A 57552-nucleotide genomic window follows, 5' to 3' on the forward strand; every position below is an offset into this window, starting at 1 on the left:
CCAGGCCGTGCACCTGGATCGCCGGGGTCTGCTGTGTCGTCATCTCAGACTCTCCTGTCTTCTTCGCCCGCGGCGCGCTCGATGGCGCTGGTGAACCGCTCGCGCTCCCGGCTGATGTAGCGCCCTACGGAGTAGTTCTGCACGAACGCCTCGACGAACTCCACGGGGTCCTCGCCGAAGATCTCGCGGATCGGGGTTCCGTCCGCCGCGCTCTGCTCGAACAGGTCGGCGAGGTCCTCGAACATCGACGCCGCGTCGGCGCCGTCCCCCGGCCCGAAGTGCATCAGGTAACGCTCCAGCGCTTCGACCGCCGTTCGATAGTTCTCGGGAAGCGCTCTGATGCGCGCCTTGTACCGCCGCCAGCGCTTCTTGTCCTCCAGCGGCCCGGTGACCACCTCCAGGTACTGCCGGTAGCGGCTCTTGGGCTCGTTCGGCTCTGTGGCCATGTCTAGTTGCCTCCTTCGCGGAGCTGCTGGAGCCGTTCGGTGAGGAAGCTCCAGGTCCTCCAGAACTCGTCGAGATCCGCCCGTCCGCGTGCGTTCAGGGAGTACACCTTGCGCGGCGGCCCCTTCTCCGACGGGACCTTCTCCACGTCGACCAGGCCGCGCCGCTCGATCCTGACCAGCAGCGCGTAGATGGTGCCCTCGGCGATGTCGGCGAAGCCCTGATCCCGCAGCCACGCCGTGATCTCGTAGCCGTACGCGGGCCGGCCGGACAGGAACGCCAGGACGATGCCCTCCAGCGTCCCTTTGAGCATCTCGGTCAGCTGCTTGCCCACGGAACACCTCCTCAGCTACTTAATGCTGCTGACTACTGGTACAAAGTAACACCGACTACCGGTACATAGCAACATTGAATAGCTGAGGTACGACCCGGGACCGCACATGCTGACCACCCATGGCATCCACCATCGCCGACCACCCTGATACCGGGCCGTCGCCGTGCTGACACGGCCGCTGACACGAACTCGACCGGCAGCACGAAATCGAGGCGCGGCATCTGCCGCGCCTCGATCTGTGCTGCCCTGGCCGGATCCTGCTACTGAGCGGTCGCCCTCGCGGCCTGCTCGATCACGTTTGTGACGGTCCTGGGATCCGTCATCAGGCCGACATGCCCGGCGTCGTACTCGGTGATGGTGGAGCCGGCCCGCTTGGCCATGGCCCGCTGGGCGCTGCGCGGGATGATCAGGTCCTTGGTGCCGATGACGCTCCAGGACGGGATCGTCCGCCAGGCGGGGGTGCCGGACGGCTCGTTGAGTGCCCCGACCGTGGCCGGCCGCTGGGTGGCCGCCACGAGTGCCTTGTCATCGGGGCTCAGCCCGCTCGCGAACGACGTCAGGACGGTCGACTTCTTGAGGTACAGGTCGGTGTCCGCGGTGGGCGGAAGGGCGGGGGGAACGAGGTCGAACACGGTCGTCGGGTCCGGGACCGACAGGGCGGAGTCCGGCCCCGCGAGTGCTGTCGCGGACTCGCCGGCGTCGGGCGCGAAGGCGTTGACGTAGACGAGTGCCTTGATGTCGGGGTTCCCGGTGGCCGCGTTGGTGATCACGGCCCCGCCGTAGGAGTGGCCGACGAGGACGATCGGTCCCGTCAGCGTTTCCAGGAAGGCCTTCACGGACGCGGCGTCACCCGACAACGATCGCAGCGGATTGGCGAGCGCCCGGACCATGTATCCGTCGTCCTGGAGCCTGGCGACGACTCGGCTCCAGCTCGAGGCGTCCGCCCAGGCACCGTGCACGAGCACGATGGTGGGCTTCGCCGTCCGCGACCGGCTGTCCTGGGCGGCGGCGCTCTGCGCCGGGTTGAGGCTCGCCAGGATGAGGGCGACCGCGGTGAGGAGGGGCACCGCGGTGAGGGGCCATCTCATGGTGTGGCGGGCCGCCTGAGCAAGGGTCATGGTTCTGTCCTGTTCTACGCGGGATGGGCGGCCCCGGCGTACGGGAGAGCGGAGACGGTGCGCGCCGGAGCCGCAGCCGAGCGCGTGATGCTCGACCCGTGTGCTAAGACCGGACACCGGTCCGCCGTGTGACGCCCGGACCCTGACCGCCCAGGAAGCCGCGCGGGGTGTCACATGCCCGGTGGCTGCCCTGTCTTAGGTGAGGCACCTATCCGATTCAGCGCGCTGGTGAGAAGGGCGGGTCATGTGGGTGGTACATCGCCGGAGATCGGCCTCCTCGGCTTTCCACGGTTCTTGGCCGGGTGGCCGCGGTTACGGGAGGCTCAGGCCATGACACGCGATGAGGGGATGCACGCGCCCTCGTCGGACCGACCGGAACCGGCGGGCCTGGGCGCCCTGCCCCGCCCCGTGGCGGCGGTGATCGGCGGCGGGGGTGTGCTCGGGGCCGCTCAGGTCGGCATCGGGTACGCGTTGGAGCAGCGCGGGTTCGTCCCGGACATGATCATCGGGACCTCGGTCGGCGCCCTCAATGGCGCGATCGTAGCCGCCCACCCCGGCACGGCCGCGTCGCGGCTGGACCACGTGTGGACCCGGGTCCGCCGCCGCGAGGTGTATCCGCTCGGTTTCCTGTCGTCGCGGGTCAGCATCGTCGCCGATCGCGGCCTGCGCAGGCTGATCGCCCGGGCCGAGCTGCCGCGGCGCATCGAGCAGCTGGAGATTCCCTTCACCGCGGTGGCGACGGATCTGGCCACCGGCACCGAGGCGTTGCTCAGCGAGGGAGACCTCGAGTCCGCGCTGCTGGCCAGCGCGGCCATTCCGGGGGTCCTGCCCCCCGTGGATCGGGACGGCCGGACGCTGATCGACGGCGGGGTGATCGCCTATGTCCCCGTACGGGCGGCGCAGGAGGCGGGGGCGGCCAGCGTGGTGGTGTTGTCGGCGGGGCCCGAATGGCCGCTGAGCCCGGCCCTGCCGCCCCGGCGGGCCGACGCGGTCGCCGCCAGGGCGGCGCTGCTGCTGGGGCACCGTCAGATCGAGCGCGATCTGCGCGAGGTGTCCACCCGGATCCCGACCGTCGTGCTGCCGACCGGCATCAAGACCTGGCCCGCCCCGTGGGACTTCCGGCAGTCCCAGCGGCTGATCATCACCGCCGCCCACGCGGCGGGCCGCTTTCTCGACGGGCTGCGCGTCAGCGGGCCCGGTCTCTACGGGGTGAACGGTGCTTCGGCCGGCCTGCCCGCCCCGGCAGCGGGGGCCGGCCGATGAGCACCATCGCGTTCCTCAACATCCCGATGCACGGGCACATCAACCCGACGCTGCCGGTCGTGGCCGAGCTCGTCCGGCGCGGTCACTCCGTCACCTACCACATCTCCTCCGAGTTCTCGGCGGAGATCGCGGCCACCGGCGCGACCGTGTGCCTCTACCCCGAGGCCGACCGGCCGCTCGCCGATCCGCCGATGCCGGTCACGATGCTGGAGGGGATCGCGCGCACCACCGTCGGCCTGCTGCCTCAGGTGCTCGCCGAGCTGCGCGACATCCGGCCCGACCTGATCGTGCACGACTCGGCCTGCCTCTGGGCCGCGGTCGCCGCACGCGAGCTCGGCGTGCCCGCGGTATCGCTGTTCACCACGTTCGCGTACAACCGGCATGCGCCCAGCCCCACCCGCGTCTCGTGGAAGCTGCTGGCCCAGGCGGCGGCCCATCCCCGTAACACCCGCGACTACCTACGGTCGCGGCGCAGCCTGCGGCGCCGCTACAACACCCGCGGATTGCCGCGGTTCGATTTCCCGAACGTACGCCAGCCGCTCAACCTGGTCTTCACCTCACGTGACTTCCAGCCCGGCGCCGGCACCCTCGACGAGTCGTTCCGGTTCGTCGGCCCCAGCCTGGGCTCCCGCCCGCCCGACCCGTCGTTCCCGCTCGACCGCCTGCGAACCCCCGTGCTGTATGCCTCGCTGGGCACGGTGTTCAACGCGGGCCCGCAGCTGCTGCGCAACTTCGTCACCGGTCTCGCCCCGCTGGGCGGCACCGTGATCGTCTCCACCGGGGAGACCGATCCGGCCGCGCTGGATCCGCTGCCGGACAACGTGATCGCGCGCCGCTTCGTCCCGCAGAACGAGGTGCTGGCCCGGGCCGCGCTGTTCGTCACGCACGGCGGCATGAACAGCGTCAACGAGGCCATGTACGCCGGGGTCCCGATGCTGGTGATCCCCCAGGGCGCGGATCAGCCGCTCGTGGCCCGCCGGATCGTCCAGCTCGGCGCGGGCCTGTCGATCAGCGCCCGGGACGCCGGCCCGGGGCTCGTGCGAGCCCTGGCCCGGCGCCTGCTCGACGAGCCGCGCTTCATGGCCGCGGCGGACCGCCTGCAGGTCGCCCAGCGCGACGCCGGCGGCTACCCGCGCGCCGCCGACGAGCTCGAGCGCTACCTGCACCGCAGCGGCCGGGCCGACCGGCCGGCCCCGGCGGATTCGCCGCAGGAGCGGTGAGCGATGTCACCCCTCGTGATCATCCTGCTGCTGCTGGCCGGGCTGTCCGAGGCCATCGGACGGCTCCTGCCCCTGATCGCCCGCCGGCCCCGCACGTCGCGGCCCCAGCTGATCCCGCTCCTGCTGATCGGCGCCGTCGTCGAGGGCGCGGTGTTCGCGCTGTGGCCGCTGACCGCGTGGACGCTCGCCGAGCTCACGCTGTCCGCGCCCCTGTCCGGCGGCGCCGCGTTCACCTGGACACCCGACCTGGTCGTTCCGCTGCTGCTCGCCGCCGTCCTCGCGTTCCCGCTGCTCGGACCGCTGCTGCACCTGCTGCTGCTCGTGGCGGTCGGTGCCGGCCTGGTGGTTCCGCTGGCCGCGGCGACGGGGCTGGGGTGGTGGGCCGCCGCGGGCTGCGTGGCCGTCGCCGGGCTCGGGCTCGGCATCGCCGTCGAGGTGGTCCGTCGCCTGGTGGTGAGGATCAGCGCCGTCACCGGGGTGCGGGAGCCGGTCACATGATGGAGTTCCCGCTCCTGGTGCTGGTGCTCGGTCCGGTCCTGCTCGCCGAGGCACTGCTCGCCCGGTACGAGGTGCTGGCGTACGCCGCCGGCTGGCGGGCTCCCACGACCGAGCTCCCGCAGGGCATGCCCTACGCCCGGGGTGCGGACCCGGACCGCCCGCCGGCGGCGTACCTGGTCTATCTGGACGGCATCGGCAAACGACGCTTCCGCGACACCCGCGACGGGGGCAAGCTGGTCGAGGCCCTGATCGCCGGGGCGCCGGAGCTGCGGGTGCTGGGGCAGGTGCAGCCCTACTCCCCGCTGGCCGCCCCGCTGGTCAACCGGCCCGTGTGGGAGTGGCTCCGCCACCACATCGAGCTGCTGCTGTTCCTGCACAACGTCGTGCAGATCTTCGTCGCCGCCGACCACCGGTACCGTCCGCTGTACAACCGCGCCGTGGGCGTCCAGATCGCCGACCAGCTGCGCCGGGCCGGCTACCGGCCCGGCAGCGGCATACCCGTGGTGCTGCTCAGCTACAGCGGCGGCGCCCAGGTCGCCATCGGCGCGGTCGCCGAGCTGCACGCCCGGTTACGTGCCCCGCTGCTGCTGATCACTCTCGGTGGGTTCCACAACGGCGCCAACGATCTCACCCATGCCGACCACCTGTACCAGCTCACCAGTGACCACGACTGGATCGAGCGGGTCTGCACCTGGCTTTTCCCTCAGCGCTGGCAGCTGTTCCGCCGCAGCGCGTGGAACAGGGCCCGCCGCGACGGAAGGATCACCACACGGTCGCTCGACCCGGCCACCCACGTCGGCCGGCACAGCTACATCAGCCCGGAGGCGCGGCTGCCCGACGGCCGCAGCCACCTGGACCGCACCACCGACACCGTGATCGCCCTCATCCGGGCCCACTGCGGAGCCCGGAACGTGGCCCGGTCAAGGGCTGGTCAGAGCGGTTCGCGCGGCGGCGGGGGGCCGATCGTGCCCGGCGCGGCGGGCGAGCGCGAGCACGCAGCCGAGCGTGAGGACGAGCAGGGCGATGTAGTACCCCACGACCGGCCAGTGGCTGCCGCCCCCGCTGATCAGCAGCCACTGGGCGACCAGCGGGGTGGAACCCCCGATGATCGTGCTGCAGAGCTGGTAGGCGACGGAGATGCCGGTGTAGCGCACGCGTACGGGGAACGCCTGGGCCAGGAAGCCGGCGAGCAACGCGTAGTACGAGGCCCCGGTGACCACGCTGAGCGCGAGGGCGACCCCGATCAGGAACCCGTCCCGGGTCGTGATGAGCAGGAACATCGGGACGGCGACCAGGATGTTCGCGGTCAGGGCGCCCGCCATGACGCGTACGGCGCCGATCCTGCGGGCGATGAGGGCGGCGACAGGCTGCCAGAGGAACTGCAGGACGAAGGTGACCAGCAGGATGTCCAGCATCATCTGGCGGGGAATGCCGAGGTCGGTGGTGGCCCATGACACGAGGAACGTGTTCGTGAAGTAGGCCGCGGAGATCCCCAGCGCGCTCGCCCCGATGCCGAGGGCGACCAGCGGCCATGCCGTGCGGAACAACGTCACGAGAGGCAGCCTGACGGCCGGCTCGGTCTCGCGCGCCGCGCGGAACTCGGCGGACTCGTGCACCGCGATCCGGATCACCAGCCCGATCACCACGAGGAGCGCTGACAGCAGGAACGGCACGCGCCAGCCCCACTGCAGGAAGGCGTCGTCGGGCATCCGTCCCACCACGAGGAAGGCCAGGGTGGCCAGGATGGCGCCGGCGGGCGAGCCCTGCTGCACCCACGCGCCGGCCATGCCGCGGCGTCCCTGGGCGGCGTTCTCGGTGGCCATCAGGACGGCCCCGCCCCATTCGCCGCCCACCGCGATGCCCTGCAGCGCGCGAAGCAGAACGAGCAGCAGCGGCGCCGCGTACCCGATGGACGCGTACGTGGGCAGGACGCCGATCAGCGTGGTGGCCGATCCCATCAGGATCAGCGTGACGACCAGGACGTTCTTGCGCCCTATGCGATCACCGAGGTGCCCGAACACGATGCCGCCGAGCGGACGGGTCAGGAAGCCGACCCAGAACGTGGCGAATGCCGCCAGCGTCCCGGTTCCGCTGTCGGCCTCGGGGAAGAACAGGGTGCCGAAAACCAGGGCCGAAGCGGTGCCGTAGATGAAGAAGTCGTACCACTCGACCGCCGTGCCGATGAACGAGGCGATCGTGGCGCGTCGGCTTTGACGCGAAGCGAGCGTGCCGTCGGGCATGGAAAGGATCCTTCTGAGGAGGGCAGGGGGGAACACCGGGCGCGGCAGGTGCGAGCACGTCCGTGGTGTCGACGCGCTCCCCCGGAACACGGCAGCCTGACCGGTCTGTGCGGTCTGCATAGTCTGCGCGACCTCAAGCGACACAGTCCAGTACCGTTTGCCCCCGGGGATCCCGGACTCAGGACGTGGCCACGGCGTCCTCCAGCAACGACGGGCGGATCTGCTTGCGGGACACGATGCCGAGCTTCACGAACACCTTGCGCAGGTGCCATTCGACGGTGTGCGGGCTGATGAACAGCTGGGAGCCGATCTCGAGGTTCGTCAGTCCGTCACCGGCCAGGCGCGCTATCTGCGCCTCCTGAGCGGTCAACGTGGTGCCTATCCTGGCGGAGCGCCTGCCTGCCTTCTCGCCGGTCCCCTGCAGCTCACGGCAGGCACGTTTCGTGAACCCCTCGGCGCCCATCTGGCAGAACATCTCATGAGCGATGCCCAGCTGCTCGCGCGCGTCGGCCCGGCGGTTCTCCCGGCGCAGCCACTCGCCGTAGAGCAGCCGGGCGCGGGCGTAGGCGATCCGGACCTCGGTGCGGCCGAGCCGCTCGATCGCCTCCTGGTACAGCGCCTCGGCGGCCGATCCCTCGCTCACCTGGGCACGCACGCTCGCGGACGTGCCCAGGGCCCAGTCGGTGCCGCTGGATCGGGCCAGCTCGTCGAGCCGCGCGGCGGCCTGGGCCGCGCGGGCCGGTCTTCCGCTCCGGGTCGCGGCCTCGACGAGCTCGACCAAGGACCTGATGAACGCTCCTCCGAGCTCCTGCGGGTGCTCGCAGCCTCGCTCGGCCGCGGCGTACGCCTCCTCGTAGCGGCCCAGGCCGTTGCTGAGCACCGCGGTCGCCCACTGGGTGGCGGTCGCCACCTTGCCCTCCCCTCGCAGGGCGGTCTCTCGCGTGACCGCCTCGATCGCCTGACGCGTCGCGGTCTCCCGGCCCCGCCACGGCTCGAACACCAGGGCCGCGTACTGGGCCAGGAAGCGGCTGCCCGTCACCTCACCGATCGCCTGTGCCTCGGCGACCAGCGCATCGGCGTCGGCGAACTCGCCGGCGAGGGCCCGGTTCGACACGCGCAGCAGGAGAGCCGACGGCAGCACCGACAGCGTTCCCGTCTCACGCGCCAGGTCGACCAGCCGGGCCGAGAGCACCGACCAGCTGTCGAAGTCCCAGACGTTGTGGGCCAGGCGGCAGGCGAACGGGAGCCAGCCCAGCCCCTCTTCCCGGGAGACCTCGTCGGTACGGAAGGCCTCCAGGGCCCGCAGCGCCACCGGCACGCCCGCCGCGTAGCCGTCCGTGGCGACCAGGGCCAGACCGTTCAGGAGCAGGTCGGCACGCTCCGGCGCGGGTCCGGGAGGCGCGGCCAGGGTCGCCCTGGCGACGTCCGCCAGGCGCGGGCCGTCCGGCAGGCGGCCGGCCGTGATGACCGCGAGCAGCGCGTCGCGGTAGGACTCGCGGGCCAGTCCCGGGTCCAGCGGCTCGAGCCGCCCGGCCGCTTCGAGCAGCAGCGGCAGGGCGGTACCGGCGCTGGTGGCGGCGAACATGATCTGACCGCGCAGGAGGTGGGCGCTGGCACGTTCGCGTTCGTCCAGGGGGCTGAGCGTCGCCGCGTCGAGCAGTCCGAGCGCGGCGTCGTACCCGCCGGCCCGGAATTTGGCCCGGGCCGCCGCCAGCGTCCTGCCACCGCGGCGGGCGGGATCGGGGGTGAGCTGGGCCGCCCGTTCCAGGAACGTCGCCGCCGCCGCGACCCCGCTGCGGGCCTGCGCGCGCTCGGCCGAGCGGGCCAGCTCGGCGGCCACCGTCTCGTCGGGACCGGCTGTGGCGTTGGCCAGGTGCCACGCCCGGCGTTCGGGGTCGGTTCGCTGATCGGTCGCGTCCGCCAGCGCCTGGTGCACGCGCTGACGGTCTTCCGGGGTCGCCGCCCGGTAGGCGGCCGAACGCACCAGCGGATGGAGGAAGCGCACCCGGGTCCCGATCGTGATCAGCCCCGCCGACTCTGCCGGCGCGGCGGCGCTCTCCTCGATGCCCAGTGTCTCGACGGCCCTGGCCAGCAGGGTCACGTCACCCACGGGCTCGGCCGCCGCGACCAGCAGCAACTGCCGTGTCTGGGCCGGCAACGACTCGACGCGGCGCAGGAAGCTCAGCTCGGTCCGGCCGGCCGATGGTGCGTCGGGCCGGCCGTACCCGGCGGCCAGCTCCGCCGGAGCCAAGCCACGGGGCAACTCCAGCAGAGCCAGCGGGTTGCCCTGCGACTCGGCGACGATCCGGTCCCTGACCCGCCCGTCCAGCCGCCCGGGAGTCACGGAGTCGAGCAGGGCGCGGGCGTCGCCGTCGCTCAGCCGCCCCACCTCAAGCTGCGGCAGCCCCGCCAGCACCTGCCGCAGGCCGGGCTCGCGCACCGCGATCACCAGCCCGATCCGCTCGGCGAGCAGGCGACGCGCGACGAACGCCAGGGCCTGCGCCGAGACCGGATCCAGCCGCTGGGCGTCATCGATCAGGCAGACCAGCGGCTCCTTCTCGGCCACGTCGGCGAGCAGGCTGAGCACCGCCAGCCCGACCAGGAAACGGTCCGGCGGCGTGCCCGCGCTCAGCCCGAACGCCGTCTCCAGCGCGTCGCGCCGCGGCTTCGGCAGGCGATGGAGTCGGTCGAGGAACGGGGCACAGAGCTGGTGCAACCCGCTGAAGGCCAGCTCCATCTCCGACTCCACGCCCGCCGCCAGGGCGACCCGGCAGCCGGCCGCGCTGCCCCGCGTGTACTCCAGCAGCGCCGTCTTCCCGATGCCGGCCTCGCCCCGCAATACCAGGACCGCACTTGAGCTGCGCCCGGCCTGCACCGTGGCCACGAGCTGATCCAGCGTCTCGCACTCGAACTTCCGGCCATACAGCCGCACCTGGGTTCACCCCTCCCTCGGCCTGCCGTCGGACGCCCACCGCCGACACCACGTACTGTGGCCGGGCAGATGCCGCGCTCGCCTCGGGGTGACCCTGGTCCGATCCCTAGTGGGCACTGGGGCACCCCCAGGGATACCGGCCGGCGCGCTGAAACTCGTGTCCCCCAACCGGATCGTCCGCACCGCATCCACTTGATGCATAATTGCGACAGCCCAAAATGACCGGGTCTGGCCCACTTGACCTGCGCGGTGGTGGTGAATGTCGAGCAGCGCTCCTCGACACGAGCTGCGTGGCAGGCATGACGAGTGCGAGGCGCTCGACCAGTTGCTCGCGGGCGCCAGGGCGGGTGAGAGCCAGGTCATGGTGCTGCGCGGCGAGGCGGGGGTCGGCAAGTCCGCGCTGGTGGACTACCTGGTGGCGAACGCGACGGAGTGCCAGACCCTGCGGGCCGCCGGCGTCGAGTCGGAGATGGAGCTGGCGTTCGCGGGGCTGCACCAGCTGTGCCTCCCGCTGATGGGGCAGATCGACCGCCTCCCCGGCCCGCAGCGTGATGCCCTGGCCGTCGCGTTCGGCCTCAGCGCGGGCAGCGTGCCGGACCGTTTCCTGGTCGGGCTGGCGGTGCTCAGCCTGCTGGCCGAGGCGGCGGAGGAGCAGCCGCTCGTCTGCGTGGTGGACGACGCGCAGTGGCTCGATCAGGTCTCCGCGCAGACGCTGGCCTTCGTCGCGCGCCGGCTGCTTGCCGAGCGGGTGGCGTTGGTGTTCGCGGTGCGGGTGCCGACGCCCGGTCCGGGCGATGACCGGTTTCGGGGGCTGCGGGAGCTGGTGATCCACGGGCTGCGCGACGACGACGCGCGGGCGCTGCTGGACGCGGTGGTCCCCGGGCGGCTGGACGTGCGGGTCAGGGACCGGATCGTCGCCGAGACGCGCGGCAACCCGCTGGCTCTGCTGGAGTTGCCGCGCGGCTTGACGGTGGCCGAGCTGGCCGGTGGGTTCGGATGGCCGGACGCGCGGCCGCTGGCGAGTCAGATCGAGCAGAGTTTCGTGCGGCGTATCGGGGCGCTCCCGGGTGCGGCGCAACGGCTGCTGCTGGTGGCGGCCGCCGAGCCGGTGGGGGACGTCCTGCTGCTGCGGCGGGTGGCCGAGCGGCTCGGCATCGGGGCGGGCGCCGCGGCGGCGGCCGAGGCGGCGGGGCTGATCGAGTTCGGCACGCTGGCGCGGTTTCGTCATCCGCTGGTGCGCTCGGCGGCTTACCGGGCGGCGGATCTCGGAGAACGTCAGGACGTGCATCGTGCGCTGGCCGAGGCGACCGATCCCGAGTCCGATCCGGATCGCCGGGCCTGGCATCGCGCTCACGCGGCGGTCGAACCCGACGAGGCCGTGGCCGGTGAGCTGGAGCGCTCGGCCGACCGGGCCCAGGCGCGCGGCGGTGTCGCGGCGGCGGCCGCGTTCCTGAAGCGGGCGACCGAGCTGACGCCCGATCCGGCCAGGCGCGGCGCGAGGGCGGTGGCCGCGGCGCAGGCCACCTTCGAGGCCGGGGCCCCGGACGCGGCGCTCGGCCTCCTCGGCGCCGCGGAGCTGTGCCCGCTGGACGAGCTCCAGCACGGGCGGCTGGCCCGCCTCCGCGCCCAGATCGTCTTCGCGCGCAGGCGCGGCGGCGAGGCGGTGCCGTTGCTGCTCGACGCGGCCGACCGGCTGGAGCGAGTGGACGGCGGACAGGCGCGCGAGGCGTACCTCGAAGCCATCGGATCAGCGGTCTTCGCCGGCCGGCTGGGCGAACACGGTGCACTTCGGAAGGTGGCCGAGGCCGCCCGCGCCGCACCGCCGGGACCGCGACCACCACGGCCGGCCGACGCACTTCTCGATGGCCTGGCGACACGCTTCGCCGAGGGCTACGTCGAAGGCGCGCCGCTGTTGAAGCGCGCGCTGCGGGCGTTCCGGAAGGAGGCCGGACGCAACGGGGACGACGTCATGCGCTGGCTCTGGCTGACCTGGCTGGTCGCCGGTGACATGTGGGACGACGAGATGTGGCACGAACTGACCACACACGCGGTTCGGACGGCTCGCGAGACCGGCGCGCTCAACTTCCTCCCCCTGTCCCTCACCTACCGCGCGGCCGTGCACGTGCACGCCGGGGAGTTCGACGCGGCCGCGACGCTGGTCGAGGAGTCCACCGCGATCTTGAAGGTGACCGGCAACGCGTACCTCGGTTACGCCTCGATGCTGCTCCTCATCATGCGTGGCGAGGATGCCCAGGCGCCGACGGTGCTCGACGCCCGTGCCGAGTGGGCGTCGAGCACCTGGGGTGAGGGGCGGTCGATCGGCGGGCGGCACTACATGAACGCGGTGCTGTACAACAGTTTCGGTCAGTACGAGGCCGCCCTGGCCAGTGCGGAAGGGGCGTGCGAGCACGAGGATCTGGGGGTCTACGGTTTCTCCCTCGTCGAGCTCGTCGAGGCGGCCGCCCGCTCCGACGCCCCGGAATCGGCCGCGACCGCCCTGCGGCAGATCGAGGAACGAGCCACCGCCAGCGGCACGAACTGGGCCCTCGGCCTGTTGGCCCGCTCGAGGGCGCTGCTGTCCGGCGGCCAGGCCGCCGAGCCGCTGTACCGCGAGGCCATCGAGCACCTCCAGCGCAGCCGGAGCACCGTTGACCTCGCGCGGACCCACCTGGTGTACGGCGAGTGGCTGCGCCGCGAGAACCGGCGCGTCGACGCGCGCGAGCACTTGCGCATCGCCCATGAGATGCTGCAGCGGTTCGGCGCCAAGGCCTTCGCCGAGCGCGCCGGTCGCGAGCTCCTGGCCACCGGCGAGACCGTCCGCAAGCGCACCGCCGACTCACCGGACCGGCTCACCGCTCAGGAGGGCCAGATCGCCCGCCTGGCCCGGGCGGGCCTGTCGAACTCCGAGATCGCCGCCCAGTTGTTCCTCAGCCCGCGCACCGTCGAGTACCACCTGGGCAAGGTGTTCACCAAGCTCGCCATCACCTCCCGTCACCAGCTCCCGCAGGCCCTGCCCGATCAGGACCAGAACCGTCCGTGAGCCCGGGGAGCACGTCATCCGGCTTCCAGGGGGTTCCCGGCGGGTGCCGGCGCCGGGGCCGGGACGGCGCCACCGCCGCCCCGGCCCGTCGCTAGGCGTCAGAACGTGCCGGTCGTGGTGCCGGCGCTGCCGCTCGCCGGGGTGGTGAGCACGGTGTTGCCGCCCGGCTGCCACTGGTCGGCGGTGTCGGGGAAGTTCGCCTCCTGTCGCTTGACGCACTTCCACCCGATCGTGGTGTTGGGCGGGAGCTTGCCGATCGTGCCCGTCCAGGTCGGGTAGGCAGTCGGCGACAGCTTGACGGCGCCGGCCACCGACCACGCTCCGAGCTGCGGCGCGCTGCCGACCGCGTAGACCGACTGGCCGGGCGTGGTGGTGCCGTTGTGGCAGGTGAACGTGGCCGACACCGGCGCCTGGCCGAGGGTGAACGCGAACGTCTTGGCCGTCGTGACGGCCGTGCCCGCAGACTTGGCGACGACGAGGTTGCCGCCCGCGTTGTACCAGCCGCTCGCGGCCGCGTCGAAGGCGGCCTTGGTGGCGTGCTGGGTCAGCGGGCTGCCGTTCAGCGTGACGGCCGAGGCCTGGGTGTCGGTGACTAGCTCGACGACGTTCTGCCTGCTGCCCGGGGCGCCGGTGTAGGCGCCGCTGGAGGCGGCCACCGTGACGGTCGCCGTGCTGCCGGTGAGCTGCTGGCTGATCTGCGTCGTCCGGACGGCGCCGGACCGGTACCCCGTCGAGGCCCCGTCGTCCTCGTAGAGCGTGAAGCTCGTGGCCGCGGCGTCGGGGTGGACGCGGGCGATCAGCTCGTTCCTGGTGGTGGCGTCGGTTCGCATGCCCACGACGTTCATGGTCTTGTCGTCCACGTGCATCTTGGGCAGGATCGCGCCCGCCCGGGCGAAGGCCGGCAGCCGGAAGACGCCGTTCACCCACAGCGGCCGGTCGGTGAACCACTGGCCGGTGCTGGTCAGCTTCTCGCCCGTGGCGTAGTCGTACCAGGTGCCGGCGGGGAGGTAGACGTCCCGCGCGCGCTCGCCCGCACCCGCCACCACCCCGACCAGCAGGTCGCGGCCGATGAGCTTCTCGTGGCCGGCCTCGCGCAGGTTCGGGTCGTTCTGGTAGTAGTACGCCGGCGGCGGCACGACGGGCTCGCCGAACCGGTGGGCCCGGTGGGCCAGCGAGTAGTAGTAGGGCGCCAGCTCGTAACGTTGCCGGAGGTTGGCGAGGTTGCTGGCGGTATGCCCGATCTTGTCGGGTGAGGTCTGCGCGCAGTTGCACAGGTTCTCGGTGTGCGGGCGCACCGGCACCTCGAACCACGCGCCGTTGGCGAACCACTGCGTGTAGAGCTCGTTCAGGTCGGAGTCGAGCATCTCCCTGCGGAAGCCGCCGATGTCGGAGCCGTAGTAGTCGATGCCCGACATCGACATGTGGAGCTGCGCGTTCTGCTGCTGGGCGAGCGCGGTCAGCTTGGAGCCGATGTCGGCCGACCACATGGCCACGCCGTGCCGCTGCATGCCCGCCGCACCGGAGCGGGCCAGCATGAACGGGCGCTTGGTGCCGGAGCCGTAGCCGCGGGCGATGCTCTCGGCCCACTTGAGGTTGTAGACGTTGTGGTAGTCGGCGTGGGCGTGCTTGCCGGGCAGCACGCCGGAGGTCCAGTCGCCGGCGTCGTACATCTCCGGCTCGCCGAGGTCGAGCCAGTGGCCCTGCACACCGGCGTCCACCAGCGGCCGGCGCTTGACGGCGTGCCAGTGGTCGCCCGCGGCGTCCTGGGTCCAGTCGATCATGCCGCCCCGGCCCCACCAGTCGTTGGTGGTCAGGTACACGGGCGCGCAGGCCGCGCACCCCGCCCGGACGAGATACCCGCGGGAGGCCAGGTCGGCGTGCTCGGGCAGGTTCCTGCCGACGTAGGACTCCTCGATCGTCATCAGGCCGACGCCCTTGTTCGCCTGGAGGTCGGCGATGGTGGCCGACGGGTTGGGGAAGGCGGCGGTGTCCCAGGTGAGGGAGCCCATCCTGGTGTTGTCGGAGCCGGCCGTCACCCCGCCGAACCACGGCAGGTCGAGGACGAAGCCGTCCACCGGGAACTTCGCCGCGCGCAGCCCGGAGAGCCGGTTGTCGATCTCGGCCCAGTTGTCGTAGCCGAACTCCGACACCCACAGGCCGAACGCCTTCTTCGGCGGCACCGGCGGCCGGCCCGTCAGCTCCATGTAGTCCTTGCGCAGGTCGGGCAGGTCCGGCCCGGTCATGGTGTACCACCTGAGCTGGTCGCCCCAGGTGTCGACCGTCCAAGGGTCGCCGGTCAGGTTCCACTCCTGCTTGTAGACCTGGTCGAGCAGCAGGCCGTAGTTGAGGTTCGCGCCTCCGACCGCGAAGAGGACGGGGATCTGGGCGTTGCCCACCGGGCCGTTGTCGCCGTCGTACACCATGGCGTTGCCGTACGGGCCGCCCGGGGTTCGGCTGCGGCCCACCCAGTCGCCGTCGGCGCTACCGCCCGTGAAGAACTGCTCCCCCAGCCCGTACGCGTGCTGGATCGAGCTCTTGCTGATCGACAGGCCCTTCCACGCCTGGGCCAGGTTGCGCGGGCACGCCTCGTACAGCAGCCGGGCCGGGTCGGACACCTTCACGCACAGCGTGCCGGCCGTCACCTCGACCTTCATGGCCGCCGTGGTGAGGGTGTCGCCCGACTGGTTGAAGCTGGAAGGCCCGGTGTAGTCGGTCTTGGCCACCTGCGGCGTGGTGAAGAGGGGCGAGCCGGTGCCCGGGGAGGTGCCGCCGGCCAGCTCGAAGTGCACCAGGTCGTCGTCCAGGAACTCGACGATCAGGTAGGTGGAGCCGCTGGTGAACTGCACCCGCTGGACCGCTGCCACGGCGGGCGGCGCGACCAGCAGGGGCAGGAACAGGGCGGTCAGGAGGACGATCGCACGTGTTGTCATGGCCGGGCCACCACCAGGTTGTCGAGGTTGATGCCGCCGGTGTTCGAGGCGTCGTACGCGATCTTGACGGTGTGGGCGCCCGCGGTGAGCGTGGTGGTCAGCGCGGCCGTGCCCCAGGTGTCCCAGTTGGCGAGGGCGGGCAGCGAGAGCGTGCCCGCGGCGACGCCGTCCACGTAGACCGTCCGGGTGGCGGCCACCGTGGTGGAGTAGCGGAACTTGAGCTGATGGCTGCCCGCCGCGTCCGCCTTGACGTGGAACGTCACCGCGTCCCCGGAGGTGGCGAACCCATCGGTGAAGCCGGTGCCGGTGTAGCCGGCGTGGTCGGTGTTGGTGGAGGTGCCGGTGCCGGTGGCGAACTCGGACTCGTAGGCCGCCTTGTCCACGCCGTTGAGCGTGACGGTGCGGCCGGCCGCGGCGCTCGCCAGCTTGACGTGGGTGAGCTGCTGCACCGGGTCCCACCACCAGCCCTCAGACGCGGCCTTGAGGTCGGCGAGGCTCGCCCGGGCGGTCGCGCCGGTCACCGACGCCGGCTTCGTGCTCGCGACCTGCAGCGTGCTGGTCGTGGTGAGCGCGGGCACGGTGACGGCCACGGTGTGAGCGGCCCAGTTCTCGGCCGAGGCGATCGTGCGGGTGGCGTTCGCGGAGTCCTCGAAGTAGGCGTACGACGTCGAGCCCGAGGGATAGATGCGGAAGGTCAGGTTCGGGTACGTGTCCACGCTGTTGCCGATCTCGCCGCCGAGCTGGTAGTCGGCGTTGAGGTTGAGCGGCACGATCGCCCCCGGCCTGGCGTAGACCGGGATGGTGTCGAGGGCGGCGTTGTAGGTCTTGGTGCCGGGCCCGGTGAAGCGGCCCCCGTTCCACAGGTCGTACCACTCGCCCGCGGGCAGGTAGACGTTCTTGGCGGTGGCGCCCTGCGTGGTGATCGGCGCCACGAGGAGCTGCGACCCGAACAGGTACTGCTGGTCGTGCCCCGCCGCCGCCGCGTCGCCGGGGAAGGCGAAGCTCATGGCCCGCATCATCGGCACGCCCGTCGTGGAGCCGGCCCTGGCCTCGGTGTAGAGGTACGGGATCAGGTTCATTCGCACGTTGGCGAACTTGCGGAAGGTGGGCACCACGCTCGTGTTCCCGGTGCGGGCCTGTACGTTCCACGGCGTGCGGGCCTCGGAGACGCCGGGGTTGGCCTTCTCCGAGTGGTACTGCATGATCGGCGAGAACGTGGCCTGCGCCGTCGAGCGCAGGTAGAGCTCGGCGCCGGGGAAGTCGCCGGTGAAGCCCGCCAGGTCCCACGCCGTGTAGGGCACGCCCGACTGCCCCGCGCTGAGCTGGGCCCGCACCGCCTCCTGGAAGGCGGAGAAGCTGGAGTTCTGGTCACCCGCCCAGAAGATCGACGTGGTCTGGGCGCCGGTCGTGCCCGCCCGGCTGAAGATCGTGCCGCCGGGCTTCTTGCCCTTGACGTAGGTGTTGTAGGCGCCGGTATAGCTGTTGGGGTAGGCGTTGTGCATCTCGTCGCCCTTGCGGCCGTCGGCGAACTGCACGCCCCTGCCGAAGACGGCCTCGCTGCCGTCGGTCTTGAAGCCGTCCACGCCGACCTCGTCGATGAGGTAGTCGCGCTTGCTCATCCACCAGTTCGTCGCGGCCGCGCTGGTGAAGTCGGGGATCATGCTGTCGCCGAACCACTGGCCGGTCGGGATGCGGTAGGGGCCGTTGGTCGCGTTCCTGGCGACGTATCCCTGCGCCTGCGCGTACGCCTTGTCGTTGAGGTGCTGCTGCGGCGCGGTCGGCGGGTTGGTGTCGAAGTTCTCCTTGAGCACCGGGATCTGCCAGAGGATCATCCTGATCCCCTTGCTGTGGGCATTGGCGACCATGGCCTTCGGGTCCTGCCACGCGCTGCCGGCCGGGAACGTCAGGTCCCCGTACGCCGGCTTGCCGCTGCCGGGCTTGGCCGTGTACGTGGCGCCGTGCCAGAGGTAGAACGTGGCCTCGTCGCTCCACTGCTCCAGCACCATCGCGGTGTGCGGGATCTTGTACGTCTCCACGTTCGCCAGCTCGGCGTTCACCTCGGCCTGGGTGTTCCACTCGTTGGCCGACATCCACACCCCGAACGCCCACTTCGGCGGGAGCTGGGGCCGCCCGGTGACCGCCGTGTAGTCGTCCACGATCTCGGCCGGGGTGCCGGCGAAGAAGTGGTAGTCGAGCGTCGAGTTCAGCCCGCCGCCGGTGTCCACGGTGAAGCCGGCCAGGTCGTTCAGGTGCGTGCCGAGGTTGAAGCTCGCGTAGCGGGTGCCGGTGACGTGCACGCCGTACCCGGCCGAGTTCAGGAAGAACGGCACGCTCAGGTACGTGCGCCGGGTGGCGCCCTGGTCCCGGTACTGGTTGTAGACGTAGTTGTGCACGTCGGTGCCGCGCTGGTCGAGCCGGTCGTAGCGCTCGCCGAAGCCTTCGAAGCGCTCGCCGGGCGGCGACAGGAAGTGGTCCTCGATCTTCGTGATCGTGGTGGCCCCGTCGCTGGCCCAGCCGATGTTGCGGAACGTGGCGGGGTCGTACTGGCGGGTGATCAGGGTCGTGCCGTCGCCCTTGTAGACCGACAGCCGGTACGGCGACTTCTGGATCTTCAGGACGAGCGAGCTGGTGGAGATCGTCAAGGTGCTCGCGGAGTTCGTCACTGTGTAGCCGGAGACGCCGGAGATGTTGAGACCTGAACCGCTGGGGGCGATCTGCGTGCGGAACCGGTCGAGCGCGGGGAGGGCGAAGCGGATCTTCGGCGTGAAGCTCCCCGCGCTGTCACCGGTCGTGACGTCCACCGACGTGCCGTTGTTCACGAACCCGGTCACGTTCGTCACCGTGCTCCACGAGGTGACCGTGAACGCGAACGGGCCGACGCTCTTCTGGCCGCCCCCGTTCACGTCGGCGTTGACCGTGTAGGAGATCTTGTCGCCCCGGGCGAACGTGCCGAGGTTGATCCTCCAGTAGCTGTTGTTGCCACTGTTGTGGTCCCACGCGGCGCCCACCGGGGTCTGGCCGACCCCGTTCCTGGTCCAGGTGACCCAGACGGTCTGGCCGGGCTCGATCGGCCAGGTCGTCGCGTTGATCTGGACCGGCTCACCGGCCATCGGGTCGCGCGGGACCCGTTCGGTGGGCTCGCTGGAGTAGAGGTCGTCGATTCCGGTCGGGTTGTGGTGGATGCCGTCCAGGGCGTAGGCGGGGACGGACACCAGGGAGGTGAGCAGGACGAGCGCCGTGACGGTGGCGACCGACCGTAACCAACTCATCGGGGTGTGCTCCTCTCAAGCAGCGACCACTCAGTCGGTGAACACGGGGGACAGACGGGTCCAGTGCTCGGCCGCGCACAACACGGGCGGGCGGTCGAGGGGTGCGGGCAGGCTCACCGTCCGCCCACCGGCCAGCTCGCGCCCGGTCCAGACGTCGACCCAGCCGCCCTCTTTCTCGGGGAGGTAGACGGACGTCCCGGTGATACCGGGCTCGGTCACGGGAGCGACCAGCAGCGCGTCGCCGAGCTGGTACTGCAGCGGGTGCCGCCACACCTCCGGGTCGTCCGGATGGTCGAAGAACAGGCCGCGCATCAGCGGCGCCCCGCCGGCCGTCGCCGCCCGCGCCTGCTCGGCCAGATACGGCACCAGCCGCTCCCGCAGCTCGGCCAGCCGCCGGAACACCGGGATCACCCGCTCGTCCCCGGTCTGGGCGGCCACGTTCCAGGGCGTGCGATCCCTGATGGGCGTGCGGTGGTGGTTGAACTCGGAGTGGTACTGCATGATCGGCATGAACGCCGAGGCCCCCGCCGCCCGCAGGTAGAGCTCGGCGTCCGGCACGGACCCCGAGAAGCCGGCCAGATCCCATCCCCAATAGACGATCCCGCAGGCCGAAGCCGTGATCCCGGCCCGGATCGAGGAGCGGAACGCCTCCCAGGTCGAGTCCTCGTCCCCCGCCCAGAAGGCGCCGTGCGGCTGCGAGCCCGCGAACCCCGCCCGGCTGAACGTCACCGGCGCCTTGCCGCACGCGCGCAGCAGGTCGCCGAACGCTCGGGCGTAGTGCACGGGGAACAGCCCGTTGCCCGCCGCGCCGTCGCGCCCGTCGGCGTAGCGCAGGTCGTGGCCCCAGGCGTGCTCGCCGCCGTCGGTCTTGAACCCGTCCACGCCGACCTCCTCGACCAGGTAGCGCCGCTTGGCCGTCCACCAGTCGCGGACCTCCGGGGAGGACAGGTCGGGCATGAGCGCCAGCGGGAACCACCAGCCGCGGTTGCGGTAGGGGCGGCCGTCGGCCTCGCGCACGCCGTACCCGCGTTCGACAAGCTGCCGGGCGTCCACGGCGGCCTGGTGGCGCGGGTGGGGGCGCATCTTCTGCAGCGGGATCTGCCAGAGCAGCACCTTGACGTCCCTGCGGTGCAGCTCGTCCACCATGCCCTTGGGATCCGGCCACGGCCCGTCGGCGGGGAAGGTGTAGTCGGCCAGCCGGTGGGGCTCCTCCGACGGCTCGTACTCGGCCCCGCGGAACGCCGTGAACGTCGTCTCGTCGCTCCACGCCTCGATGACCAGCGCGCCCACCGGGATGCCGTGCTCGCGGTGCCGGTCCATCTCGGCCAGCACGCGTTCCTGGGTGTTCCACTCGTTGCCGCTGGCCCACAGCCGGAACACCCACGACGGCAGCTCGGCCGGGCGCCCCACGTCGTCGAGGAAGGCGCCCAGCACGTCCGCCGGGCGCTCGCCGTCGTAGAAGCGCACGCCCAGCTCGCCGTCCGGGCCGGTCTCGGCCTCGACCACGATCCGGCCGGGCCGCGACGCGCCGACGTCGTACCAGGTGCGCCGCGAGGTCCGGACGTGCCAGCCCCAGCTCGCCGGGCCGCCCACCACCATGGCGTACGGCATCGGCAGGTACGTGCGCCCGTGCCGGCCCTGCGCCTTGTACTGCTCGAAGACCACCGCGTCGAGGGCGCGGCCCCGCTGGTCCACGGCGTCGAACCGCTCGCCGAAGCCCACCACGTGCTCCTGCGGCCCCAGAGCCAGCTCGAAGCGCACCCGCAGCGGGCCGTCACCGTCGGCGAGCCAGCGCACGCTCCCCGGCACGACCCGGTCGGCACCCGTGACCTCCAGCTTGCCGCCCGCGCCGGACCAGCTCGCCGCCGTCACCTCGAACCACCGGGTGGCACGGGTCGCGCCGTCGGCCGTCGTCGCCCGGAAACGGTAGGTGTAGCGGCTGCCGGCCCGCAGGGACGGGGTGAGCACACTCCAGGAACCGGCGGCGGCACGGGCGGCGCGTGCCTGGGCGGCGGCCAGGTGCCCGCCGTCCGCCGCCCCGGCAGCGTCGGTTCCTTCTGGGCCGGTCCCTTCTGGGCCGGTCCCTTCTGGGCCGGTCCCGTCCGGGCCGGTCCCGTCCGGGCCGGTCCCGTCCGGGCCGGTCCCCTCCGCCGTGCCGGCCGGCGACGAGTCGTCCGGCCGGGCCAGGGACAGCTCGGCGGGCGCGGCCCCGTCCACGGACCAGTCGCACACGACGGAGACCACCCGCGCCGACGCGCGCACGCGCAGCTCCACGCTCTCGCCGTCCAGCGGCCTGGCCGGGACGCGCTGGTCCTCCGTCTCCGCGTAGGGGTGCCCCGAGCCATGGGGACGGTGCCGGATCACGCCGTCACCCCCAGCTCGTCGGCGAGGATCAGGTACATGCCGTGCGACCACAGCAGCGGCGTGGCCACCGGGCCCCACCGGTCCAGCCACTCCTGCCGCCGGTCGGGTGCCAGCAGCAGGTCGGACACCTGCTCGGGCAGGTCGCCGTCGGATGTCGCCTGCGCCGCCATCCACTCCAGGTAGCGCACGGCCTCCTCCCGCCGCCCGGCGCGGGCGTGGTTCCAGCCGAGGAACCCGGCCAGCAGCAGCCACCGCCCGCCGCCGTAGAAGGTGTCGGCGAGATAGCGGTACACGCCGCCGTCGCGGGCGAGCTGCCGCTCGACCTCGGCGACCGTGGCCTCGCCGACCGGATGCCCGGCCGGGTACAGCCCGAACGGCTCGACGCAGGCCAGCAGGCTGCCGTCCACCGCGTCGCTGCCGAGCCACTTGCGCAGGTGCCCCTCCCCGCCGGCCCCTTCCCCGCCGGCTCCCTCCGCGCTGACGCCCTCCCGCGCCACGAGCCCGGCGACGCCCTCGGCGGCCTCGACCGCCGCCGCCGACTCCGCCGCGCTCAGCACGCCGAGCGCGACGGCGGCCCGCAGGCCCGCGTGGATCGAGCCGAGCGTCGCCACGTGGCGGTGCTCGACGTGCTCCTCCCACCAGTCGTAGCAGGGCACGTGCCAGAACGCGGTCAGGTAGCGGGCCGCCGTCCTGACGCCCTTCTCGACGCCGGGCACCGCCCTGCCGTGCCGGACGACGTGCTCGCGCAGCGCCCAGAGCCACGTGCCGTACCCGTCGAGCTGGAAGTCCCACCAATCGTCGTCGCCGTCCACGCCGTCCAGCGTGAACCGGGTCGGCAACATCTCGGCCGCCGTGACCGCCTCGCCGCGCCCCGCGCGGGACACCAGCACGTCCACCTGGCCCGCGCGGTCACCGACCACCCGGGCGCACCAGGCGTGGAAGGCGTCCGCGCCGGCCACGTCGCCGTGCCTGCTCACCCCCTCGGCGATGAACGCGCCGTCGCGCAGCCAGGAGTAGCCGCGGTAGGCGGAGAAGGTGGGCGAGGCCGGGTAGGCCCCTGACGGCGCCTGCAAACTCTTGATCACGTCGAGGCTGTGCGCGACGAGGGACAACGAATCTCTCCTGAGTGCGTAGAAAAGAGGGAACGGCTAGCCGAGCAGCGCGTCGACTTCGGTGGCGGCCGCCTTGAGCGCGTCCGCCACGCTCTTGCGCCCGGCCGCGGCCTCGCCGATCTCCTTGGTCACCGCGTCCTGCATCTCCTGCTGGCGCTTGATCACCGGAGGCAGCGCGATGGACTTGAGCGAGTCGAAGACCGCCTGCCGGTTGGCCGGCTTCGGATCCTTGAGGTAGCCGGACAACACCTGCTGGTCGGAGATCGGCGGCAGCTCCCACGACGACTGGATGCGGGTGGTGGCCGCGGTGCCGGACGCGGACAGGAACCGGGCCCAGGCCCAGGCCTCCTTGCCGTGCTTGGTGGTCGAGGAGGCCGCCACCGCGTTGTGGAAGACCGCGCTGGCCTTGGCCGAGTCACCCGGCTCCACGACGACGTCCCACTCGAAGGGCACGTCCTTCAGGCCGGCGAACTGCCAGATGCCGTTGTGCCACATGGCGAGCTTGCCGGACTTGAAGAGGTTGGTGTCGTAGTCCGCCGTGCCGCCGATCTCGGCCTCGGTCGGCATCGTCTTGCCCACCTTGGACACCAGCCAATTGGCGGCCTTGACGCCCTGCGGGCTGTTGAAGGCCGACTTCTTGCCGTCGGCCGACAGGAACTCGCCGCCCGCCTGCTTGAGCGTCTTGTAGAACTCGAAGAACTGCACCGGCTGGAAGTCGCCGTACACGCCCTTCTTCTTGTCGGTCAGCTTCTCGGCGGCCGCCTGCTCGTCCTCCCACGTCCAGTCCGCCGTCGGGACGGGCACGCCGGCCTTGTCGAACAGGTCCTTGTTGTAGAAGAGCACGACCGTGGAGAACGAGGCGGGCAGCGCGTACTGCTTGCCGTCCCGCTTGAAGGCGTTGAGCGACTCCTGCGCGTACACCGAGGTGTCGACGTCGCCCGCCACCGTGCCGAGGTCGAGCAGGGAGCCGGCGCTGGCGTAGGTGACGAAGTTCTCGTAGTTGAGCTCGAACGTGTCCGGCGCGGTGCCGCCGGCGATGCTGGTCTGCAGCTTGGTGAAGTACTGGTCGAAGGGTGCGGTCTCGACGACCACGTCCACGTTCGGGTTCTCCTTCTCGAAGGCCTTCTCGATCGTGTCGAGGTCCTTCACGTGGTCGGGCGCGGCGGAGAAGGTGAAGTACCGCAACGTCACCTTGCCGCTGGCCTCCGCGGTGGTGCCCCTGGTGGCCGAGCCCTGCGAGCAGGCGGTGGCGAGCAACGCGGCCGCCGCCACGGCGCCGGCGATCTTGATGTGTCGTGACATGGGGGGATTCCTTTACTTGAGCCCGCTCTGCGCGACGCTGGCGATGACGTGCTTCTGCGCGAAGACGTACAGGATGAGGATCGGGACGACGCTGACGACCGAGCCCGCCATCACCACGTCCCACTGCGTGGTGAACTGGCCGTGCAGGGTCGCCAGGCCCAGCGGCAGGGTCATGAACTCCGGCGACTTGATGATGATCAGCGGCCAGAGATAGCTGTTCCAGCTCGCCATGAAGCCGAAGATGGCGAACGTGGCCAGGGCCGGGCGGATCAGCGGCAGCACCACGTACAGGAAGATGCGGAAGTGCCCGGCACCGTCGAGCACGGCTGCCTCGTCGAACTCGCGGGGCACCTGGTTGATGGCCTGCCGCAGCAGGAACACGCCGAACGCCGAGGCGATCGTCGGCGCGAGCAGCGCGAAGTACGTGTCGACCAGGTTGAACGTGCGCATCTCGATGAACAGCGGCACGACCAGCACCGGCAGCGGCATCATCAGCGTCGCGAGGTAGACCGCGAACAACGCGCCCCGCCCGGGGAAGGGCAGCCTGGCGAACGCGTAGGCCGCCATCGCGCTGGTGACGAGCTGCAACGTGGTGGAGGCGGCGCCGATCCAGGCGCTGTTGAGCACGATCCGCCAGAACGGCAGCGTCTCCAGCAGCCGCCCGTACGCGTCGAGGCTCGCGCCCTCGGGAGTGAAGTCGGGCGGTACGGACAACACGGCGTCGCTCGGCGTGATCGAGGTGATCACCGCCCAGGCGAACGGGAACAACATGACCACCGCGCCGATGCCCACCAGCAGGGCACGCAGGACCTTACCCATAGGTCACCCACCGCTTCTGGCCCCGGATCTGCACGATCGTGACGAGCAGCACGAGCGCGAACAGCAGCCACGACAGCGCCGAGGCGGCACCGGCCCGGCCGTAGCGGAAGGTGAGATCGTAGATCTGCGAGACCACGACCTGCGTCGCGCCGCCCGGCCCGCCGCCTGTCATGATCTGGACCTGGTCGAACACCTGGAAGCCGTTGATCAGCGAGATCACCACCACGAAGAAGGTCGAGGGCGACAGCAGCGGCAGCGTGATGTGCCGGAACCTGCGCCAGGCCGTCGCGCCGTCCACCATGGCGGCCTCCTGGTACTCCCGGGGGATCGCCTGCAACCCGGCCAGCAGGATGATCATCACGAACCCCAGGTCCTTCCAGGCCGAGGCGAGGATGATCGAGGGCATCGCCCAGTCGGGATCGGTCCACCAGCCGGGCCCGCTCACGCCCACCAGGCCGAGCGCCCAGTTGACGATGCCGCTGGCCGGGTTGAGCAGCCACTTCCACATCAGCGCGACGACCACCCAGCTCGTGATCACGGGCAGGAAGTACACGCCGCGCAGCAGGCCGCGCGCGGGCATCACCCGGTTGAGCAGCACCGCGAGGCCCAGGCCACCGAGGTAGACCAGCGGCAGGTAACCGGCGATGAAGTACAGCGTGTGCAGGAACGCGGCCCGGGTGTCGGGGTCGCCGATGAGCTCGACGTAGTTGCCGAGGCCAACCCAGCGCATCTCGGTGATGAGGTCCCACTCGTGCAGGCTGGTCCAGAACGAGGCGACCATCGGGATCAGCGTGTAGAGGATCAGCGGCACCAGGCTCGGCAGCAGGAACAGCGCGACCGTGCCGGCGTAGCGCCACCCGCCGCGCCGCCTCGGGCGCGCGTGGGTGACCGGCGCCTTGGGCGCGGCCTCGGGCAGGGCCTGCCGGACGCTCATGACCCGGCTCCGATCAGACGGCAGCGAATCGAGAGGGCGCTCATGACCCGGCTCCGATCGGGCGGTCGCGAATCGAGAGGGCGCTCATGACGAGGCCCCGATCAGGCGGGCGCGGACCAGGCGGCCCTGCTCACCCGCCGCTCCGGCGGAGTCGAACGGGGTGGCCAGCACGAGGGCCGCCGCCCCCTGAGCCCAGCTCGTGTCGTCCCAGCTCTCCACCTCGACGGAGATGTCACGCCGCCCCGGGTACAGCTGCGCGCGCAGGGCCGGCTCGAAGCCGGTCCGCCACAGCGGCCAGTCGGCCGTGCCCTCGCCCAGCACCACCACGACCTCCGGGTCCACCACGTTGATCAGCCCCGCCGTGGCCCGGCCCAGGATCGTCCCGGCCTCGGCGAACACCTCCCGGGCGGCCACGTCACCGCCCGCCGCGGCCCGGCCCAGCGCGGCCACCGCGCCGAGCGGATCACGCGCGTCCGCCTCCACCCGTTCCGCGCCCGGCCGGTCGGCCCTCTGAGCCAGGGCCTCCCTGGCGCGGGCGGTGGCCAGCAGCCCGGCCGAGCCGACGAACGCCTCCAGGCACCCCCGGGCACCGCACCCGCAGGGCGGCCCCTCGGGGTCCACCTGGAGGTGGCCGAACTCGCCCGCGCCGCCCCGCGCGCCCCGGTAGACCCGGCCGTCGGCGACGATCGCCGCGCCGACGCCGCGCCCGATCGTCAGCACGAGGAAGTCGCTGTGCGTACGCCCCCGGCCGTACAGGCGCTCGGCCGCGGCCAGCGCGTTCACGTCGTTCTCGACCAGGACGGGCAGGTTGAGCCGGCGGCGCAGCCGCTCGCCCACCGGCATGGCCTGCCAGCCGAGCGTCGGCGCGTTGACGGTGCCGACAGCCTGGTCGTCCACGCTCCCCGGCACCCCGACCCCCACACCCAGCAGCGGCGGCACCCCGGAGATCTCGCGGACCACGGACTCCACCGCGTCCGCCAGGTGCTCCAGCGCATCGGGCGCCGCCGGGTCGTGGGGTCTCTCCCAGGAGCCGAGCACCTCGCCGTCGAGCCGTACGTCCACCAGCACCAGGTGGTCGGCCGTCACCTTCACCCCGAGCGCCCGCCCGGCGCTGCCCACCAGCCCGAGCCGCTGGGCCGGACGGCCGCCGCGTGACGGCTTGAGGTCCAGTTCCTCCAGCATCCCGTGCCCGATGAGCTCCTTGGTGAGCTGCGTGACGGTGGCGGGGCTGAGATCGAGCCCGCGGGCTATCTCGCTGCGGCTCAGCGGCCCGCCCGTGCCCAGGAGGGCGAGGATTGCCGTTCTGGTGAGATCGCCGCGGTCCGTGCCTGCCATGTGAGAGGACTTTCTTTAGGCATAAAGTTAGTGGTGAAGATACTGAGGCCCGGCCATCCTCCTGTCAAGAGTCCGAAACCTCGCCGAAACCGAAAGCCCGCCGACGGGGAGCGGGACCGGTCAGTCCACCAGGCCGGCACGGTAGGCGGCGATGGCCACCTGAACACGGTTGGTGACGCCGAGCTTGTCGAACAGGTGGGAGATGTGGCTTTTGACGGTCGCCTCGCTCATGTGCAGGCTGACCGCGATCTCGGTGTTGGAGCGGCCGAGCCCGACCTCGGTGAGCACCTCACGCTCACGGCGGGTGAGGGTCTCCAGACGGGCGAGCGCGTCCCGGCGACGCCGGATCGGCGCGTCGGTGGTGACCCGCTGGATCAGCCGCCGGGTCACCCGCGGGGACAGCATCGAGTCGCCACCATGCGCGAGGCGTACGGCGTGGATCAGGTCGTGCGGCGAAGTGTCCTTGAGCAGGAACCCGCAGGCCCCGGCCTCCAGCGCGCTGAAGACGTGCTCGTCGCTGTCGAACGTGGTGAGGATCACGACCGCGGGCGGCCGGGCGAGCCGGCGGATGGCCTCGGTGGCGGCGAGGCCGTCGGACCGCGGCATCCTGATGTCCATCAGGACCACGTCCGGCCCGAGGCGGCGCACGGCGTCGATCGCCTGGTCCCCGTCCTCGGCCTCTCCCACGACCTCCAGGTCGGGTGCGGAGTCGAAGATGAACCGCAGTCCGGCGCGGATCAGCGACTCGTCATCCACCAATAGCGTCCTGATCATGTGTTTCCCTCGCGGATGCATTCCACGGCAACCGGCCCTCGAGGCGCCAGCCTCCCGCATCGTCGGGCGCGCCGCGTACCGTTCCGCCGATCAGCCGGAAACGTTCGGCCAGGCCCACGAGCCCGGCACCGGCCCCGCTCCCGGCACCGCTCCCGGCACCGGCCCCGGACGCGCGCGCACCGGGCCGGCGCGATCGCTCGTTGACGACCGTGATCGTGACGCCGTCCTTCGGGCTCCCCGCGACCGAGACGGTGACGGGCGCCCCGGAGGCGTGCTTGTGCGCGTTGGTCAGCCCTTCCTGGACGAGCCGGTAGGCGGCCCGGGCCGTCGCCACCGGCAACGAGTCGAGGTCGCTGATGTCGCCGCGCAGCGTGACGGTGTTGCCGGCTGACGCCCAGGACCGCACCAACCGCCGGAGGTCGGCGCCCCGGTCGTCGTGTCCGGCACGCAGCACGCCCACGATCTTCCGCAGCTCCTCCAGGGACTCCTGCGCGGTGACCCGGATCAGTAGCGCCTCCCGCTCGATCCGCGCCGGTTCCGCGCCGGCGTTGACCTCCAATCCGCCGGCGTGCAACGAGATGAGGGTGATCTTGTGTGCGAGCACGTCGTGCATCTCCCGCGCGATCCGGCCGCGCTCGGCGGCCTTCGCATGTTCGTCGCGCAGAAGTTGTTCGGCCTCGACGCGCTCCGCGCGTTCCCGCAACGATCGGGTGAGCTCGCGGCGGGTGGCGGCGTACCCGCCGGTCACCAGCACGGCACCGGTGGCGGCGAGCGCGGAGACCAGCGCGTCCACGCTGAACCTGCCGTCGTCGACCCACTGCTGTGCGACGAACCCTGCCACGCCGGTGATCGCCAGCGCCGCGAACCGCGAGCCCAACCGCGCCCCAGCACCGGAGAACAGGCCGATCAGCAGCGGCCCGGGGTTGCCCGACAGCGCGTACGCACTCGCCCCGACGGCGGCGACCGCGGTGGGCCACCGCTCGCGGAACCACACGGAACCCGAGGCGACCAGGCCGGAGGCGGCGATGACCGCGCCCGGCAGCGGCGCCCACGGCGTCTTGACCGCCAAGACCGTCAGGATCAGGCACGACGCCACGGCGGCCGAGCTGATCGCGTTCGGGTTGAGTGTGCTGATCCGTCGTAGCACGCCCTGGTACGACACCATCGATCCAGCGTAGCCAGGGTGGCATCGCGCCACCTCAGACGAGCGTTGGTGTCAGCCGTCCGGAAATCTCCGACTTTAGTGTGATGCAGCCCTAGCCGTGATGGCGATGCGATCGTGGCCACACAGACCGCACCGTTGATGACCCCGACAAGGTCAGGAGTCACGCCGTGTGGCCATTCACTCTCCCGCGTCTGCTGCTCGTCGCCGCCCTGTCACTCGCGGCCGTCTGGCCGCCCGCCCCCGCTTCGGCGACGTCGGCGCGCATTCCCGGCACCCGTGAGCTCACGGACTTCTTCGACGCCGCGATGGCGAGCGGGCTGCCGGCCAACCACGTGCCGGGCGCGGTGGTCTCGGTGGTGGGCGCCGGAAGGACACTCTTCAGCAAGGGGTACGGCCTGGCCGACCTCGAGAACCGGACGCCGTTCGACCCCGATACCTCGTTGGTGCGGATCGCCTCGATCACCAAGCTGTTCACCTGGACCGCGGTGATGCAGCAGGTGCAGTCGGGACGGCTGGACCTGCGCGCTGACGTGAACTGCTATCTTCCCGCCTTCCGCGTCCCCGCGACGTACCCCCAGCCGATCACGCTGGAGCACCTGATGGACCACACCGCCGGGTTCGAGGACCGCACCATCGGCGTGGGCGCGCGGCGCAAGGCCGACGTTCCGCCCCTGGGCACGTATCTCGCCGAGAACATGCCGGCGCGGATTCGCCCGCCCGGGGAGGTGCCGGCCTATTCGAACTATGGCGCGGCGCTGGCCGGACACATCGTGGCGCAGGTGAGCGGGCAGCCGTACGACCAGTACGTACAGGAGCACATCCTCGACCCGCTCGGCATGCGGCACAGTACCGCCGCCGAGCCCGTCCCGGCCCCCTTGGCCGCCGGCCTGGCACGCAGCTATGCCCACGAAGAAGGGACGTACCAGCGCAAGCCCTTCGTCTTCGACAACCTCCCGCCCGACGGATCGATCAGCGCCACCGCGAACGACATGGCCCGCTTCATGATCGCCCATCTGGCCGGCGGACCCCTCCTCGACCAGCCCACCGCCCGTCTCATGCACCAGCGGTCCTTCGCCGCCGACCCCCGCATCGACGGGTACGCCCACGGGTTCAAGGAGCAGACCCTCAACGGGCATCGCGTGATCATGCACGACGGCAGTTGGGAGGGCTTCCAGAGCGCGCTGCTGCTGGTGCCCGACGCCGGCCTCGGCCTGTTCGTCTCCACGAACAGCGTCGGCGGCATCGATGCCGTCACCCAACTCATTCCCGCCTTCTTCGACCGGTTCCTCCCCGGCGACCGCGCTGCGCCCCCGGCCCCTTCCGGCAAGTCGGGCACGCCTGTAGCGGGCTTCTACAAGCCGGCCCGAACCGTCGAGTCGACCATCGAGAGGGTGCTCACCCTCACCAACTCCTCCCGGCTGCGGGTCGAGGACGGCGGGAGGATCGCCTTCAAGGGCGCGACATGGCGCCCCCTGGGTCCGGGGCTCTACCAGCAGGACGGCGGCTCCCAGCGACTGGCGTTCGTCACGAACGGCTCCGGTGTCACGTACGCGGCCACCGACGGTCCCGCCTACGAGCTCATCCCCTGGTGGGACACCCCTCTGGTGAACCTCGCCGTGGTGCTGCTGTTCGCCGTCACCGCCCTGACGGCCGTGCTCGGCCTGCCGCTGGCCGCCGGGGTCCGGCGACTGCGGAAACGCCCCTCGCGGACGCCTCGTGCCTGGCGCGCCGGCCGCCTCCTCTCCGGTCTGGCCGGCATCGTCGGGCTGGCGTTCGTCGTCATGTTCGCGCTGACGCTGACCGGCGACACCAGCATCCTGTACGGCGTGCCGCCGACGCTCCGGGCCCTGCTGCTGCTTCCCCCGCTGCTCCTCGCCCTCACCGTCGCCGCGGTCACCACCACCGTGATCGGCTGGAGGCAACAGCACGTCGGCGTCCTGGCCCGTGTCCACCAGGTGATCCTCCTGGCCGGACTGCTGCTCCTCGTCTGGTTCTGCCAGCACTGGAACCTGCTCGGCTGGCGATTCGGCTGACACACGGGGGCCGGCGGCGCGGTGGACGCGGACCTGCGAGCCGGACCCGGCGCCCGGGGCGACCCATGGACACCGAGGAAACCGTCGGCCACGCCGGCGGCACCCGGCGAGCGGCGCCCTATCGGATCCCGTCGGGGACCTGGAGCTCCGCGCTGCGGTAGAGGCGGTCGACGGCGCCCGGGTCGTCGGCCGCGCAGACGGCCGCCACCTCGTCGATCAGCAGATCGTAGTCGGGGCCGGTCTTGCCCTCGTAGGAGGCGGTCATGCGGCCCCACTCGTCCCAGGGCAGTGTCTCCATCGTCGCCAGCGCGGCCAGGTCGCGGATCGCGTTGCCGCGGATCTCGGCGACGCCCCACGCGTGCGTCGTGCCCAACACCCCGAACGTGTCCGGGTCCACCGTTCCCTTCCGGTAGAGGGACCAGGCCTCGCCGCCGGTGAGGAACTCACCCTGCGCCAGGTCCTCGGGCCGCACGACCGGGTGCCCGTCGATGATCTGGCTGTCGATGCGCACCCAGCGCCCCTCGCCGGCGGACCGGTATTCGGTGATCCAGTGGTCGACGCTCTTTCCTGCGGCGAAGTAGGTGCTGAAGCCCGCCCGCGCCCGGGCCCGGATGCCGCGCAGGCGGAGCAGGGCGACGCTCAGCGTGGCGAAGTGGCGGCAGGTGCCCACCACCCGCAGGTGCGGCGGGCGGGGCACGTCGAGTGGCGCCGGGTCGAGCCGGGCGAGCGCGCGGACGATGGCGCTCGCGGGCCGCAGGTTCTTTTCCACCATGCGGCCCTCGGGGAGCTCCAGCATGGCGGTCTCTCCGGGATGGACGACGAGCCCGCGCACCGCCCGGCAGATCTCCACCGGATCGGACGGCAACGCCTCGGCCAGCGGTAACTGGTCGGCGTCGAGCGTGGTGAAGATCCCGGGACGCGCGTAGTCGATCGGCATGGCGGCAGCGTAACCAGACTCACCGACAAGATGCCGGCCGCGCCTGGTCAGGCCGGGTGGGGACGGCACCTGGCGACCGGCGCGGCCCGGCCGTCGCGGATCAGATCCCCGCGGCGATCTTGAGGAGGGCGACGCCGCCGATGATCGCGGCGAACGAGCCGAGCTTGGCGGGGGTGATCTTCTCCTTGTAGATGAGGGCGCCGAGGATGACCGTGCCGATGGAGCCGACGCCGGTCCAGATGGTGTAACCGACGCCCACGTCCAGCGTCTTGAGCGCCAGGCTCAGGGTGAAGATGCCACCGGCGGCCGACAGCAGCGTGAAGACCGACGGCCAGAGGCGGGTGAAGCCCTTGGTGGCGTTGGTGCCGAGGGCGAAGCCGATCTCGAAGACGATCGCGATGGAGAGGTAGATCCAGGCCATGATGACGTTTCCTTCAGGCGCGAAGTGACGGAGCAGGGTGTTCAGGCCGCGGACGGCTTCTCGGAGGCCAGGCGGTCGGAGAGCTTGAGGCCCAGCACGCCGCCGATGATCAGGACGAAGGCCAGCGCCTTCCAGATGGTGATCTCCTCGCCGAAGATCACGGCGCCGAGCACGACCGTGCCGACCGAGCCGATGCCGGTCCAGATGGTGTAGCCGACGCCGACGTCCAGCGTCTTGAGCGCCAGGCTCAGGAAAAAGATCCCGCCGGCCGCCGCGGCGGCCGTGAGCAGGGACGGCCACAGCTGGGTGAAGCCCTCGGTGGCGTTGGTGGCCAGGGCGAAGACGACTTCGAAGACGGCCGCTATGAGCAGGTAGATCCAGGCCACAAGGGCCCTCCTATTTGTATGTATGTGCAAATTGTTCTCTTGGAAGGGATGTTGCATGTACATGTATGCTTCTGTCAAGCCGGTCTCCGTACGCACGAAGAGGTTTTCATGACTCCTGCAGCCCCCGCCCCGGTCCCGGCGCCGGCCGTCTCGGACATCGCCGCGACCTGGCAGCGCATCCTCCTCCTGCACACCCACGTGGAGAGCAAACTCGCCACGGCGCTGCAGCGACGGCACGGCATCGGCCTGTCCGAGTTCCGCGCGCTCGGCCACCTCGCCGCCTCCCCCACCAACGAGCTGCGCATGCAGGAGCTGGCCGACAAAGTCGGGCTCAACCAGAGCTCGGTGACGCGCCTGGTGTCGCGGCTGAACGCGGCGGACTTCGCCTACCGGGATCTGTGCCCGGACGACAAGCGCGGCGTCTACACGGTCATCACCGAGACTGGCCGGGCCAGATACGCCGAGGCGAACCGTACCTACGAGGAGACGCTGAACGCCGCCTTGGCGGAGGCGGGACAGGCGGACCCGCGACTCGCCGCCGCCCTTACGGTGCTGGGCGCTCCGCGCTGAGAAAGTGCGTCAGCCCAGCACGTTCTCGTGCAGGGCCCGTAACACGGCATTGGTGCGGTCGCGGGCGCCGAGTTTGAGGAGGACGGTCGAGACGTGGTTCTTGACCGTGCCCTCGGCGAGGAACAGAGCGCGGGCGATCTCGCGGTTGCTGTAGCCCTCCGCGACCAGCCGGAGCACCTCCAGCTCCCGTTCCGTGAGCTGCTGGATCGGGGCAAGGCCGATGTCGGCCGGCGGGCGGCGGCGGTGGACGGCGCGGAGGAGGCGGTCGGTGATCGACGGGGAGATCAGGGTGCCGCCGTCGGCCAGGACGCGGATGGCGTGGGTGAGTTGTTCCAGGGTGACGTCTTTGAGGAGATAGCCGCAGGCACCCGCGCGCATCGCGTCGAGGACCAGGGTGTCGTTGTCGAACGTGGTCAGGACGAGGACCGGGGGCGCGTCCGCGGTGCCGTCGTGCAGGGCGGTGAGGGCCCAGATGCCGTCGTGGCGCGGCATGCGCAGGTCGAGGAGGACGACGTCGGGGGTGTGCTCGGCGATGGCGGCCAGCGCCGTCATGCCGTCGTCGGCCTCCCCCACCACCTCGATGTCGTCGGTCAGGTCGAGCAGGCTGCGGATGCCCTGCCGGACGAGAGTCTGGTCGTCGACCACGAGCACGCGGATCATGGCACGGGCACCCGGGCGGTGACGCGGAAGCCGTCGCTGCCGTCGAGCCGTACGTCGCCGCCGACCGCGGCGATCCGCTCCGTCAGGCCGCACAGCCCGTTGCCGGGCCTGATCTCGTACGTGCCGCGGCCGTCGTCGACGGAGGTGAGCCGCAGGGTGCGATCCGGAGCGGTCTCGATGCGGATCCGCAGGCGAGTCGCGTCCGCGTGGCGGATGGTGTTGGTGACGATCTCCTGGACGACGCGGGTCAGCGTCATGGTCAGCTCTTCGGTGGTGTGCACGTCCTCGTCGATGTGGACGCTGATGTCGAGGCCGGGGATGTCGCGTACCACGGCGGTCAGGGACTCGCGCAGGTCCGGCGCGTCGGTGCGGAGCCGGCCGACGGTCTGCCGTACGTCCCCGAGCAGCTCCCTGGCCACCCGGTTCGCGCGCTCGATGTGTTCGCGCGCGGCGGGGCCGTCGTGGTGCCGGGCGACCTCCAGTTCGAGGGTGAGCGCCGTGAGCTGGTGGCCGATGAGGTCGTGAAGTTCGCGGGCGATGCGCAGGCGCTCGTGGGCGCGGGTGGAGTCGGCGAGCACGACGCTGGCCGCGCGCAGCTCGACGTGCGCCTCGGCGAGCTCGCGGCGCATCCGCTGCTCCCGGATGATCGCGACCGTGCTCAGCAGCGTCGCCGACTGGATCAGCAGGTAGAGAGCCGCGCCGAGAAGCACCCCGGTCGCGGTGGCCTCGGTGCGGCTCGCGGCCAGGCCGATCACGACGGTGTTGAGGGCGATCACCACCGGCCCGGCCCACCACGGCAGGACGTACGCGCTCAGAGCCGCGGTGAAGACCAGCAGGATCGGCAGCCATCCGGCACCGGGCGCCGCCAGGACCGTGAGCCAGCTCAGGACCACGGCCACGCCGTAGGAGATCCGCGCCGGCCACCCACGGCTCTCCACGCTCAAGGCGGCGACCAGCAAGGTGGCCAGCAACCCGGCGAACAGCACGGCCCATAGGGCGCGGGGCAGGACGGTCTCGGTCCCGCCGAGCAGTGTCGGCGTCCCCACCGCGACGCACATCAGGAGCACCGCCAGACCCGCCCAGGTGTCCGGCCCGATTCGCCGCATGAAATCACTCTAATCGGGCGGCGGACGGCGCTGGGGGTGCCGAAAGTCACGGGTGCGCGGGCTGACGATCGGCACAGGCTCCGGTGGCCCGCCCGCTCCTAACGTCGGGGACATGCCTGGAACATCACTGGCCGTCGAAGCGGACGGCCTGCACAAGCGCTACCGCTCGAAGGTCGCCGTCGACGAGGTCAGCCTCGCGATCCCCACCGGCGAGATCTTCGGCATCCTCGGACGTAACGGGGCCGGCAAGACGACCACCGTCGAGCTGGTCGCCGGCCTCCGGCGGCCCGACCGGGGCACCGTCCGCGTGCTCGGCCTGGACGCGCGACGCGACCGGGCCCGGCTGCGGCAACTCCTCGGGGTGCAACTGCAGGAGAGCCATCTGCACGCCGCGCTCACGGTCGCCGAACTGGTCCACCTGTACGGGACCTTCTACCGCGACCCGCTGGACTCCGGCGAGCTCATCGAGTCGGTCGGCCTGACCGGCTCCCGCGACGTCCGCTTCCAAAACCTCTCCGGCGGCCAGCAGCAGCGGCTGTCCATCGCCCTGGCCCTGGTGGGGCGGCCCCGGGTGGTGATCCTCGACGAGCTCACGACCGGGCTCGACCCGCAGGCGCGCCGCCAGATGTGGTCGACCGTCGAGCGCCTGCGTGACGGCGGCGTGACCGTGCTGCTCGTCAGTCACGCGATGGAGGAGGTCGAGCGGCTGTGCGACCGGGTCGCGCTGCTCGACGCGGGGCGGGTCGTCGCCCTCGACTCGCCCTCGGGGCTCGTCCGCCGGGCCGGGTTCGCCCAGCGGGTCACCTTCCTGGCGGCGGAGCCCCTACCGGAGGGGCTGCTGGAAGGGTTGGACGAGGTCGAGCGGGTGCGCGCCGACGGCGGCCGGGTCGTGGTCGAGGGCCGCGGCGACCTGCTCCAGGCCGTGAGCGTGGCGCTCGTACGCGCCGGCGTCGTGGTGACCGAGACGCGGGGCGAGCGCGCGACCCTGGACGATGCCTTCGTCGCCCTCACCGGACGCCGCCTGGACACCGACCGCCACGACGACGGACTGCGGGACGAAGGACGGCACGACGACGAGAAGGAGGCGCTTCGATGACGGACATCGCCGTGCACCGCCCCGGGCTCCGGTCCTGGGCCGCGATGCTGACCTGCGAGCTGAAGATGGTCGTCCGCGACACCGCCGGGCTGATCGTGCCGATCGGCCTGCCCATGCTCATCCTGGTGATGAACGCGTCGGCGGCCGGCGACGAGGTCGTCGCGAACGGCCGGACGGCGCTCGACGTCCACGTGCTGCCGCTGGTGTTCACGATGGTGGTGGCCACGACCGGCATCGTGAACATGCCGTCCTTCCTGGCCTACTACCGCCGCAGCGGGATCCTGCGGCGGCTCGCGGTGACACCGGCCTCGCCCGCGATGGTCCTCGTCGCGCAGGTGACCGTGGGCGTGCTGCAGACGGGCTTGGGCATCGCGGCCGCGTGGCTCCTGGCGATGGTGGCGTTCGGGGCGAAGCCGCCGGTGAACGCCGGCGCGGCGATCGGCGTCCTCGCGCTGTCCACGGCCACGATGTACGCCGTCGGGATGATCGTCGCCGCGCTCGCGCCCACCCCGAACTCCGCCGTGGCGATCGGCCTGGCGCTGTTCTTCGCGCTCGGCGCCCTCGGCGGCATGTTCGGCGGGCGCGGCAGCCTTCCCGACGTGGTCGCGTCGGTGGGCGCCTGGCTGCCGTTCGGTGCCTCGGTCCAGGCCATGTCGGCCACCTGGGTGGGCGCGCCCGTGCCACCCGCCCACCTGATCGGCCTGGCCGTGAGCCTGCTGCTCGGCGGTGTCGTCGCGGCCGCCTGTTTCCGCTGGGACTAGCCGCGGGGCCGGCCGGGCATGATCACGGCCGGCGGCCGTCAGCACGCGCCGCGGACCGCGCTACCGGCGCGCTATCGCCGGGCTAATGGGCCGGAAGAGCATCTGGGGTCATGGTTCACGTGCTGGTGGCGAGCCAAGCCCTGCTCGCCACGGTCTTCGTTGTCTCCGCGTACTCGAAACTGCGCAGCCGTGCCGCACTACAGTCTTTCGCCGCCACCCTGCGATTGCTGCCCGGCCCGGCCCGGTTCCCGGCTGCCGGGGCAACGGCGGCCATGGAGGTCGTCACCGCGGTGACCTTGATCGTGTTTCCACCTGCGGGGCTGGCCGCCGGCGGGCTGCTGTTGATCGCGTTCTCCACGTGGATCGCTGTTTCCCTTCGCCGGGGGCAGCGCGAGGCCTGCCAGTGCTTCGGCGCGTCCGTGACCCCGCTCGGCCCGGTGCATCTGGTCCGCAACGGGCTTCTGCTGCTCGTCATCGCGCTGGGTTCGGTGGCGCTGATGTCTCCCGGCGGCCCGGTAACCGTGGCCGGCCTCGCCCTGGCGGTGCCGGTCGGGCTGGTCGGCGCCATCCTCCTGATCGTCTTTGACGACATCGCCGATTTGTTCATGGAAGTTTCGGGGAGTGCGTGATGCCGTATCTGATCGTTGCCGTCGTCCTGGTCGGCGTGCTGTGCCTGCTGAACCTCCTGCTGACGGTCGGAGTGATCCGCCGGCTGCGGAAGCAGGCCGCTTCGGCGGCATCCCTGCCGCCCATGGAGGACGGGCTCGCCATCGGGGAGGAGATCCCTGAGTTCGCCGCCACGACCACCGATGGCGAGCCGATCTCCGATGCGCTGATCGATGGGCCCGCCCTGGTCGGCTTCTTCTCCCCGTCCTGCGAGCCGTGCAGGGAACTGATGCCGCGCTTCATCGACCATGCCCGCCGTACCCCGGCTGCCGTGCTCGCCGTCGTCGTCACCGACAGCGACCAGGAGGCCGTCGCCGACGTCGAACGCCTCGCTGAGGTGGCACGTGTCGTGGTCGAGGCACCTCATGGCGCCATTCAGGGCGCCTTCCAGGTCGCCGGCTATCCGACCGTCTTCGAGATCGGTGCGGACCGCAGGGTCACCGACAACAATCCCATGTTGCCCGCCGCGGTCAGCACATGATCGGAACGGCGAAGGCCGCCGCGGGGGTCGCCCTGCGCGCGGCCCCGGGACTGATGGCGGTCTATGTCCTGGTGATGATCGTTGAGGCGATCGCGCCGATCGCGGTGGCGTGGCTGACCAAGCTGGTGGTCGACTCCCTGGCGGGACAGGGATCGGCGGCCGAGCTGAGCACCCTCGCGGTCGGGCTGGCCGCCGCGGGCGTCCTGCTGACGGTGCTGCCCCAGCTCATGCAGTACCTCAACAGCGAGATGGGCAGGTTGTTCACCACCCAGACCACCACCCAGCTGTTCTCCGCGACGCTGCGGTTCGCCGGGCTGCGACGGTTCGAGGACCCCAACTTCCACGACCAGCTGCGGTTGGCGAAGAACAGCCTGTCGACGGGACAGGAGGTCGTCACCGGATGCCTGGCGGTGGCGAGCGCGGTGATCACGCTGGCCGGAATGGTCGGCTCCCTCCTGATGGTCAGTCCGGTCCTCACGGGGATCGTCCTGGCGACCGGGGTTCCCGCGCTGGTGGCGCAGTTGCGGCTGTCGCATCGTCGCGCCGCGATGATGTGGGACATCGGCCCGGCCGAACGACGCCAGATGTTCTACGGCGATCTGCTCACCACGATCGCGGCGGCGAAGGAGATCCGTCTGTTCAACAGCGGCCGTTTCCTGCGCGGCCGCATGATGACCGAGTTGCGCACGTCCAACGCCGCACGCCGGCGGATGGACCTCAAGGAACTGTCCGTCGAGGGCCTGCTGACGCTGCTGGGCTCCGTGGTCGCGGGCGGCGGGCTGATCTGGGCCGTCATCTCGGCCGGCTCCGGCGCGTTGAGCATCGGCGACGTGTCCCTGCTGATCGCCGCCATCGCCGCCGTCCAGGCCGCCCTCAACGGGCTGATCATCGGTATCGCCGCTCTCCACCAGGATCTGCTCATGTTCGGCCATTACGTGGCCGTGACCTCGGCCGAACCCGACCTGCCCATCCCCGCCGAGCCCGCGCCACTGCCCCGGCTGCGCCGCGGCATCCAGCTGACCAACGTGTGGTTCCGCTACAGCGAGGATCACCCCTGGATCCTGCGCGGCCTGAACCTGTTCATCCCGGCCGCCGCGTCGGTCGCCGTCGTCGGTCTGAACGGGGCCGGCAAGTCCACCCTCGTCAAGCTCCTGTGCCGGTTCTACGACCCGCAGCACGGAAGCATCACGTGGGACGGCGTCGACATCCGTGACGTGCACCCCGATGATCTGCGGCACCGCATCAGCGGGGTGTTCCAGGACCATATGGCCTACGACATGTCCGCGGCCGACAACGTCTCCATCGGCTTCGTCCCCGCCCGTGAGGACGAGACCCGGATCCGCGGGGCCGCTCACGAGGCCGGGATCGACGACAAGCTCTCCTCCCTTCCTCGCGGGTACGACACCCTGCTCACGCGGACGTTCTTCAGCGAGGACGACAAGGACGACCCCGACACGGGTGTGGTGCTCAGCGGCGGGCAATGGCAGCGCACGGCGCTGGCCCGCGCGATGTTCCGCGGTCACCGCGACCTCGTGATCCTCGACGAGCCCTCCGCCGGGCTGGACCCCGAGGCCGAGGCCGACGTGCACTCCCGGACCCGGCGCCGCCGCCACGGCGCCACCAGCCTGCTCATCTCTCACCGGCTCAACACCGTGCGCGACGCCGACCTCATCATCGTTCTGGAGGACGGCGCCATCCGGGAAGCCGGAAAGCACGACGCCCTCATGGCCGCCCGCGGCCCCTACGCACGGCTCTTCAACCTCCAGGCGACCGGGTACCGCGAGCCGGAAGAGGCGGCGGCCCTGTGAGGTGGGTGCTCCTCGTCGCGAGCTGCGCGCTGGCCATGTTGATCGTACGGCTGCGCGCGACGTATTCCGTGATCCGGGTCGATGGCGACAGCATGGCCCCCACCCTGACCGACGGAGATCGGCTGCTTGCCCGGCGCGTGACCGCGTCGGCTCTCCGGCGCGGCCAGATCGCGGTGGTCCGCGCACCTCGATTCGTCGGTGCGACCTTCCTCGTCAAGCGGATCGCCGGATTGCCGGGCGATCCCGTTCCGCCCTCGGTGGCACCGGTGGTGGCCGAAGATCGTATCCCCGTCGGAAATGTCGTCCTGCTCGGCGACAACAGCGAGGGCAGCTACGACTCGCGGGACCACGGCTACTTTCCGCTCGCCGACATTCATGCCATCACTTGCCGAAAGCTGTCCCCTGGATATGCGGGGCCGTCAGTAAAGGAGACGGCATAGATCAACTGACCGAGTTCTGAGACCGTAGACGAAGAAATGGAAGAAAAACGTGAAGATCATAACCGGGCTCGCGGACCGCGCCCTGTCCCTGGTCCTGCCCGAGGACTCTGCCGGCGCCGTCGTCAAGTGCTACAACCGGCCCATTGGCGGCTACTGGTGGGGGCGGTGCTATTACAACCCCGCCTGCGGCAGCAGGTCGATGAAGGACAAGTACGCGTGCAACTGGGGGCCGGGCAGCACCTTCGGGGTGCGGACCACTCTCGAGCGCAGATGTTGCTAGCCGCGTAGCGACCGCACCGGGGCCGGACAGTTCCCTTCAACAGGAGCATGTCCGGCCCTTTCATGTGCGCAGCTCCTGTACGCCGCCTGCCATACCTGGAACATACCGGCGATCAGCACAATGTCGATCGGAGGTGCACGATGTTCCAACTGTTGGGACGCTTGGCGGTGGTCGACGGCGGGGGCCGCGCGATCAACGTCCGAGCCGCGAAGCAGCAGGCGATCCTCGCCGTTCTCATGCTGCGTCCGGGCGGAGTGGTCAGCGTGGATCGGCTGATGACGGAGCTCTGGCCGGACGAGCCGCCGGCGACGGCGAAAGCGAGTCTGCAAACGTACGTCTACCGCCTGCGGCGCACTCTGGCGCCGCTGGCCGCCCACGGCGTCGACCTGACCACCCTCGGGAACGGCTACACCCTGGTCGTCCCGGATCGGGCGGTGGACATCAGGGCGTTCGAGCAGCGCTTCACCCGGGGATCGCAGGCTCTGACCGCGGGCAGTCCGGCGATGGCAGCCGGGCTGCTGCGCGAGGCTCTGGACATGTGGCACGGTCCGCTGGTGCCGGAGATCGACGTCGAAACCGTCCGCTGCGAGCGCCGCCGCCTGGACGCGATGCACCTGACCGCATCCGAGCTCTGGCTGGAGGCAGAACTGCGGCTCGGCCTTCACACCGGGGTCATCCCGGAACTGGAGCGCCTCGTCGAGGCCCACCCTTTCCGTGAATCCCTGTGGGAGATGCTGCTGCGTGCCCTGGCCGGGCGCGGCCGCCGGGCCGAAGCGCTCGCCGCCTACCGGCGCATGCGTGACATCCTCAGCACGGAGCTCGGCATCGAACCGGCCGACCACCTGCGCCGGCAGCATCAGGAGATACTCCGCGGCGCGTCGCTCTAGCAAAGAAAGTGCCCTCTGGCCGGCGCCGGCCAGAGGGCGATCCCTTTACCTACCTAGGCGCACTGCTTTTTCCAGTAGGGCGAGCAGTCGCTCCTCCAGCACTTGAAGTAGGCGCAACAAATGCTGCCGGTGCAGGTTGTGTGGTCGAGAATGCAACGTGCGGTGCAGGCGGCCTGCGCATCGCCGGCCGGTACGACGAAGGCGACGATCCGATCCGCCAGAGCGGTGATGGATTTCACCTGTCCCACCTTTCTTCAGCGAATTATTCGCACACGATGACCGTCTTGACGGTGCAGTCGGCATTGGTGCACCGCATCCTGTAGCACCCAGGAGTCGGGCCGGGGCCGATCTGCACGCACCTCGGGACGCACGCGGCGTCAGCCTTGACCGTGGGAATCAACCGGTCGATAAGCTTGTCCAGCATTCTGTTTCACCTCCTTTCCTGTCTCGGGGTTCACTGGGCGCGGATTTCACGGGGAGTTGTCTCGTGATATCCGCGGGCTTGTAGACGGAAGAGACGGGCGTAGGTGCCGTCCACCGCCATGAGTTCGTCGTGGCCTCCCCGCTCGGCGACGGCCCCGTCCTTCAGGACGACGATCAGGTCGGCGTCCCGCACCGTGTTCAGCCGGTGGGAGATGAGCAGGCTCGTCTGGCCGGCGCGGTGGTGGCGCATCCGGGCGTGCACGTCGGCCTCGGCTTCGGGATCGAGACCCGAGCTCGGCTCGTCGAGGATCATCAGGTCCCGTCCGTCGCGGAGGAAGGCTCTGGCCAGGGCGGTTCGCTGCCACTGTCCGCCGGAGAGCACGACGCCGGTCGAGGAGTCCTCGCGGTCCTCCTCGCTGGTGAACATCCGGGTGAGCAGCGTGTCGTAGCCGCGGGGAAGGAACGCCAGCAGCTCGTCCACGCCGGCCTTCCGCGCGGCGGCGCGGATCCGGTCCAGGTCGTCACGGGCACCGACGTCTCCCACGCCGATGTTGTCGCGGGCGGAGAAGTCGTAGGCCATGTGGTCCTGGAAGACGCCGCTGATCCGCTCCCGCAGCGCCTCCGGCCGGACCTCGCGCAGGTCGGCACCGTCCCAGAGGATCGCTCCCCGGCTCGGGTCGTAGAACCGGCAGAGCAGCTTGACCAGCGTGCTCTTGCCCGCGCCGTTGAGCCCGACCAGTGCCACGGCCGCGCCGTACGGGATGAGCAGGTCGACGCCGCGCAGGATCCACGGATGGTCGTCGCTGTACCGGAACCACACGTCGCGCAGTTCGATCCCCCGGCGCAGCGGCGGCAGCGGCGCGGGGGCGGCCGGCACGACGAGGTCGGCCTCGGCCCTGACCACCGCCACGTAGTGGCCGAAGAGCCGCAGGTTGTGATCGGTGATCGCGATGCCGTTGACCAGGGTGTCGAGCCCGCCCTGGACGGCGACGACGGCGACGGTGAACATCGACACGTCCCCGACGGTGAGCGTGCCGGTCCGGGCCGCGGCGATGGCCCAGACGAGCCCGCCACCGGCCACCACGGCGGACAGCAGGGCGAGCGCCCCCTCCGCCGACAGCTCCTTGCGGTCCATCCGCCGCTTGGCCGCCTGAGCCGTCGACAGCTCCGCCATGAGGCGGCCGCGCAGGAATCCGCCCAGGTTGAAGAGCCTGATCTCCTTGGCCGCCTCGATCGTGCCGAGCAGGGTGCTGTAGAAGAGCTGCCGTCGTTCCGCGGGGCCGATCTCCCACATCATGGTCGTGCGCCGGCGGGACAGCTTCAGCTGCGCGATGAGTGCCGGCACGGCGGCGCACAGCACGATCAGCGTCATGGCCGGGCTGATCACCAGCATGGACCCGACGAAGCCGATCACGGTGACAGCGGAGCGGACCAGGCCGAATGCCTCGGTGACGATGCTGTCCGCCCTGGACGTCCCCTCCTGGGCCAGGCGCAGCCGGTCGAGGAAGCGCGGATCCTCGAAGGGCCGGAGCCCGGGAAATCGTGCCGTGGCCGCGAAGAGCCGGTCCGTCGTGGTGGCCGCCATGGCGCGGCCGATCTCGCTGCCGAGGTACCGCGAGGCGTGCGGCAGGATCGCGGCGGCGACACCGGTACCGGCCAGCCCGGCGGCCAGGCCCAGCAGCTCCGACAGGGAGGCCGCCCCGGTGAGGCCGTCGATGACCAGCTTGGTCAGCCAGGCCACCGCGACCGGCGTCGTGGCCGTGCCCAGCAGGGTGAGCGCGTACCCGATCATGGGACCGGCGGCGCCGCTCCAGCAGATGGCCGCCGCCGCACGCGCGGAAGCGGTCAGGCGCACCCCGTCAACGGCCATGCTGCCGCTCCAGCTTCCTGACGGTGACGGCTTGGAGGTCGTCGGCGTGGAAGAAGCCGTGCTCGCGGGAGTCGAAGCTGACCTCGGTGTTGTCACCGATCAGGACGAACCTGCCGGCCGGGACGACGTCGTCGGCGACGACCCTCCGTACCCGCTCCGGGACCGGATCGCCAGGCAGGGCGGCGACACGTTTGATCAGGAATTCGCTGCCGATCGGGTGCGGGCTCGAGACGACGGCGATCTGCCCCTTGCGCAGCGCCGCCAGGTCCGTGCGCCGGGCCAGCAGCCGGTCCCCATGGGTCAGCGCCGGGGCCATGCTGTCGCCGCTGACGCGGATCACCAGGTACGTCGCGCGCAGCCGTACGGCCAGCAGGGCCAGACCCGCGAGCCCGCCCGCCACCGCGAGGAACGCCCGCCTCACGACGCCTTGACCTCGGCGGGCATGGTGTGCGGCATGGTGTGCCCGCTGCTGACGACCGTGTCCCCGGCGTCGATCGTGATGACCGTCGGGTACGCGTTGACCTTGAACGCCGTCTGAAGGGGGCCCTGCGGCGCCTCCGTGACGACACGTGCCACCTCCGCGAGCCGCTCGATGAACCGCGGGACCCTCGCACCGGGCGAGAGGCCGTCCGCCGGCAGCGACGGCGGCGAGCTCTGCCCGCGCAGGCGGCGGATCACGCCGACGGTCAGCAGCAAGTTGACCATGCCCAGCAGACCGACCAGCACGACCGCGGCGACCAGGTACTGCATCACGCCCTCCCCGTTCTGTCCGGACAGCGATCACCAGGCTGAACGCGCCAAGCGTGATCCGGCTGAGGACCGGCCCCTGGTTCCGGGATCGCCATGAGCGCAGCCGTCGCCGCCGCACACGTCGCGACCACGCCGGCCACCGGAAGGCGCCGCCTTTCCGGCACCGTCACCGGGATGGACGCGAACGGGCGCAGGCCCGCGCGGCTGCGCGGCCTGGCGAACGCGGCGACGGCGAGCACTGCCCCGAAAGGGACCTGGCACGCGACGAGCAGGAGATCCACGATCTGGATATTTCGTGATCCCGCTAGCCCTGCCCTCGCGCGCCGCTAGCCCGGCCGGGTCAGGGGTCGCCCACGCGGAGGGCGGCGTCGAGGTTGCGGCGGCGGCTCATGGCCGTGTGCACGTACGCCCCGAGCACGGCGCACAGGCCCAGCCCGGCCGCCAGCGCCACGGGCGTGAGCAGGCCCGGCGTGTGGTCGGCCACGGGCAGGCCACCGGCGAATGCGGACATGTCCACACCCGGCCCGAGCGCGGCCGGCAGGCCCATGCCCAGGGCCACGCCCACCGGCGCCGTGACGAGGACGACGGGCAGCAGCTCCAGCAGGGTCAGCCGCCGGGCCTGCCGGTCGGACAGCCCGAGCGTACGCAGGAGCGAGACCGCCCTGGCCCGCCCGGCCGCCCCGGCGGCCAGCGACAGGACGATCGCGACCAGTGCGTACGCCCCCAGCGCCACCGTCACCACGACCATCGTCGTCCGGACCGTTCCGGTGAGCGGGTCGGCCCGGATGGCCGCCAGCGCCGCCTCCTGCGTCTCGACGGTGGCCGACGGGACCAGCCGCGCCAGCTCGGCGGGCGGGATGTCGCCCTTGATCAGCAATGTGTTGGCCGCGGGCCAGGGCAACACCTCCCGCGGCACGAGGAGGAACTGCCCGCTGGAGTAGAACCCGGGCACCGCGTCGATCACGCCCTGGGCGGTGAGCCGTACCGGTGACAACCACATGATCTCGAAGGCGCCCCGGCTGCCCAGCGCGGGCGAGAGCAGCGCGGACGTGCCTCCGGACAGCGCGGGCAGGCTGATGGGCGCGTCCTCATTGACCTGCCGCCACTGCGCGAGGTCCACGGCGACGGCGTACGGCCACTCCCCCGTGGCCCCGATCTGCACCCGGCCCGTCAGCGCGAGCGCCACCTTCTCGACCCCGGGGGTGCGGCGGACCCGCTCGATGGCGTCGGGCGGGATGTTCGCGACCGACGTCAGCTTGATCGGCGCCCCCACCTTCTGCCAGGACGCCAGCCGCTGCGTGGTGGTGATCCCGTCGTGGACCACCGCGGCGAACACCGACAGGCTCAGCGCGGGCAGCAGGATCAGCACCGGCAGCGCGCCCACGGACCGCTCCCTGGCCGCCCTGGTCAGCCCCAGGAACGGCACGGCCGCCCGCCCGCGGGCGGCCAGCCGGACGAGCAGCCGCAGCGGGTAGGGGTAGCACCGCAAGGTGATCAGCGCGGCCGCGAGCGTCAGCGCGACCGGGATCAGCAGCAGGAACGGATCCTGCTGCGCGGTGCCGGACGGCCCCCGGGCCCGCAGCAGGTACGCCCCCGCCAGCGCGAGCACGACGACCAGCGCCTCCACCGTCACCCGCCGCGCGGACGGCCGGACGGTGACCAGATCGGCACGGCGCTCCCGCAGCGGCGTGCGATGCGCGAGCACCAGGCGCACCACGGCGAAGGCCACGGCGGTGACGACCACGACCGCCGGCCCGAGGTGCACGACCGGCAGCACGGGCCCCGGCAGGAGGAACGACAGGGCGTACCCGGCGAGGGCCGCGGGCCCCACCGTGAGCGCGGTCAGCGCGGCCCCGGCCGCCACCACCTGCCACAGCGAGGCGCCGCGCGCCCGTGCCAGGGCCAGCGTGCTCTCCATCCGGTCGGTCAGCAGCCGCACGCCCAGCGCGATCACGCCGAGCGCGACCGCGAACAGGCCGCCGAGCACCAGGTAAATGACGGTCTGCGCGGCGGACAGCGCGGCCAGGAAGCCGGCGAGCAACTGGGGCAGCCCGGTGACCATGCGGTAGCCGGTGGTGCCCGTCCCTTGGACGTCCACCTGCCGCTGGAACTCGGCGACCGCGGCTTCGACGCCCGGCACCTCCAGGGCGCTCGCCGCCCGCCCGTCGAGAGGGAGGACCCAGCGGTAGGTCAGGGTACGGGCCTTGTTGGTCAGCGCGCTCAGCCCGTCGTCCGACATCAGCGTCGTGGTGTGGAGCTCCTCCGGCCCGTCCGTCGGCACGACCCTGGTGACATGCAGGACGTCGGCGTCGTGGCTCCAGGAGCGGTCGGCCGGGTCCTTGGCCCTGAATACGCCGACGATCTTCGCGGCCGTGTGCGCGCTCTCGCCGAGCATCCTGGTCTGGCCGACGCGCAGCCCCATCCGGGCCACGGCCTCCTCCACGACGCCCACCTCGATGACCGGGATCGTCGCCCCCCGGTACCGCATGGTGGACGGCTCGCCGGGCGCGCGGCCCCGCACCCAGTCCACGCGCCGGGCGGCGTCGGACAGCCAGCCGAGGTTGACGAAGGTGCGGATCCCGCTCGTCCCGCTGTCGGGCGTGCGGTAGGTCTTGGCGCTGATGTGGCCGCCGGGCCCGATCAGGGGCCGCAGCGCCGCCGGGATGAGCCGGCGCCAGTGGAGGTCGCCGCTCTCGAACTCCGCGCGTGAGTGCAGCTCACCGGCGGGCAGGGCCGGAGCCCCGGCGACGGTCAGGTCGGTCCGCACCGCGTCCGCCTCGGTCAGCGACCGGCGCAGCGCCTCGTCGAACGACGCCTGCATCGTCCTGGGCAGCCCGGCGACGAGCAGGCAGGCGACCGCCGTCAGCACGACGAGCAGCGCCGACGTGCCCGCGTGCGCCCGGACGCCCAGGGGGATCCTCACCGTTCCTCCAAGGTCTGTCCCCGCCACATGCGCCGGGCCAGCCCGGCGACGATCGCGACCAGCACCACCGTCACCAGGGCCAGCATCGCGGCCACGGCCGCCCACGGGATGTGGAACAGCACGCCGGGCGTGACCGCCGACGCCTGCCCGGTCAGTACGACACGCGGGACCACCAGGTTCCCGACGACCACGGCGAGCCCGGTGCCGGACGCGAGCGACAGCCCGATGACGAACGCCTGCTCCGTGGCCAGCATCCCGAACACCTGTCGGGAGCCGGCGCCCAGCGCCCGCAGCACGGCGAACTCGGCCCGCCGCTCCCGCGCCGCGACCACGGTGTTCACCAGGAACCCGAGCACCGCGAGCCCCAGCGCCGCGGCGAACCCCAGCGTCAGCCCGCCCTGCAGCGCGGCGGCCAGCGGATCGTCGCGCAGCTCGGCCGCCAGCTCCCGCCGGTCCACCGTGGTCACGTCCCATTGGGGGTTGCGGCGGAGGATCTCCCGCGCGGGCGCGGAGTCGGCGGTGGCGAGCCACCATTCGGTGGCGGGCCGGGACGGCTGCGCCGCGGCCAGCTCGTGCGTCTGCAGCGTCTCCCAGTCGGCGAGCACGGCCTGCTGGTCCGGGGCGCTCGTGGGCATGCTCGCCACGGTGCCCACTACCTCGATCCGCAGGACCCGGCCGGCGAAGCGGACAGACCCGCCCTGCCCGACGTCCAGCTTGAGAGCGGCGGCCAGGCCGGAGGTGACCACCACGGGCAGCGGCCGGTGCTCCCGCGACGGCCCGAAGGCGATCACGCCACGCGGATGAGCGACGGCCCCGGCCACCGGCACGTCCCGGCCGTCCGCACTCAGCCCGGTCAACCTCAGGCCGGGCTGCTCGCCCGCCACGAGGCCGCGTACCGACAGCGGATAGGCGATCGTGCCGGCCCGTCCGGCCAGCGGGGCCAGGTCGAGCTCGATCCGGTTGCCGCCCTCCCGCAGCTCACCGAGCGGCAGGTCGCGCCACACGCCCAGCGCGTCGGACAGCACCAGCCGGGCCGGCCCGGCGGCGCGTGAATCGACCCGCACGGTGAGGGCGCGCGGCCGTCCGGGCAGCTCCAGCCGGCCCGCCCGGTCGCCGGCGAGGGCCACGGACAGCTCCGCGACCGTCCGCGCCGACAGGTCGGGGCGCAGGCGGAACAGCTCGCCGAACCGGCCCGCGTCCAGGGCGAGAAGCAGCGCGCTCTCGCCGCCCACCTCGGTCGGTGCCCTGAAGGCGGGCGAGGCGGCGGTGATGCCGGGCAGCGCCGTGACCGCCGTGCCACGGCCGAGCGCCCCCAGCTCAGGCCCCTCGGAGGGCCCCGACAGGCGCAGGTCGGCCGCCGCCTGATGATCGGCCTGATCGCGTTGCGAGGCCTGCCAGGTGGAGGTGGTGGCCATGGAGACGACGCCGATCGCGATGGCCAGGGTCAGCAGCAGCGCGGGGCCGGCGTACTTGAGCGGCCGCCTGCTGACCTGCCAGGCGCCCAGCGCGGGGGCGAGGGTGGGCCGGCGCGAGGTCAGCCGCTCGGCCATCCGCGACACGCGCGGCACCAGCCGCAGCCCCAGGAGGCCGCCCGCGAGCAGGGCCAGGGCCGGGCCGGAGATGATCAGCGGGTCGATGCCGAGCCCGCCCGCCGCCGTCGCGGTGACCGGCGCGCCGTAGCGCTGGAGCTGCCAGATCGCCAGTGCGGCCACCGCCAGCAGCGCCAGGTCCGCGCCCGCCCCCTGGATCAGGCCGCGCCGGCCGCCACGGCCGCGCGCCGACTGCTCCTCCACGTACGTGCGCCGCGCGCCCGCCACGGCCGGCAGCGCCAGCAGGACGGCCGCGGCCAGCGCCACCCCGAACGAGACCAGGAACGTCCCCACGTCCGTCACCGGCGCCAGCCGCACCCCCGAGGACCTGATCCAGGGCAGCAGGCTGATCAGAGCGAGCACCGGCGGCCCCAGGAACGGCGCCACGATCGCGCACGGGACCGCGACCAGCAGCGCCTCACCGCCCGCCAGCGCCGCCAGCCGAGCCGTGCCCGCGCCGCGCGAGCGCAGCAGCGCCATCTCCATGCGGCGGTGGTCGGCCAGCAGCCGCGCGGTGAGCATCAGCGCGTACCCGGCCAGCACCAGCAGTTGCAGCACCGGGATCAGCATGGTGGAGCGGGCCACCAGGGACGCGGTGTCGAGCTGGGTGAGGAGCTCGGGCAGGTCGCCGGCGGTCAGGCAGTTCGCGCAGCCGGCCGCCGACAGCCGTTCGCCCACCCGGCCGGCGGTCTCCGCCAGCGGGCGCAGCCGCTCGGGCGTCAGCGCGCCGAGATCCGGCTCGGCCGCCCAGACGGCCCTGACGCTGGTGGCGAAGCGCGCGACGAACGTCTCCTGCGCCACCATCAGGGGCCCGTACGTGGTGTACTCGCCACGCTCCATGCCCCGGCTCAGCAACTCCTCACCGGCCCACCGCTCGCCCACGGGGTCGTCGAGCCGGAAGACGCCGACGACGCGGACCCGGACCGGGCGCCCGTCGAGCCGGGCCTTCGTGACGAACTCCTCGCCGAGCTCGAACCCGGTGGCCGCGGCCGCCGACTCCGAGATCGCCGCCTCCACGGCCTGCCCGCCGGTCCGCGGCCACCTGCCCTCGACCGGCCGGGCGTGCCGGTCGAGCCCGTCGTGGCTGCCGAACCGCAGCAGCTCGGGCAGCTCCTTGCCGTCCTGCCCCGGCATGACGTACGAGTCCGAACGCAGGCTGGTGGTGACGGCCGGCGGCGCTCCAAAGGTGGCGGCGAGCTCGTCGCGCACCATCCGGTCGTACCGCGGGAACGTCGTGGCGTCGACCTGGGCGCTGATGGTGGTGGTGGTCTGGCGGTACGAGGCCGTCTCCATCGCCCTGCGCACCCCCGCGCCGGCGATGGCGGAGGCGTACATCGTCAGCGCCACCAGCGTGGTCGTCGCCAGCAGGATCGACCCGAACGCGGCCAGGAGGAGCAACGGCTCGTCAAGGGCCCGCTTGACGACCAGCGGCACCCGCATTCCTTCCCTCCTTCCCCCGCTGATTAGACCTTCGGGGGCGGGCAGGACCGCGGCAAGGGTGCTGACGCACCTGATACGTGCATGTGATCACCGGTGACCGATGACTAAGCGCATAGTCAGCCCTAGAATGCGAGTACCAAGACTCGCGGCGGCCACCGCTCATCGTGGCCGGCATGTCCGGTGGGCAGCGCGGGCGGCATCGAGACCACGCACTCGGAGTCGAAGGGGGCGAGGATCGCGGATGGCCCGACGGCAGGCCCGATTCACCGCGCAGGATCTGACGGACGATTCCCGGCTGCGGGACCACTCTCCCGATCTGTGGAGAGAGGACCTGGGGGAGGTGCAGCGCCGGCTGCTGTCGTCGGCGGTACGCTGCTTCGCCGCGAACGGATTCCACGCCACGACCACGCGCGACATCGCCGAGTGCGTCGGGCTCAGCCCGGCCGCCCTCTACGTCCACTTCCCGTCGAAGGAACTGGTCCTGTTCGAGATCATCCGGGCCGGCCACGAGCGGGTGCTGGCGCATGTCCGCGATCCGTCCATCCTGGCCCTGGACGGTTCGGCGGAGCGGCTGCGCGCCATCGTCTCGGCGTACACCGTGTGGCACGCCCGCCACCACGTGACCGCGCGGGTCTGCCAGATGGAGCTGAACGGTCTCACGCCCGAGCACTACGGCGAGATCGTGGAGCTGCGCCACCAGACCAACGGATACTTCAGGGGCGCGGTCGCGCGCGGGGTGGCCGACGGGGCGTTCGCGAAGGTCGACGTCAAGCGGGTCACGCGCGCGATGTTGTCGCTGACCATCGACCTGGTGCGCTGGTACCGGCTCGATGGTCCCGACTCGCCCGAGCAGCTCGGTGAGTTCTACGCCGACCTCGCGCTGAAGCTGCTCGCCCCGGTCTAGGACGCGGCGGGCGGGCAGCCCGAGCCCCGTCACCGGTTGACAAGCGACCGTTCACAGCCTGACTATGCGCTTAGTAACCTCGGCGGACTCCGATCAGACCCCTGCCCGTTGTGCTCTGGAGGCCCCATTGCATGCCCTGACGCAGGACCTGACCACCACCTCATGCGGACGGCCTGCCGTTCCTCGCCCGCATGCGTGACCATGCCGTACCCGCGCCCGAACCGCAGGAGCGCCGACCCACCGCACATGGACGGATGCACCGATGACCGTGCAATCACCCCTCGCATCGTGCAACGTCTTCCTCGATCTGCTGGCCCGCGAGGCCGCGCCCGTCGAGTTCGAGGAGCCGGTGGTCTCGGCCCGCGCGGCGGGCGCGGCGCCCGAGACGCTGGCGCAGCTGGAGGCCGCCAAGCTCGCGGCGCTGCGGGTGAGCGCCGGCATGCGGCGGCAGGCCCGCCGCGAGGCCGAGCTGACCGCGCTGTTCGACCTGGCCGGCGACCTGGCCGCGCTCCGCGACCTGGACGCGATCCTGGAGGCGGTCGTGCGCCGGGCCCGGCGGCTGCTGAACGCCGACATCGCGTACGTGACGCTGAACGACGACGAGCGCGGCGAGACCCGCATGCGGATGACCGACGGATCGATCTCGGCGGCCTTCCGGCGGCTGCGGATCCCGCTGGGCGACGGGCTGGGCGGGCTGGTGGCGCAGACGGCGATGCCGTACAGCACCGACCACTACGCGGCGGACCCGCAGTTCCGGCACCGCGCCCACATCGACGCGGCGGTGGCCGAGGAGGCGCTGGTGTCGATCCTGGGCGTGCCGATGCGGCTGGGCAGCCGGGTGATCGGCGTGCTGTACGCGGCCAACCGCAGCGAGCGGCCGTTCGCCCCGGAGAAGGCGGTGCTGCTGGGCTCGCTGGCGGCGCACGCGGCCCTGGCCGTCGACAACGCGCGGCTGCTGGCTCGGACCCGTACGGCGCTGGAGGAACTGGACGCGGTCAACGGGCGGATCCGGGCGCGCAGCGCGGCGATCGAGCGGGCCGCCCAGGCGCATGACCGGATGACCGCCCTCGTCGTCAGGGGCGGGGACGCCGGTGACGTGGCCGCTGTGGTCACCGAGGTGCTGGGCGGAACGCTGCACGTCCTAGACGCGGACGGCCGCTGCCTGGCCACGTCGGGCGACCAGGTGCCGCTCACCGAGGACGAGGTCTCCGCCGTCATGGCCGTCGCCGGTGCCGTCCACACCCGGGGCGGCACGACCCGGCACGGCGACCTGTGGATCACGTCGGTCGCGACCCCCGGCGAGGTGCTCGGCACGCTGGTGTTACGCACCGCGGCGGAGCTCGGCGACGCCGACCGGCGCATCCTGGAACGCGCCGCGCTGGTCACCGCGCTGCTGTTGCTGCTGCGGTGCAGCGCGGCCGAGGCCGAGGCACGGGTGCAGGGCGAGCTGCTGGACGACCTGCTGGACGGCCGGGTGGACGACAGGGTGGACGGATCCGCGGCGCTGGAGGCGCGGATGCGCCGGGCGAATCTGGAGGCGGATGTCCCTTACGTGGTGCTGTCGGCCCGGTACGCCTCGCCCAGGCATCGCGGGCGTGCCGCGTTCTGGGCGGCCTCGCACGCGGCGACGGCACACGGGCTGGCGGCGGCTCGCGGTGAGGAGATCGTCCTGCTGCTGCCCGGGGACGGGCCGGGCGAGACCGCGCGCCGGGTCGCCAAGGAGCTGGGCGCGGCGCTGGCGGCGCCCGTGACCGTCGGCGCGGCCGGGCCGATCCGCGATCTCACCCGCGACCTCACCGGGGTCCCCGCCGCGCACCGGGAGGCGCGGCGCTGCGCCGACACGCTGCTGGCCCTCGACCGGCTGGACGACGGCGCCGACGCCCGCGAGCTCGGATTCGTCGGCCTGCTGATCGGCACGCACCGCGACGCCCGCGGTTTCCTGGACTCGACGCTGGGCCCGGTGCTCGACTACGACGCCCGCCGCGGCACGTCCCTGGTCAGGACGCTGGAGACGTACTTCAGCAGCAGGTGCGGGCCGTCCAGGACCGCCGAGCGCCTGCACGTCCACATCAACACCGTCCACCAGCGGCTGCATCGTGTCAGTCGCCTGCTGGGTGCGGACTGGCAGGAGCCCGAGCGTGCTCTGGAGATCCAGCTGGCTCTCCGCCTGCATCGTCTGCGGGGCTGAGCGGCGGACGGGCCGCGCCCCGGGAGGCCGCCAGGTGGCGGGCCGTTCCCCAGATGCCGCGGCGGAACAGCAGCACGATCACGATGAAGATCGAGCCCGTGACGATGCCGATCCCCTCGAACCCGGCGGTCGCCAGGAAGTCCTGGAGCTGGACGACCAGGCCGGCGCCGATGGCCCCGCCCCACAGCGTGCCGATGCCGCCGAGGATGACCATCATCACGACCTGGCCGGAGGTGGTCCAGTAGAGCCCGTCGAGCGAGGCGAAGCCGTGGCCGATGGCGAAGACGCCACCGGCCGTCCCGGACAGCGCGGCGGACAGGACGAAGGCCAGCAGCCGGTAGCGCTCGACGGGATAGCCGAGGGCACGCGCGCGGGCCGGGTTGTCCCGGATCGACACCAGCACCCGGCCGAACGGCGAGCGGACGATCCGCCAGGCGGCGAACAGCCCGGCCAGCACGAACGGCAGGCCCGCGTAGTAGAAGAAGAACGGGTCGGACAGGTCGAGGCCGAACAGCTCGCGGGGGATGCCCTGCAACCCGTTCTCCCCGCCGGTGACGTCCCGCCACTGGTTGGCCACGAAATAGATCATCTGGGCGAAGGCCAGGGTGACCATCGCGAAGTAGATCCCGGTCAGCCGTACCGACAGCAGGCCGATCGGCAGCGCCAGGAGCGCCGCGAACACCGCGCCGCCGACGATCGCGACAGGGAACGGCACCCCGCCGTGCAGCACGATCAGGCCGGTGCAGTACGCCGACCCGCCCCAGAACGCGGCGTGCCCGAACGACAGCAGGCCGGTGAAACCCAGCAGCAGGTCCACCGCCGCGGCGAACAGCGCCCAGCAGGCGATGTCCAGCGCGACCGGCGGGTAGACCAGCCACGGCAGCACGAGGGCGGCGAGGAGCCCGAGCACCAGGAGCACGATCCCGCCCCGGCCCGAGCGGGCCAGCCTGGACAAGATCACCGGTACGCCTCCTCACGTCCGAACAGGCCGGCCGGGCGCCACAGCAGCACGGCGGCCATCAGGATGAACACCGTGATCTGGGAGAGCGCGGGCACGTACAGGTTGCCCAGCGCCGACACCAGCCCGACGGCGAACCCGGCGGCGACCGAGCCGAACACCGAGCCGAGACCCCCGATCACCACCACGGCGAAGACGGTGATGATCAGGTCGGCGCCCATCAGCGGGTTGACCGCGCGCATCGGCGCGGCCAGCACCCCGGCGAACGCGGCCAGCGCGATCCCGAAGCCGAACACCGGGGTCACCCAGCGGCCGACGTCGATGCCCAGCGCCCGGGTCAGCTCGGGCCGCTCGGTCGCGGCTCTGACGATCATCCCGATCCGGGTCCGGGTGAGCACCACCCACACCGCGACGCACATCAGGACCGACACCGCCAGCACGAACACCTGGTAGGCCGGGTAGGTGAACAGCCCGAGGTCGACCGTGCCGGCCAGCTCGGGCGGCCGGGGGTAGGGCTGGGAGTTGACCCCGTACTCCCGCCTCACCAGGTCCTGCAGGATCAGCGCCAGCCCGAAGGTGAACAGGAAGTTGTAGAGCGGGTCGAGCGGCGTCAGCCGCCGGACGAACAGCCGCTCCAGGACGGCGCCCGCCACGCCCAGCAGCAGCGGGACCAGCGCCAGTGACACCCAGAAGTTCAGGTCGAACGCGTCGAGCGCGATGAACGCCCCGAAGGCGCCGAGCATGTAGAACGCGCCGTGAGCGAGGTTGACCACGCCGAGCATGCCGAAGATGACGGCCAGGCCGAGGGCCAGCAGGGCGTAGAACGCCCCGCCCACCAGTCCGTTGAACGCTTGCTGGAGCACTCCGGCCGCCTACAGCTTGCACGCCGGGTCGGGCTGCGGCTGGAACGCCTCCGCGGCCGGGATGGTCTTGAGGACCTTCTCGTAGTCGTACGGCTCCTTGACCTCGCTGGACGGCTTGACCTGCGCCAGGTACGCGTCGTGCAGCAGCAGGTGGTCCTGGGCGCGGATGGTGCCGTTGCGGACGAACATGTCCTCGATCGCGTGGCCTTCCAGCTGCGCGACCACCTTGTCGGAGTTGTCGGTGCCGGCGCGCTGCACGGCCTCCAGGTACTGCAGGCCGGCCGAGTAGTTGGCGGCCATGTTGGAGGTCGGCCGCTTGCCCGTCCTGGCCTGGAACTTGTCGGCCCAGGCCCGGGTCTGCTCGTCGAAGTTCCAGGCCCACATGGTGGTGTAGCGGGTGCCGGCCAGGGCGTCGGGCCCGAGCGAGTGGATGTCGCTGAGCGCCAGCAGCCCGAGCGCGAGCTGCACGCCCTTGTCGCGCAGCTTGTACTCGTTGTACTGCTTCACCAGGTTGACCAGGTCACCGCCGGCGTGCATGGTGCCGAGCACCTGCGGTTTGGGATCGAGGCCGGGCGCCTTGAGCAGGAACGTGGAGAAGTTGTCGTTGGGGAACGGGGTCGGGTCGGCCTCGACCACCGCGCCGCCGGCCGCCTGGATCGCCGTGCTGAAGGTCTTGTTCATGTCCTGCCCGAACGCGTAGTCGGGGTAGACGATGTACCAGTTGCTGGCGCCGTCCCTGGTCACCTCCGTGCCGGTGCCGTGGGCCAGCATGTAGCTGTTGTAGCCGTAGTGGAAGGTGTACTTGTTGCACGCCTTGCCCTCCAGCTCGGTGCTCGCGGCGCCGACGTCGATGAAGACCTTCTTCTTGTTCTTGGCGACGGTGGCGACGGCGAGCGCGGCGGACGAGGTGGGCACGTCCAGGATCACGTCGGCGTGCTCGCGGTCGTAGAGCTCCTGCGCCTTGGAGTTGGCGATCTCGGGCTTGTTCTGGTGGTCGGCGGCCACCACCTCGACCTTCTTGGCCACCGCCTTGTCGCCGTACTTGGCCCGGTAGTCGTCCACCGCCATCTTGACGGCCTCGACCGTGCTGCGGCCCGAGGTGTCGGCGTAGATGCCCGACTGGTCGTTCAGCACGGCCAGCACCACCCCGCCGTCACTGATCGCTCCCCCGCCACCGCCCGGCCCGCCCCCGCATCCGGCCAGCAGCAGCCCCGCGGCGGCCAGCCCGCCGCTCCAGCCCGTGATTCTCATTACGGCATCTCCTCTGTTCCCGGGGCGCTCGGCCGTTCTGTCGCTGGGGGTGGCGGTCGTCAGATTCCGAGGTATTCGAGCAGTTGGTGCTCGCGTTCGCGTACCTGGTCGCGGTCCAGCGATTCGACGATCCGCCCCTCGGCGAGCAGGTAGTGGCGGTCGGCGACGGCGGCGGCGAAGTGCACGTTCTGCTCGACCAGCAACACCGTCGTCCCCGCCGCCCGCACCTCGCGCAGGATCTCGCCGATCCGCTGGACGAACAGCGGCGACAGGCCCTCGGTGGGCTCGTCGCACAGCAGCAGCCGGGCGCCCGTCCGCAGCACCCGTGCGAGCACGAGCATCTGCTGCTCGCCGCCCGACAGCGTCGTCCCCGGCGACCGTCGCCGCTCCTTCAGGTGCGGGAACGTCTCGTACACGCGCTCCAGCGACCACGGCTCAGGGCCCTCTCCGGCCTTCACCACCGGCGCGAGCGTGAGGTTCTCCTCCACCGACAGGGTGGCGAAGATGCCGCGGTCGTCCGGAACGTAACCGAGGCCGCGGCGGGCCCTGGCGTGCGGGGGGAGCCCGGTGATGTCGCCGGCGCACAGGGAGATCGTGCCCGCGGTTCTGCCGTACGCGCCGTGCAGGCCCATCAGGCAGCGCAGCAGCGTGGTCTTGCCCGCGCCGTTGCGGCCGACCAGCGTGACGATCTCGCCCTCGTCGACCCGCATCGACACCTCGCGCAGCGCCTGCGCCTCGCCGTACCAGGCGGACAGCCCGTCAACGCGC

At 71.7% G+C, this 57552-nt stretch carries 47 protein-coding genes (2 of these 47 cut by a window edge); 16 read left to right on the forward strand and 31 right to left on the reverse strand.

The window, feature by feature from the left end:
- Positions 1-44: 44 nt before the first annotated feature.
- From AB0J69_RS46385 to AB0J69_RS46395, 3 genes are all read right to left on the reverse strand, one after another.
- On the reverse strand, positions 45-446 hold the full coding sequence (locus tag AB0J69_RS46385) for a DUF1048 domain-containing protein (protein WP_364132006.1): 402 nt from the start codon (positions 444-446) through the stop codon (positions 45-47).
- Between the two features lie 2 nt (positions 447-448).
- Entirely contained in the window at positions 449-778 is a 330-nt protein-coding gene (locus tag AB0J69_RS46390) for a PadR family transcriptional regulator (RefSeq protein WP_364132008.1), read from the reverse strand.
- Positions 779-1038: 260 nt separating this feature from the next.
- Positions 1039-1896 carry an alpha/beta hydrolase gene (locus AB0J69_RS46395; protein ID WP_364132010.1) on the reverse strand — a complete coding sequence of 286 codons (858 nt, stop codon included), beginning with the start codon at positions 1894-1896 and terminating at the stop codon, positions 1039-1041.
- 330 nt (positions 1897-2226) lie between these two features.
- Here AB0J69_RS46395 and AB0J69_RS46400 point away from each other — a divergent pair, with 330 nt between their 5' ends.
- From AB0J69_RS46400 to AB0J69_RS46410, 3 genes are read left to right on the forward strand one after another with little or no spacing between them, the layout of a single operon-like run.
- On the forward strand, positions 2227-3159 hold the full coding sequence (locus AB0J69_RS46400; RefSeq protein WP_364132011.1) for a patatin-like phospholipase family protein: 933 nt from the start codon (positions 2227-2229) through the stop codon (positions 3157-3159).
- The gene (locus AB0J69_RS46405; protein WP_364132012.1) at positions 3156-4379 is read left to right on the forward strand and encodes a macrolide family glycosyltransferase; all 1224 of its coding nucleotides are present in this window, start codon (positions 3156-3158) and stop codon (positions 4377-4379) included. Before AB0J69_RS46400 ends, AB0J69_RS46405 begins: the two co-directional genes overlap by 4 nt.
- Positions 4380-4382: 3 nt before the next feature.
- On the forward strand, positions 4383-4877 hold the full coding sequence (locus tag AB0J69_RS46410) for a hypothetical protein (protein WP_364132013.1): 495 nt from the start codon (positions 4383-4385) through the stop codon (positions 4875-4877).
- A gap of 920 nt (positions 4878-5797) precedes the next feature.
- Here AB0J69_RS46410 and AB0J69_RS46415 read toward each other — a convergent pair.
- Complete coding sequence (locus AB0J69_RS46415; RefSeq protein ID WP_364132015.1) at positions 5798-7117, reverse strand: MFS transporter; 1320 nt, start codon at positions 7115-7117, stop codon at positions 5798-5800.
- A 178-nt stretch (positions 7118-7295) separates the two neighbouring features.
- Positions 7296-10049, reverse strand: coding sequence for an AAA family ATPase (locus tag AB0J69_RS46420; RefSeq protein WP_364132017.1), 2754 nt, complete (start codon positions 10047-10049; stop codon positions 7296-7298).
- A gap of 259 nt (positions 10050-10308) precedes the next feature.
- Here AB0J69_RS46420 and AB0J69_RS46425 point away from each other — a divergent pair, with 259 nt between their 5' ends.
- Positions 10309-13089, forward strand: a complete 2781-nt coding sequence (locus AB0J69_RS46425; protein ID WP_364132018.1) for an AAA family ATPase — start codon at positions 10309-10311, stop codon at positions 13087-13089.
- 98 nt (positions 13090-13187) lie between these two features.
- On the opposite strand, the gene AB0J69_RS46430 is transcribed toward AB0J69_RS46425, so the two are convergent.
- The 10 genes from AB0J69_RS46430 to AB0J69_RS46475 all read right to left on the reverse strand — a co-directional run bounded on the left by AB0J69_RS46430 (position 13188) and on the right by AB0J69_RS46475 (position 29093).
- Positions 13188-16019: a TIM-barrel domain-containing protein gene (locus tag AB0J69_RS46430; RefSeq protein WP_364132019.1), complete on the reverse strand. Its 2832-nt coding sequence runs from the start codon at positions 16017-16019 to the stop codon at positions 13188-13190.
- Positions 16016-19288 carry a TIM-barrel domain-containing protein gene (locus tag AB0J69_RS46435; protein ID WP_364132021.1) on the reverse strand — a complete coding sequence of 1091 codons (3273 nt, stop codon included), beginning with the start codon at positions 19286-19288 and terminating at the stop codon, positions 16016-16018. Before AB0J69_RS46435 ends, AB0J69_RS46430 begins: the two co-directional genes overlap by 4 nt.
- Before the next feature lie 30 nt (positions 19289-19318).
- On the reverse strand, positions 19319-21652 hold the full coding sequence (locus tag AB0J69_RS46440) for a TIM-barrel domain-containing protein (protein WP_364132023.1): 2334 nt from the start codon (positions 21650-21652) through the stop codon (positions 19319-19321).
- Positions 21649-22764: a glycoside hydrolase family 15 protein gene (locus tag AB0J69_RS46445; RefSeq protein ID WP_364132025.1), complete on the reverse strand. Its 1116-nt coding sequence runs from the start codon at positions 22762-22764 to the stop codon at positions 21649-21651. Before AB0J69_RS46445 ends, AB0J69_RS46440 begins: the two co-directional genes overlap by 4 nt.
- Positions 22765-22800: 36 nt before the next feature.
- Entirely contained in the window at positions 22801-24066 is a 1266-nt protein-coding gene (locus AB0J69_RS46450) for a sugar ABC transporter substrate-binding protein (RefSeq protein ID WP_364132026.1), read from the reverse strand.
- 12 nt (positions 24067-24078) lie between these two features.
- Complete coding sequence (locus AB0J69_RS46455) at positions 24079-24885, reverse strand: carbohydrate ABC transporter permease (protein WP_364132028.1); 807 nt, start codon at positions 24883-24885, stop codon at positions 24079-24081.
- The gene (locus AB0J69_RS46460; protein ID WP_364132029.1) at positions 24878-25819 is read right to left on the reverse strand and encodes a sugar ABC transporter permease; all 942 of its coding nucleotides are present in this window, start codon (positions 25817-25819) and stop codon (positions 24878-24880) included. Before AB0J69_RS46460 ends, AB0J69_RS46455 begins: the two co-directional genes overlap by 8 nt.
- Positions 25820-25903: 84 nt before the next feature.
- Positions 25904-27154, reverse strand: a complete 1251-nt coding sequence (locus tag AB0J69_RS46465) for an ROK family transcriptional regulator (RefSeq protein WP_364132031.1) — start codon at positions 27152-27154, stop codon at positions 25904-25906.
- A 120-nt stretch (positions 27155-27274) separates the two neighbouring features.
- Complete coding sequence (locus AB0J69_RS46470; protein WP_364132032.1) at positions 27275-27928, reverse strand: response regulator transcription factor; 654 nt, start codon at positions 27926-27928, stop codon at positions 27275-27277.
- On the reverse strand, positions 27903-29093 hold the full coding sequence (locus tag AB0J69_RS46475) for a histidine kinase (RefSeq protein ID WP_364132034.1): 1191 nt from the start codon (positions 29091-29093) through the stop codon (positions 27903-27905). Before AB0J69_RS46475 ends, AB0J69_RS46470 begins: the two co-directional genes overlap by 26 nt.
- A gap of 167 nt (positions 29094-29260) precedes the next feature.
- Here AB0J69_RS46475 and AB0J69_RS46480 point away from each other — a divergent pair, with 167 nt between their 5' ends.
- On the forward strand, positions 29261-31126 hold the full coding sequence (locus AB0J69_RS46480; protein WP_364132035.1) for a serine hydrolase domain-containing protein: 1866 nt from the start codon (positions 29261-29263) through the stop codon (positions 31124-31126).
- A gap of 118 nt (positions 31127-31244) precedes the next feature.
- Here the strand turns inward: AB0J69_RS46480 and AB0J69_RS46485 are convergent, their stop codons facing one another.
- The 3 genes from AB0J69_RS46485 to AB0J69_RS46495 all read right to left on the reverse strand — a co-directional run bounded on the left by AB0J69_RS46485 (position 31245) and on the right by AB0J69_RS46495 (position 32870).
- Positions 31245-32063, reverse strand: coding sequence for a transglutaminase-like domain-containing protein (locus AB0J69_RS46485; protein WP_364132036.1), 819 nt, complete (start codon positions 32061-32063; stop codon positions 31245-31247).
- A gap of 100 nt (positions 32064-32163) precedes the next feature.
- Positions 32164-32484 carry a multidrug efflux SMR transporter gene (locus AB0J69_RS46490; RefSeq protein WP_364132038.1) on the reverse strand — a complete coding sequence of 107 codons (321 nt, stop codon included), beginning with the start codon at positions 32482-32484 and terminating at the stop codon, positions 32164-32166.
- A 41-nt stretch (positions 32485-32525) separates the two neighbouring features.
- Positions 32526-32870, reverse strand: a complete 345-nt coding sequence (locus AB0J69_RS46495; RefSeq protein ID WP_364132039.1) for a multidrug efflux SMR transporter — start codon at positions 32868-32870, stop codon at positions 32526-32528.
- A gap of 108 nt (positions 32871-32978) precedes the next feature.
- Here AB0J69_RS46495 and AB0J69_RS46500 point away from each other — a divergent pair, with 108 nt between their 5' ends.
- Positions 32979-33440, forward strand: a complete 462-nt coding sequence (locus tag AB0J69_RS46500; RefSeq protein ID WP_364132040.1) for a MarR family transcriptional regulator — start codon at positions 32979-32981, stop codon at positions 33438-33440.
- Between the two features lie 9 nt (positions 33441-33449).
- Here the strand turns inward: AB0J69_RS46500 and AB0J69_RS46505 are convergent, their stop codons facing one another.
- Positions 33450-34100 carry a response regulator transcription factor gene (locus AB0J69_RS46505; protein ID WP_364132041.1) on the reverse strand — a complete coding sequence of 217 codons (651 nt, stop codon included), beginning with the start codon at positions 34098-34100 and terminating at the stop codon, positions 33450-33452.
- Positions 34097-35206 (reverse strand): histidine kinase, encoded by a 1110-nt coding sequence (locus AB0J69_RS46510; protein ID WP_364132043.1) that lies wholly within the window; start codon positions 35204-35206, stop codon positions 34097-34099. Before AB0J69_RS46510 ends, AB0J69_RS46505 begins: the two co-directional genes overlap by 4 nt.
- Positions 35207-35318: 112 nt before the next feature.
- On the opposite strand from AB0J69_RS46510, the gene AB0J69_RS46515 reads away from it, so the two are divergent.
- The 8 genes from AB0J69_RS46515 (at position 35319) to AB0J69_RS46550 (ending at position 41625) form a co-directional block, all read left to right on the forward strand.
- A complete protein-coding gene (locus AB0J69_RS46515) occupies positions 35319-36302 on the forward strand; it encodes an ABC transporter ATP-binding protein (protein WP_364132044.1) in 984 nt (327 codons plus the stop codon).
- Entirely contained in the window at positions 36299-37063 is a 765-nt protein-coding gene (locus AB0J69_RS46520) for an ABC transporter permease (protein WP_364132045.1), read from the forward strand. The genes AB0J69_RS46515 and AB0J69_RS46520 overlap by 4 nt, the downstream gene beginning before the upstream one ends.
- A 110-nt stretch (positions 37064-37173) precedes the next feature.
- Positions 37174-37692 (forward strand): MauE/DoxX family redox-associated membrane protein, encoded by a 519-nt coding sequence (locus AB0J69_RS46525; protein ID WP_364132046.1) that lies wholly within the window; start codon positions 37174-37176, stop codon positions 37690-37692.
- A complete protein-coding gene (locus AB0J69_RS46530; RefSeq protein ID WP_364132047.1) occupies positions 37692-38210 on the forward strand; it encodes a TlpA disulfide reductase family protein in 519 nt (172 codons plus the stop codon). Before AB0J69_RS46525 ends, AB0J69_RS46530 begins: the two co-directional genes overlap by 1 nt.
- Positions 38207-40018, forward strand: a complete 1812-nt coding sequence (locus tag AB0J69_RS46535; protein ID WP_364132048.1) for an ABC transporter ATP-binding protein — start codon at positions 38207-38209, stop codon at positions 40016-40018. Before AB0J69_RS46530 ends, AB0J69_RS46535 begins: the two co-directional genes overlap by 4 nt.
- A 5-nt stretch (positions 40019-40023) precedes the next feature.
- On the forward strand, positions 40024-40458 hold the full coding sequence (locus AB0J69_RS46540) for a S26 family signal peptidase (protein ID WP_364132050.1): 435 nt from the start codon (positions 40024-40026) through the stop codon (positions 40456-40458).
- Positions 40459-40507: 49 nt separating this feature from the next.
- Positions 40508-40738 carry a hypothetical protein gene (locus tag AB0J69_RS46545; protein WP_364132051.1) on the forward strand — a complete coding sequence of 77 codons (231 nt, stop codon included), beginning with the start codon at positions 40508-40510 and terminating at the stop codon, positions 40736-40738.
- A gap of 152 nt (positions 40739-40890) precedes the next feature.
- The gene (locus AB0J69_RS46550) at positions 40891-41625 is read left to right on the forward strand and encodes a BTAD domain-containing putative transcriptional regulator (protein ID WP_364132052.1); all 735 of its coding nucleotides are present in this window, start codon (positions 40891-40893) and stop codon (positions 41623-41625) included.
- Positions 41626-41678: 53 nt separating this feature from the next.
- Here AB0J69_RS46550 and AB0J69_RS46555 read toward each other — a convergent pair whose 3' ends face one another.
- From AB0J69_RS46555 to AB0J69_RS46580, 6 genes are all read right to left on the reverse strand, one after another.
- A complete protein-coding gene (locus AB0J69_RS46555) occupies positions 41679-41864 on the reverse strand; it encodes a hypothetical protein (protein WP_364132054.1) in 186 nt (61 codons plus the stop codon).
- Positions 41865-42079: 215 nt separating this feature from the next.
- On the reverse strand, positions 42080-43918 hold the full coding sequence (locus tag AB0J69_RS46560) for an ABC transporter ATP-binding protein (RefSeq protein WP_364132056.1): 1839 nt from the start codon (positions 43916-43918) through the stop codon (positions 42080-42082).
- Positions 43908-44339: a S26 family signal peptidase gene (locus tag AB0J69_RS46565; protein ID WP_364132057.1), complete on the reverse strand. Its 432-nt coding sequence runs from the start codon at positions 44337-44339 to the stop codon at positions 43908-43910. The genes AB0J69_RS46560 and AB0J69_RS46565 overlap by 11 nt, the downstream gene beginning before the upstream one ends.
- Positions 44336-44668: a hypothetical protein gene (locus tag AB0J69_RS46570; protein ID WP_364132059.1), complete on the reverse strand. Its 333-nt coding sequence runs from the start codon at positions 44666-44668 to the stop codon at positions 44336-44338. Before AB0J69_RS46570 ends, AB0J69_RS46565 begins: the two co-directional genes overlap by 4 nt.
- Positions 44669-45008: 340 nt before the next feature.
- Positions 45009-47591 carry an FtsX-like permease family protein gene (locus AB0J69_RS46575; protein ID WP_364132061.1) on the reverse strand — a complete coding sequence of 861 codons (2583 nt, stop codon included), beginning with the start codon at positions 47589-47591 and terminating at the stop codon, positions 45009-45011.
- Positions 47588-50620 carry an ABC transporter permease gene (locus AB0J69_RS46580; RefSeq protein WP_364132062.1) on the reverse strand — a complete coding sequence of 1011 codons (3033 nt, stop codon included), beginning with the start codon at positions 50618-50620 and terminating at the stop codon, positions 47588-47590. Before AB0J69_RS46580 ends, AB0J69_RS46575 begins: the two co-directional genes overlap by 4 nt.
- A gap of 241 nt (positions 50621-50861) precedes the next feature.
- Here AB0J69_RS46580 and AB0J69_RS46585 point away from each other — a divergent pair, with 241 nt between their 5' ends.
- Positions 50862-51524: a TetR/AcrR family transcriptional regulator gene (locus AB0J69_RS46585; RefSeq protein WP_364132064.1), complete on the forward strand. Its 663-nt coding sequence runs from the start codon at positions 50862-50864 to the stop codon at positions 51522-51524.
- A 262-nt stretch (positions 51525-51786) separates the two neighbouring features.
- A complete protein-coding gene (locus AB0J69_RS46590; protein ID WP_364132066.1) occupies positions 51787-53712 on the forward strand; it encodes a helix-turn-helix domain-containing protein in 1926 nt (641 codons plus the stop codon).
- On the opposite strand, the gene AB0J69_RS46595 is transcribed toward AB0J69_RS46590, so the two are convergent.
- Complete coding sequence (locus tag AB0J69_RS46595) at positions 53624-54673, reverse strand: branched-chain amino acid ABC transporter permease (RefSeq protein WP_364132068.1); 1050 nt, start codon at positions 54671-54673, stop codon at positions 53624-53626. The genes AB0J69_RS46590 and AB0J69_RS46595 overlap by 89 nt on opposite strands.
- Complete coding sequence (locus AB0J69_RS46600; RefSeq protein ID WP_364132069.1) at positions 54670-55533, reverse strand: branched-chain amino acid ABC transporter permease; 864 nt, start codon at positions 55531-55533, stop codon at positions 54670-54672. The genes AB0J69_RS46595 and AB0J69_RS46600 overlap by 4 nt, the downstream gene beginning before the upstream one ends.
- A 9-nt stretch (positions 55534-55542) precedes the next feature.
- A complete protein-coding gene (locus AB0J69_RS46605) occupies positions 55543-56784 on the reverse strand; it encodes an ABC transporter substrate-binding protein (RefSeq protein WP_364132070.1) in 1242 nt (413 codons plus the stop codon).
- A 59-nt stretch (positions 56785-56843) separates the two neighbouring features.
- On the reverse strand, positions 56844-57552 hold the 3' portion of the coding sequence (locus tag AB0J69_RS46610; RefSeq protein WP_364132072.1) for an ABC transporter ATP-binding protein. It continues 5 nt past the right edge of the window; the window shows 709 of its 714 coding nt (coding positions 6-714); its start codon lies off the right edge, out of view; it ends in the stop codon at positions 56844-56846.
- A protein-coding gene (locus tag AB0J69_RS46615; RefSeq protein ID WP_364132074.1) for an ABC transporter ATP-binding protein crosses the window boundary here: on the reverse strand, positions 57544-57552 show its final stretch. 789 nt of this gene lie beyond the right edge of the window; 9 of the gene's 798 nt are visible here — the last part of the coding sequence; its start codon lies off the right edge, out of view; it ends in the stop codon at positions 57544-57546. Before AB0J69_RS46615 ends, AB0J69_RS46610 begins: the two co-directional genes overlap by 14 nt.

It is taken from the genome of Nonomuraea sp. NPDC049709 (genome assembly GCF_040674815.1).
Lineage (GTDB): Bacteria > Actinomycetota > Actinomycetes > Streptosporangiales > Streptosporangiaceae > Nonomuraea.

Excerpts from the sequence above, each read along its gene's own strand:
- AB0J69_RS46585 (WP_364132064.1), top strand. The coding sequence starts at position 50,862 with ATGGCCCGACGGCAGGCCCGATTCACCGCGCAGGATCTGACGGACGAT.
- AB0J69_RS46520 (WP_364132045.1), top strand. The coding sequence starts at position 36,299 with ATGACGGACATCGCCGTGCACCGCCCCGGGCTCCGGTCCTGGGCCGCG.
- AB0J69_RS46385 (WP_364132006.1), bottom strand. The coding sequence starts at position 446 with ATGGCCACAGAGCCGAACGAGCCCAAGAGCCGCTACCGGCAGTACCTG.
- AB0J69_RS46465 (WP_364132031.1), bottom strand. The coding sequence starts at position 27,154 with ATGGCAGGCACGGACCGCGGCGATCTCACCAGAACGGCAATCCTCGCC.
- AB0J69_RS46500 (WP_364132040.1), top strand. The coding sequence starts at position 32,979 with ATGACTCCTGCAGCCCCCGCCCCGGTCCCGGCGCCGGCCGTCTCGGAC.
- AB0J69_RS46535 (WP_364132048.1), top strand. The coding sequence starts at position 38,207 with ATGATCGGAACGGCGAAGGCCGCCGCGGGGGTCGCCCTGCGCGCGGCC.
- AB0J69_RS46450 (WP_364132026.1), bottom strand. The coding sequence starts at position 24,066 with ATGTCACGACACATCAAGATCGCCGGCGCCGTGGCGGCGGCCGCGTTG.
- AB0J69_RS46525 (WP_364132046.1), top strand. The coding sequence starts at position 37,174 with ATGGTTCACGTGCTGGTGGCGAGCCAAGCCCTGCTCGCCACGGTCTTC.
- AB0J69_RS46425 (WP_364132018.1), top strand. The coding sequence starts at position 10,309 with ATGTCGAGCAGCGCTCCTCGACACGAGCTGCGTGGCAGGCATGACGAG.
- AB0J69_RS46485 (WP_364132036.1), bottom strand. The coding sequence starts at position 32,063 with ATGCCGATCGACTACGCGCGTCCCGGGATCTTCACCACGCTCGACGCC.
- AB0J69_RS46415 (WP_364132015.1), bottom strand. The coding sequence starts at position 7,117 with ATGCCCGACGGCACGCTCGCTTCGCGTCAAAGCCGACGCGCCACGATC.
- AB0J69_RS46400 (WP_364132011.1), top strand. The coding sequence starts at position 2,227 with ATGACACGCGATGAGGGGATGCACGCGCCCTCGTCGGACCGACCGGAA.
- AB0J69_RS46475 (WP_364132034.1), bottom strand. The coding sequence starts at position 29,093 with ATGGTGTCGTACCAGGGCGTGCTACGACGGATCAGCACACTCAACCCG.
- AB0J69_RS46560 (WP_364132056.1), bottom strand. The coding sequence starts at position 43,918 with ATGGCCGTTGACGGGGTGCGCCTGACCGCTTCCGCGCGTGCGGCGGCG.
- AB0J69_RS46470 (WP_364132032.1), bottom strand. The coding sequence starts at position 27,928 with ATGATCAGGACGCTATTGGTGGATGACGAGTCGCTGATCCGCGCCGGA.
- AB0J69_RS46515 (WP_364132044.1), top strand. The coding sequence starts at position 35,319 with ATGCCTGGAACATCACTGGCCGTCGAAGCGGACGGCCTGCACAAGCGC.
- AB0J69_RS46410 (WP_364132013.1), top strand. The coding sequence starts at position 4,383 with ATGTCACCCCTCGTGATCATCCTGCTGCTGCTGGCCGGGCTGTCCGAG.
- AB0J69_RS46460 (WP_364132029.1), bottom strand. The coding sequence starts at position 25,819 with ATGAGCGTCCGGCAGGCCCTGCCCGAGGCCGCGCCCAAGGCGCCGGTC.
- AB0J69_RS46490 (WP_364132038.1), bottom strand. The coding sequence starts at position 32,484 with ATGGCCTGGATCTACCTCTCCATCGCGATCGTCTTCGAGATCGGCTTC.
- AB0J69_RS46405 (WP_364132012.1), top strand. The coding sequence starts at position 3,156 with ATGAGCACCATCGCGTTCCTCAACATCCCGATGCACGGGCACATCAAC.
- AB0J69_RS46570 (WP_364132059.1), bottom strand. The coding sequence starts at position 44,668 with ATGCAGTACCTGGTCGCCGCGGTCGTGCTGGTCGGTCTGCTGGGCATG.
- AB0J69_RS46510 (WP_364132043.1), bottom strand. The coding sequence starts at position 35,206 with ATGCGGCGAATCGGGCCGGACACCTGGGCGGGTCTGGCGGTGCTCCTG.
- AB0J69_RS46580 (WP_364132062.1), bottom strand. The coding sequence starts at position 50,620 with ATGCGGGTGCCGCTGGTCGTCAAGCGGGCCCTTGACGAGCCGTTGCTC.
- AB0J69_RS46505 (WP_364132041.1), bottom strand. The coding sequence starts at position 34,100 with ATGATCCGCGTGCTCGTGGTCGACGACCAGACTCTCGTCCGGCAGGGC.
- AB0J69_RS46395 (WP_364132010.1), bottom strand. The coding sequence starts at position 1,896 with ATGACCCTTGCTCAGGCGGCCCGCCACACCATGAGATGGCCCCTCACC.
- AB0J69_RS46435 (WP_364132021.1), bottom strand. The coding sequence starts at position 19,288 with ATGAGTTGGTTACGGTCGGTCGCCACCGTCACGGCGCTCGTCCTGCTC.
- AB0J69_RS46590 (WP_364132066.1), top strand. The coding sequence starts at position 51,787 with ATGACCGTGCAATCACCCCTCGCATCGTGCAACGTCTTCCTCGATCTG.
- AB0J69_RS46430 (WP_364132019.1), bottom strand. The coding sequence starts at position 16,019 with ATGACAACACGTGCGATCGTCCTCCTGACCGCCCTGTTCCTGCCCCTG.
- AB0J69_RS46455 (WP_364132028.1), bottom strand. The coding sequence starts at position 24,885 with ATGGGTAAGGTCCTGCGTGCCCTGCTGGTGGGCATCGGCGCGGTGGTC.
- AB0J69_RS46605 (WP_364132070.1), bottom strand. The coding sequence starts at position 56,784 with ATGAGAATCACGGGCTGGAGCGGCGGGCTGGCCGCCGCGGGGCTGCTG.
- AB0J69_RS46530 (WP_364132047.1), top strand. The coding sequence starts at position 37,692 with ATGCCGTATCTGATCGTTGCCGTCGTCCTGGTCGGCGTGCTGTGCCTG.